Annotated in this window: 54 protein-coding genes and 1 pseudogene (2 of these 55 running past the window's edge); 23 read left to right on the top strand and 32 right to left on the bottom strand. The window is 67.7% G+C overall.

What is annotated here, in order from left to right:
• Together ACZY0Y_RS03980 and ACZY0Y_RS03975 are read left to right on the top strand one after the other, a co-directional pair.
• On the top strand, window positions 1-510 hold the end of the coding sequence (locus tag ACZY0Y_RS03980; protein WP_463956868.1) for an acyl-CoA dehydrogenase family protein. It extends 1503 nt beyond the left edge of the window; only the last 510 of its 2013 coding nucleotides appear in the window; its start codon lies beyond the left edge, outside the window; the stop codon is at window positions 508-510.
• Between the two features lie 165 nt (window positions 511-675).
• Window positions 676-1545: a hypothetical protein gene (locus ACZY0Y_RS03975; RefSeq protein ID WP_463956867.1), complete on the top strand. Its 870-nt coding sequence runs from the start codon at window positions 676-678 to the stop codon at window positions 1543-1545.
• On the opposite strand, the gene ACZY0Y_RS03970 is transcribed toward ACZY0Y_RS03975, so the two are convergent.
• Entirely contained in the window at window positions 1542-1973 is a 432-nt protein-coding gene (locus ACZY0Y_RS03970; protein ID WP_463956866.1) for a YchJ family protein, read from the bottom strand. The two genes, ACZY0Y_RS03975 and ACZY0Y_RS03970, sit on opposite strands and share 4 nt — an antisense overlap.
• Window positions 1974-2201: 228 nt before the next feature.
• On the opposite strand from ACZY0Y_RS03970, the gene ACZY0Y_RS03965 reads away from it, so the two are divergent.
• The 4 genes from ACZY0Y_RS03965 to ACZY0Y_RS03950 all read left to right on the top strand — a co-directional run bounded on the left by ACZY0Y_RS03965 (window position 2202) and on the right by ACZY0Y_RS03950 (window position 5976).
• Window positions 2202-2837, top strand: a complete 636-nt coding sequence (locus ACZY0Y_RS03965) for a hypothetical protein (protein WP_463956865.1) — start codon at window positions 2202-2204, stop codon at window positions 2835-2837.
• Between the two features lie 40 nt (window positions 2838-2877).
• On the top strand, window positions 2878-3882 hold the full coding sequence (locus ACZY0Y_RS03960) for an aldo/keto reductase family protein (protein ID WP_463956864.1): 1005 nt from the start codon (window positions 2878-2880) through the stop codon (window positions 3880-3882).
• A 4-nt stretch (window positions 3883-3886) separates the two neighbouring features.
• Window positions 3887-4741 (top strand): SDR family oxidoreductase, encoded by an 855-nt coding sequence (locus ACZY0Y_RS03955; RefSeq protein WP_463883879.1) that lies wholly within the window; start codon window positions 3887-3889, stop codon window positions 4739-4741.
• Window positions 4742-4857: 116 nt separating this feature from the next.
• Window positions 4858-5976, top strand: a complete 1119-nt coding sequence (locus ACZY0Y_RS03950; RefSeq protein WP_463956881.1) for a sulfite oxidase — start codon at window positions 4858-4860, stop codon at window positions 5974-5976.
• A gap of 24 nt (window positions 5977-6000) precedes the next feature.
• Here the strand turns inward: ACZY0Y_RS03950 and ACZY0Y_RS03945 are convergent, their stop codons facing one another.
• The 9 genes from ACZY0Y_RS03945 to ACZY0Y_RS03905 form a co-directional block, all read right to left on the bottom strand.
• Entirely contained in the window at window positions 6001-6780 is a 780-nt protein-coding gene (locus ACZY0Y_RS03945) for an SDR family NAD(P)-dependent oxidoreductase (RefSeq protein WP_463883877.1), read from the bottom strand.
• Window positions 6781-6861: 81 nt separating this feature from the next.
• Window positions 6862-7644 (bottom strand): anti-sigma factor domain-containing protein, encoded by a 783-nt coding sequence (locus ACZY0Y_RS03940; protein WP_463883875.1) that lies wholly within the window; start codon window positions 7642-7644, stop codon window positions 6862-6864.
• Window positions 7631-8260, bottom strand: coding sequence for an RNA polymerase sigma factor (locus ACZY0Y_RS03935; protein ID WP_463956863.1), 630 nt, complete (start codon window positions 8258-8260; stop codon window positions 7631-7633). Before ACZY0Y_RS03935 ends, ACZY0Y_RS03940 begins: the two co-directional genes overlap by 14 nt.
• Entirely contained in the window at window positions 8257-8997 is a 741-nt protein-coding gene (locus ACZY0Y_RS03930; protein ID WP_463883871.1) for a class F sortase, read from the bottom strand. The genes ACZY0Y_RS03935 and ACZY0Y_RS03930 overlap by 4 nt, the downstream gene beginning before the upstream one ends.
• Window positions 8998-9076: 79 nt before the next feature.
• Complete coding sequence (locus ACZY0Y_RS03925) at window positions 9077-9913, bottom strand: DUF4397 domain-containing protein (protein WP_463956862.1); 837 nt, start codon at window positions 9911-9913, stop codon at window positions 9077-9079.
• Window positions 9914-10141: 228 nt separating this feature from the next.
• Window positions 10142-11809, bottom strand: a complete 1668-nt coding sequence (locus ACZY0Y_RS03920) for a DUF4389 domain-containing protein (RefSeq protein ID WP_463956861.1) — start codon at window positions 11807-11809, stop codon at window positions 10142-10144.
• A gap of 36 nt (window positions 11810-11845) precedes the next feature.
• A complete protein-coding gene (locus ACZY0Y_RS03915) occupies window positions 11846-12292 on the bottom strand; it encodes a flavodoxin family protein (protein WP_463883866.1) in 447 nt (148 codons plus the stop codon).
• A complete protein-coding gene (locus ACZY0Y_RS03910) occupies window positions 12289-13344 on the bottom strand; it encodes a zinc-dependent alcohol dehydrogenase family protein (protein ID WP_463883864.1) in 1056 nt (351 codons plus the stop codon). Before ACZY0Y_RS03910 ends, ACZY0Y_RS03915 begins: the two co-directional genes overlap by 4 nt.
• Window positions 13341-13643: a hypothetical protein gene (locus ACZY0Y_RS03905; RefSeq protein ID WP_463883862.1), complete on the bottom strand. Its 303-nt coding sequence runs from the start codon at window positions 13641-13643 to the stop codon at window positions 13341-13343. The genes ACZY0Y_RS03910 and ACZY0Y_RS03905 overlap by 4 nt, the downstream gene beginning before the upstream one ends.
• A 358-nt stretch (window positions 13644-14001) precedes the next feature.
• Here ACZY0Y_RS03905 and ACZY0Y_RS03900 point away from each other — a divergent pair, with 358 nt between their 5' ends.
• Window positions 14002-15489 carry an amidohydrolase gene (locus ACZY0Y_RS03900; protein ID WP_463956860.1) on the top strand — a complete coding sequence of 496 codons (1488 nt, stop codon included), beginning with the start codon at window positions 14002-14004 and terminating at the stop codon, window positions 15487-15489.
• A gap of 9 nt (window positions 15490-15498) precedes the next feature.
• Here the strand turns inward: ACZY0Y_RS03900 and ACZY0Y_RS03895 are convergent, their stop codons facing one another.
• Window positions 15499-16008 (bottom strand): hypothetical protein, encoded by a 510-nt coding sequence (locus ACZY0Y_RS03895; RefSeq protein ID WP_463956859.1) that lies wholly within the window; start codon window positions 16006-16008, stop codon window positions 15499-15501.
• A 123-nt stretch (window positions 16009-16131) separates the two neighbouring features.
• On the opposite strand from ACZY0Y_RS03895, the gene ACZY0Y_RS03890 reads away from it, so the two are divergent.
• Window positions 16132-17520, top strand: coding sequence for an HNH endonuclease (locus ACZY0Y_RS03890; protein ID WP_463956858.1), 1389 nt, complete (start codon window positions 16132-16134; stop codon window positions 17518-17520).
• Window positions 17521-17544: 24 nt separating this feature from the next.
• Here ACZY0Y_RS03890 and ACZY0Y_RS03885 read toward each other — a convergent pair whose 3' ends face one another.
• Window positions 17545-19677: a glycoside hydrolase family 3 C-terminal domain-containing protein gene (locus tag ACZY0Y_RS03885; RefSeq protein WP_463956857.1), complete on the bottom strand. Its 2133-nt coding sequence runs from the start codon at window positions 19675-19677 to the stop codon at window positions 17545-17547.
• Between the two features lie 326 nt (window positions 19678-20003).
• Here ACZY0Y_RS03885 and ACZY0Y_RS03880 point away from each other — a divergent pair, with 326 nt between their 5' ends.
• Window positions 20004-20621 (top strand): uracil-DNA glycosylase family protein, encoded by a 618-nt coding sequence (locus tag ACZY0Y_RS03880; protein WP_463883854.1) that lies wholly within the window; start codon window positions 20004-20006, stop codon window positions 20619-20621.
• Window positions 20622-20651: 30 nt separating this feature from the next.
• A complete protein-coding gene (locus tag ACZY0Y_RS03875; RefSeq protein WP_463883853.1) occupies window positions 20652-21608 on the top strand; it encodes an L-lactate dehydrogenase in 957 nt (318 codons plus the stop codon).
• Here ACZY0Y_RS03875 and ACZY0Y_RS03870 read toward each other — a convergent pair.
• Window positions 21605-22672 carry a cation diffusion facilitator family transporter gene (locus ACZY0Y_RS03870; protein ID WP_463956856.1) on the bottom strand — a complete coding sequence of 356 codons (1068 nt, stop codon included), beginning with the start codon at window positions 22670-22672 and terminating at the stop codon, window positions 21605-21607. The genes ACZY0Y_RS03875 and ACZY0Y_RS03870 overlap by 4 nt on opposite strands.
• Window positions 22669-23004, bottom strand: a complete 336-nt coding sequence (locus ACZY0Y_RS03865; RefSeq protein ID WP_160668795.1) for an ArsR/SmtB family transcription factor — start codon at window positions 23002-23004, stop codon at window positions 22669-22671. Before ACZY0Y_RS03865 ends, ACZY0Y_RS03870 begins: the two co-directional genes overlap by 4 nt.
• Window positions 23005-23146: 142 nt before the next feature.
• Here ACZY0Y_RS03865 and ACZY0Y_RS03860 point away from each other — a divergent pair, with 142 nt between their 5' ends.
• The 3 genes from ACZY0Y_RS03860 to ACZY0Y_RS03850 all read left to right on the top strand — a co-directional run bounded on the left by ACZY0Y_RS03860 (window position 23147) and on the right by ACZY0Y_RS03850 (window position 25587).
• Window positions 23147-23479 carry a hypothetical protein gene (locus ACZY0Y_RS03860; protein WP_463883849.1) on the top strand — a complete coding sequence of 111 codons (333 nt, stop codon included), beginning with the start codon at window positions 23147-23149 and terminating at the stop codon, window positions 23477-23479.
• Window positions 23476-24072, top strand: coding sequence for a DUF305 domain-containing protein (locus ACZY0Y_RS03855; protein WP_463883848.1), 597 nt, complete (start codon window positions 23476-23478; stop codon window positions 24070-24072). Before ACZY0Y_RS03860 ends, ACZY0Y_RS03855 begins: the two co-directional genes overlap by 4 nt.
• A 198-nt stretch (window positions 24073-24270) precedes the next feature.
• Window positions 24271-25587 (top strand): ATP-binding protein, encoded by a 1317-nt coding sequence (locus tag ACZY0Y_RS03850; protein WP_463956855.1) that lies wholly within the window; start codon window positions 24271-24273, stop codon window positions 25585-25587.
• 8 nt (window positions 25588-25595) lie between these two features.
• Here ACZY0Y_RS03850 and ACZY0Y_RS03845 read toward each other — a convergent pair whose 3' ends face one another.
• Complete coding sequence (locus ACZY0Y_RS03845; protein WP_463883844.1) at window positions 25596-26270, bottom strand: HD domain-containing protein; 675 nt, start codon at window positions 26268-26270, stop codon at window positions 25596-25598.
• Window positions 26271-26279: 9 nt separating this feature from the next.
• Entirely contained in the window at window positions 26280-27176 is an 897-nt protein-coding gene (gluQRS, locus tag ACZY0Y_RS03840; protein ID WP_463956854.1) for a tRNA glutamyl-Q(34) synthetase GluQRS, read from the bottom strand.
• A gap of 385 nt (window positions 27177-27561) precedes the next feature.
• Between gluQRS and ACZY0Y_RS03835 the strand changes: the two genes are divergently transcribed.
• Window positions 27562-28029, top strand: coding sequence for an Lrp/AsnC family transcriptional regulator (locus ACZY0Y_RS03835; protein WP_463956853.1), 468 nt, complete (start codon window positions 27562-27564; stop codon window positions 28027-28029).
• Between the two features lie 37 nt (window positions 28030-28066).
• On the opposite strand, the gene ACZY0Y_RS03830 is transcribed toward ACZY0Y_RS03835, so the two are convergent.
• On the bottom strand, window positions 28067-28522 hold the full coding sequence (locus ACZY0Y_RS03830) for an Lrp/AsnC family transcriptional regulator (protein WP_463883841.1): 456 nt from the start codon (window positions 28520-28522) through the stop codon (window positions 28067-28069).
• A 102-nt stretch (window positions 28523-28624) separates the two neighbouring features.
• On the opposite strand from ACZY0Y_RS03830, the gene ACZY0Y_RS03825 reads away from it, so the two are divergent.
• Window positions 28625-29275, top strand: coding sequence for a LysE family translocator (locus ACZY0Y_RS03825; RefSeq protein ID WP_463883839.1), 651 nt, complete (start codon window positions 28625-28627; stop codon window positions 29273-29275).
• 274 nt (window positions 29276-29549) lie between these two features.
• Here the strand turns inward: ACZY0Y_RS03825 and ACZY0Y_RS03820 are convergent, their stop codons facing one another.
• From ACZY0Y_RS03820 to ACZY0Y_RS03800, 5 genes are all read right to left on the bottom strand, one after another.
• Window positions 29550-30530, bottom strand: a complete 981-nt coding sequence (locus ACZY0Y_RS03820; protein ID WP_463883837.1) for a hypothetical protein — start codon at window positions 30528-30530, stop codon at window positions 29550-29552.
• Between the two features lie 38 nt (window positions 30531-30568).
• Complete coding sequence (locus tag ACZY0Y_RS03815) at window positions 30569-31069, bottom strand: DUF456 domain-containing protein (RefSeq protein WP_160668785.1); 501 nt, start codon at window positions 31067-31069, stop codon at window positions 30569-30571.
• A 98-nt stretch (window positions 31070-31167) separates the two neighbouring features.
• Window positions 31168-32379, bottom strand: a complete 1212-nt coding sequence (locus tag ACZY0Y_RS03810; protein WP_463883835.1) for an NAD(P)-dependent malic enzyme — start codon at window positions 32377-32379, stop codon at window positions 31168-31170.
• A 301-nt stretch (window positions 32380-32680) separates the two neighbouring features.
• Complete coding sequence (locus ACZY0Y_RS03805; protein ID WP_463883834.1) at window positions 32681-33367, bottom strand: TetR/AcrR family transcriptional regulator; 687 nt, start codon at window positions 33365-33367, stop codon at window positions 32681-32683.
• Window positions 33368-33529: 162 nt separating this feature from the next.
• Window positions 33530-34918, bottom strand: a complete 1389-nt coding sequence (locus tag ACZY0Y_RS03800) for an MFS transporter (RefSeq protein WP_463956852.1) — start codon at window positions 34916-34918, stop codon at window positions 33530-33532.
• 107 nt (window positions 34919-35025) lie between these two features.
• Here ACZY0Y_RS03800 and rraA point away from each other — a divergent pair, with 107 nt between their 5' ends.
• Window positions 35026-35502 (top strand): ribonuclease E activity regulator RraA, encoded by a 477-nt coding sequence (gene rraA, locus ACZY0Y_RS03795; protein WP_463883831.1) that lies wholly within the window; start codon window positions 35026-35028, stop codon window positions 35500-35502.
• Window positions 35503-35557: 55 nt separating this feature from the next.
• On the opposite strand, the gene ACZY0Y_RS03790 is transcribed toward rraA, so the two are convergent.
• Window positions 35558-36490 carry a hypothetical protein gene (locus ACZY0Y_RS03790; protein ID WP_463883829.1) on the bottom strand — a complete coding sequence of 311 codons (933 nt, stop codon included), beginning with the start codon at window positions 36488-36490 and terminating at the stop codon, window positions 35558-35560.
• A gap of 299 nt (window positions 36491-36789) precedes the next feature.
• Between ACZY0Y_RS03790 and ACZY0Y_RS03785 the strand changes: the two genes are divergently transcribed.
• Window positions 36790-38241 (top strand): sugar porter family MFS transporter, encoded by a 1452-nt coding sequence (locus ACZY0Y_RS03785; RefSeq protein WP_463956851.1) that lies wholly within the window; start codon window positions 36790-36792, stop codon window positions 38239-38241.
• A 117-nt stretch (window positions 38242-38358) separates the two neighbouring features.
• Here the strand turns inward: ACZY0Y_RS03785 and ACZY0Y_RS03780 are convergent, their stop codons facing one another.
• Window positions 38359-39585, bottom strand: a complete 1227-nt coding sequence (locus ACZY0Y_RS03780; RefSeq protein WP_463956850.1) for an MFS transporter — start codon at window positions 39583-39585, stop codon at window positions 38359-38361.
• Window positions 39586-39636: 51 nt separating this feature from the next.
• Window positions 39637-40113 carry a MarR family winged helix-turn-helix transcriptional regulator gene (locus ACZY0Y_RS03775; protein WP_463956849.1) on the bottom strand — a complete coding sequence of 159 codons (477 nt, stop codon included), beginning with the start codon at window positions 40111-40113 and terminating at the stop codon, window positions 39637-39639.
• A 178-nt stretch (window positions 40114-40291) separates the two neighbouring features.
• Between ACZY0Y_RS03775 and ptsP the strand changes: the two genes are divergently transcribed.
• From ptsP to ACZY0Y_RS03760, 3 genes are all read left to right on the top strand, one after another.
• On the top strand, window positions 40292-41977 hold the full coding sequence (ptsP, locus tag ACZY0Y_RS03770) for a phosphoenolpyruvate--protein phosphotransferase (RefSeq protein ID WP_463956848.1): 1686 nt from the start codon (window positions 40292-40294) through the stop codon (window positions 41975-41977).
• A gap of 57 nt (window positions 41978-42034) precedes the next feature.
• Window positions 42035-42457: a helix-turn-helix domain-containing protein gene (locus tag ACZY0Y_RS03765; protein WP_463883819.1), complete on the top strand. Its 423-nt coding sequence runs from the start codon at window positions 42035-42037 to the stop codon at window positions 42455-42457.
• 74 nt (window positions 42458-42531) lie between these two features.
• A complete protein-coding gene (locus tag ACZY0Y_RS03760; protein ID WP_463883817.1) occupies window positions 42532-42810 on the top strand; it encodes a hypothetical protein in 279 nt (92 codons plus the stop codon).
• Between the two features lie 30 nt (window positions 42811-42840).
• On the opposite strand, the gene ACZY0Y_RS03755 is transcribed toward ACZY0Y_RS03760, so the two are convergent.
• A complete protein-coding gene (locus ACZY0Y_RS03755) occupies window positions 42841-44061 on the bottom strand; it encodes a PucR family transcriptional regulator (protein ID WP_463883815.1) in 1221 nt (406 codons plus the stop codon).
• A 246-nt stretch (window positions 44062-44307) separates the two neighbouring features.
• Between ACZY0Y_RS03755 and ald the strand changes: the two genes are divergently transcribed.
• Entirely contained in the window at window positions 44308-45426 is a 1119-nt protein-coding gene (ald, locus tag ACZY0Y_RS03750) for an alanine dehydrogenase (protein ID WP_024367237.1), read from the top strand.
• An 82-nt stretch (window positions 45427-45508) separates the two neighbouring features.
• Here ald and ACZY0Y_RS03745 read toward each other — a convergent pair whose 3' ends face one another.
• From ACZY0Y_RS03745 to ACZY0Y_RS03720, 6 genes and pseudogenes are all read right to left on the bottom strand, one after another.
• Window positions 45509-46564, bottom strand: a complete 1056-nt coding sequence (locus tag ACZY0Y_RS03745; protein WP_463956847.1) for a Gfo/Idh/MocA family protein — start codon at window positions 46562-46564, stop codon at window positions 45509-45511.
• Window positions 46565-46703: 139 nt separating this feature from the next.
• Entirely contained in the window at window positions 46704-48416 is a 1713-nt protein-coding gene (locus ACZY0Y_RS03740) for an ABC transporter family substrate-binding protein (RefSeq protein WP_463883810.1), read from the bottom strand.
• A gap of 54 nt (window positions 48417-48470) precedes the next feature.
• The gene (locus tag ACZY0Y_RS03735; protein WP_463956846.1) at window positions 48471-50744 is read right to left on the bottom strand and encodes an ABC transporter ATP-binding protein; all 2274 of its coding nucleotides are present in this window, start codon (window positions 50742-50744) and stop codon (window positions 48471-48473) included.
• Window positions 50741-51706, bottom strand: a complete 966-nt coding sequence (locus tag ACZY0Y_RS03730) for an ABC transporter permease (protein WP_463956845.1) — start codon at window positions 51704-51706, stop codon at window positions 50741-50743. Before ACZY0Y_RS03730 ends, ACZY0Y_RS03735 begins: the two co-directional genes overlap by 4 nt.
• A gap of 2 nt (window positions 51707-51708) precedes the next feature.
• A pseudogene (locus tag ACZY0Y_RS03725) lies at window positions 51709-52694 on the bottom strand (ABC transporter permease).
• Window positions 52695-53054: 360 nt separating this feature from the next.
• Entirely contained in the window at window positions 53055-53651 is a 597-nt protein-coding gene (locus tag ACZY0Y_RS03720; protein WP_463886458.1) for a TetR/AcrR family transcriptional regulator, read from the bottom strand.
• Between the two features lie 125 nt (window positions 53652-53776).
• Between ACZY0Y_RS03720 and ACZY0Y_RS03715 the strand changes: the two genes are divergently transcribed.
• Entirely contained in the window at window positions 53777-54340 is a 564-nt protein-coding gene (locus ACZY0Y_RS03715; RefSeq protein ID WP_463886460.1) for an NAD(P)H-dependent oxidoreductase, read from the top strand.
• Window positions 54341-54479: 139 nt separating this feature from the next.
• Window positions 54480-55397, top strand: the 5' portion of a protein-coding gene (locus ACZY0Y_RS03710) for an aminotransferase-like domain-containing protein (RefSeq protein ID WP_463956844.1). The gene runs 375 nt beyond the window's last position; only the first 918 of its 1293 coding nucleotides appear in the window; it begins with the start codon at window positions 54480-54482; its stop codon lies beyond the right edge, outside the window.

The following is a 55397-nucleotide window of genomic DNA, read 5'->3' as shown; positions in this document are numbered from 1 at the left end:
TTGCCCAGGCTCGTCGCCGGGGCCGGCATGGACCCGCGTTCCTACAGCGACTTCGGCCGGCTCGCGAAGCAGCTGCGCTTCGTCGAGCGGTCCTCCCGGCGGCTGGCCCGGCAGACCTTCTACGGGATGGGCCGCTGGCAGGCGAAGCTTGAGCACAAACAGGCGTTCCTGGGCCGGATTGTGGATATCGGGGCGGAACTGTTCGCCATGGCCGCGGCCTGCTCCCGGGCCGAAATGCTGTTGCGGACCTCCCCGGAAAAGGGAGCCTCCGCTTACGAACTCGCCGAGGCGTTCTGCGAACAGGCCCGCGTCCGGGTGGACGAATACTTCGACCAGCTCTGGAAGAACACCGACGACGGCGACCACGTGCTCTCCCGCAAGGTCCTGGCCGGCGATTACGAGTGGCTGGAGGCGGGTGTGCTGGACCAGTCCGAAGGCACCGGACCGTGGATTGCCGACGCCAGCCCGCGCGCGTCCGTGAAGGTTAACTTGCACCGGAAGTACCGCTGACACGGCGCGCCAGCCGTGAGCGCCACCAACCATCAATAGTAAGCATCCTTGCTACCTTGTGATGCCCATGATTAGCTGGACGTGAGACCTGCACACCGGTCTCCGCCTTGCGGTGCCCGGCCCAAATAATGGGCCCGGGTCATTCAGTGAAAGTGAGCAGTCCTCATGAGCAACCCAGCAGGCCCCGAAGATCACACTCCCCGACGCGCCCGTGACGAGGAAGCGGCCGTCAGCCAGGATGCCCGGATCCACGACGCCCGGCAGGACGCTGCACGCGACGACACTGTCCGCACCAACGACCCCCGCGCCATCCCGACCGGCGCCGCGGCGGAAACACCCACCCGGGCCCAGGAAGCGGTCCGCGCTGAACCGGTCCGCAGCGAACCGACCCGCACCCAGCCGGTGACGGCCGTGCGCCACGACGAGCCCGTCCGCGACACTGTCGTCGAGGAAGTCCCCACCCGCGAAACCGTGGTGGCCCGTGAAAAGGAGCAGTTCGGCGGCATCAAGATCGGTTCGGCCTTCTTCGGCTGGCTCGCCGCCACCGGAATGGCCGTGCTGCTGACCGCGCTGGTCGCCGCCGCCGGCACCGCCGTCGGCCTCGCCACCAATACGGACGTCAATGCGACGGTCACTTCGGGCAACGAAACCGTGGGACTCGTCGGCATCATTGTTCTGCTGGTCATCTTGTTCGTGTCCTACTACTCCGGTGGCTACGTCGCCGGCCGGATGGCACGCTTCAACGGTGCCAAGCAGGGCTTTATGGTGTGGGTCTGGGCGCTCATCGCCGCCGTCGTCGTCGCCATTCTCGGCCTCGTGGCAGGCCAGAAGTACAACATCCTGGCCCAGCTCAACAGCTTCCCGCGCATCCCGGTCAACGAGGGTGAACTGACCACCACCAGCATCATCGCTGCAGTGGTGGTGGCCGCAGTGGCCCTGCTCGCAGCCGTCCTCGGCGGAACCGCCGGCATGCACTTCCACCGCAAAGTGGACCGCGCCGGATTCACGCCGGTGGAAACGGTCCAGGAACGCTAGGCCGCTTCGCCAACGTAGTACCAGCGGCGGTCGACCCGCAGGAAGCGGCTCGTCTCGTGGTGGACTCCGCGTTCGCCGTCGTGCCGGAAATGGGCCTTGAACTCAACGGTCCCTTCGGTGTCCAGCGGGCCGCCGCGCGTGGTGGAGACGATGTCCAGCCGCCGCCACTGCATCTCCGGATCCAGTTCCAATGCGGCCGGCCGGGTGTCCGTATGCCACGTCCGCAGGAGGTAGCCGGCGTCCAGCACGACGAAGGCGCTGTACCGGGAACGCATCAGTTGTTCGGCCGTCGGAGCCTGCGCCTCGCCGGTGTGGAATCGGCCACAGCATTCGCCATACTTCTCGCCGGAAAGGCAGGGGCAGTTGCCGCGGAACGGGGCCTGACCGGGATTGGGGGCTCCGGGGCGGGCGGCGGCTGGGGGCGTCACAAGGTGTCCTTTCCGGGGGGCCGGACCGTGCCGGCGGGGCTCCTTCCGACTATAGACGCACGCTCCGGTGGCGTTGGGAGGGCGGAACCTCTAACAGCTTTGACACGTCTCCGCGGCGAGGCCCGCCTGCCTGCGTGTCAGGGGAAAAAAAGTACGTATGGTTAAGGGGTGCCGTTACCGCCGCTCTGGGCGGGACACGTCGCGGCAAGGCCGGCTAGGAGAGGTGACATGGGAGATCCGACAACCATCGCCCTCAACCTGACCTTCTTCGGGACCCTGGCAGTGGCGCTCGCCATGTTCTTCGGTCTCTTCCTGGTCTTCGTGGCCACGCTGGTGATCGCCGGCCTCGGCCGCCTGACCGCGGTGACCGTCATGGCTCTGGGACGAGGCCTGTTCCGGACCGGCGGCAGAACCGCCGATACCGTCGAGCCGAACCTCCCGGTCCGGTCCGTCGCAACCAGCGAGCACCGCCAGCCGGGGGCTGCCAAACCCGCGAAGGCAGCCAAACCCGCCCGGCCGGCCAAGAAGGAACCCGCCCTGTCGCCGGACTGGGCCGCAGCCGTCGCGCGGGCCGATGCCCGCGCCGCCGCCCGCGCCAAGGCGGAGGCCGCCCCGGCCGTCAAAGTCTCGGTCCGCGAACTCCCGGACCCCGCGGCTCCCGCACGCGACCTCTCGGCCGTGGCACCGCTCGTGGAGTCCGCCACGGACCGGAACGGCCAGCTCGGCACCGTCCCGCCGGCCTTCAAGAAAGCCCCGATGCCCGCCGCGAAATACCTGCTGGACACGGGCTCGCTCGTCTCCCTGCACGGCAACCTTCCGGTCAGCAAGTTGAAGCAGCCAGCCCAGGAGCGCAAAGCCGGCTGAGGCCTTACCCCCGGCAGTCAAGTCCGATACGTTGGAACCCATGGAATTCAGATACCTCGGGAACAGCGGCTTCAAGATTTCGGAAATCACCTTCGGCAACTGGCTCACGCACGGTTCGCAGGTGGAGAACGAGGTCGCCACCCAGTGCGTCCGGGCCGCGCTCGACGCCGGTATCAGTACCTTCGACACGGCGGATGTCTACGCCAACACAGCGGCGGAGACCGTGCTGGGCAAGGCCCTCCAGGATGAGCGGCGCGAGTCGCTGGAAATCTTTACTAAGGTCTTCGGCCCCACCGGCCCCAAGGGCCACAACGATCTCGGGTTGTCCCGCAAACACATCCTGGAGGCCATCAACGGCTCCCTGACGCGGCTGCAGACGGACTATGTGGACCTTTACCAGGCCCACCGCTACGACTACGAGACCCCGCTGGAAGAGACCATGCAGGCCTTCGCGGACATCGTGCGGCAGGGCAAGGCGCTCTACATCGGCGTCAGCGAATGGACGGCCAGCCAGATCCGCGACGGCCACGCCCTCGCCAAGGAACTCGGCTTCCAGCTGATCTCCAACCAGCCGCAGTATTCCATGCTGTGGCGGGTCATCGAGGCCGAGGTGATTCCGACGTCCGAGGAGCTTGGCCTCTCGCAGATCGTCTGGTCGCCGATGGCGCAGGGTGTGCTGAGCGGGAAGTACCACCCCGGCAAACCGGCCCCGGAGGGCAGCCGCGCCACGGATTCCAAGGGCGGCTCGAAAATGATCGAGCGCTGGATGTCCAACGAGGTCCTCACCGGCGTACAGCAGCTCAAGCCGATCGCGGACGAGGCCGGGCTGACCATGGCCCAGCTGAGTATCGCCTGGGTGCTGCAGAACAAGAACGTGGCCTCCGCCATCATGGGCGCGTCCCGGCCGGAGCAGATTGAAAAGAACGTCGCGGCCGCCGGCGTGAAGCTGGACACCGGGATCATGGAGAAGATCGACGCCGCAATCGGCTCGCTCGCCGAACGCGACCCGGCGCAGACCAAGTCGCCCGCCTCCCGGGAAGCCTAGTCCCGTGACCGGCCTGCCCACGCTCGCCGTCACCGGTGCAACCGGACACCTGGGCGGCCTGGTGGCCCGCCTGCTGGCCGACGCCGGCAGCCCGCTGCGCCTGCTCGTGCGCGACCCCGGCCGGGCGCCGGAACTGGAAGGCGGCGTCCCCGTCGTTGTCACCTACGCCGATCAGGTGCTCGCGAAAGCGGCCCTCGAGGGGGTGAAGACGCTCTTTATGGTCTCAGCCGCCGAGGCCGAAGACCGGCTGCAGCAGCACTACACCTTCGTGGATGCGGCGGCCGCGGCCGGCGTGCAGCACATCGTCTATACCTCGTTCTTCGGCGCAGCGGCCAATTGCACGTTCACCCTCGGCCGGGACCACTTCGCCACCGAGGAGCACATCAGGGCCTCCGGGATGGATTTCACCTTTCTGCGGGACAACTTCTACCTGGACTTCCTGCCTTTGCTGGCCGGCGAGGACGGGGTTATCCGTGGACCCGCCGGGGACGGCGCCATGGCGGCCGTTGCCCGCGCGGACATCGCCCGTTCCGCCGTGACCGTGCTCCGGGACCCCGCCCTGCACATCGGCAGAACGTACGACCTGACCGGGCCGGAGGACATCTCGCTGGCGGCGGCCGCGGACCTCCTGACCGCCGGGACCGGCCGGATCATCACGTTCCACAACGAGACCCTCGAGGAGGCCTACGCCTCGCGCGCCTCCTACGGGGCGCCGCCGTGGCAGGTGGACGCCTGGGTCAGTACTTACACGGCGATCGCGGCCAGCGAACTGGCCGGGCCGACGTCGGCCGTCCACGAACTCACCGGCCGTGAACCGCTGGCCCTGGCGCAGTTCCTGGCCGAGTCGCACACGATCTAGCTGGGGGCTGGCCCAGTATTGACGGCTACCGGGCTGCGGCGTAGACCTGAATACGGGTGACACCGGTCCAAAGCCGGGCTGGTCCGGAACAGAATCGCAGTGCCATGCCAAAGCAGATGTCGCGACACTCGTCCATCCTCAAGACACCGCGCCACGGCCGGAAGCTCACGCCGCACCCCGGTGAACCGAGCCATGGCCCCCTCACGGCGGAGGAACTCCAGCTCGCCGCCCGGAACCATTCCATGCCGCTCGAGGCGCTGCGGACCGACACCACGCCGCCCGGGCTGCACTATGTGCTGACCCACTTCGACATCCCGTTCATAGACGCCGACCACTGGCACCTGCAGATCGGCGGCGCAGTGCAACGGTCCCTGGAGCTGAACCTCAAAGCGCTCCGCCGGGCACCGCAGATCAGCGTCCCCGTGACCCTGGAATGCGCCGGCAACGGCCGCTCATTGCTGCGGCCGCGCCCGTTGAGCCAGCCCTGGCAGCTCGAGGCCGTTGGCACAGCGGTCTGGACCGGGGTCCGGCTTGCCTACCTGCTGGCCCAGGCCGGGGTGCAGGACGATGCCGTGGAGGTGGTGTTCACCGGCGCGGACACGGGAATCCAGGGTGGTGTACGGCAGCAGTTCGCCCGGAGCCTTCCGATCGCCGAGGCGCTGCGGCCTGACATTGTGCTGGCGTACCGGATGAACGGCAATGAACTGCCGCCGCAGCACGGCTACCCGCTACGGCTGGTGGTCCCCGGCTGGTACGGCATGGCGAGCGTGAAGTGGCTGTGCTCGATCAAGGTGCTGACCAAGCCGTTCGATGGTTTCCAGCAGTCGGTCGCCTACCGCTACCAGCAGGACGCGGACGACGCCGGCACTCCGGTCAGCTGGATCAAGGTCCGCTCGCTGATGATCCCGCCGGGTGTGCCGGATTTCTTCACCCGGAGCCGGGTGGCGCCGGCCGGTCCGGTGATGCTGACCGGCCGGGCCTGGTCGGGCGCGGGTACGGTGCAGCGTGTCGAGGTGGGAATCGACGGCAAGTGGGCGCCGGCGCAGCTTGCCCACCCGGCCGCGCCGTTCGCCTGGTGCGCCTGGTCCATGCCGTGGGTGGCTGATCCCGGCGACCACGAGTTGGCCTGCCGCGCCACGGACGCCACCGGGGCCACCCAGCCGCTGGAGCAGGCCTGGAACTACCAGGGCATGGGCAACAACGTGGTGCAACGGATCAAGGTGACGGTCCAGTAGCCGGCAGCCCTCCGAGACGGGCTCCTAATAGTCAACGATCGCGCCGGCGGAGATGTTGACTGTTGCGTCGGTGATGGCCCCGGCCTTGTCCGAGGCCACAAAGCAGGCGACGTTTCCGACGTCGGCCAGGGTTGCGGTGCGGTTGAGATGGGCGGACTTGGCGATCTCCACGATGATCTCCTCGCGCCCTTCCGTCTGCCACGGGATCGTCTCGATGATGCCGCCGGACACCATCGTCACCACCCGGATTCCGTGTTTGCCCAGTTCCAGGGCCCATTGCCGGCGCAGTCCTTCCATCGCGTCCAGGGCCACTTTGAAGCCGCCGAGCCCCGGCAGGGTCTGAGGTCCGGAGCCCCCGAACATCAGGACCACCCCCGAGCGCTGCTTGATCATGTGCGTCGCCGCGGCCCGCGTCGTGAGGAAATGGGTGCGGGTGGCCAGAGTGATGGGCTGGGTGAAGTCGTTGACGTCAATGTCCATGAGTGGCTGTTGGATGTCGCCGAAGGAAATGGCGTTGAAAGAGATGTCGATCCGCTTGTTCTTCCTGGCCACCCGGTCCACAAACGCGTCGACGTGTTCCTCGTCCAGGGCGTCGACGACGGCGGTTTCCGCCCGGCCGCCCTCCTCCAGGATGTCCCGGGCCACCTTCTCCAGCGGCGACGCAGTGCGACCGGCGAGGTGCACATAGGCGCCCTCCGCCGCGAAAGCCCGGGCTACGGCACCGCCGATGGAACCCCCCGCACCGTAGACCAGCGCGGTCTTGCCCTGCAGCAGCCCGCCTCCCGGCACCTCGTTGTTCAGCATGGTCGCCTGCCTCCCGCCGTGGAGTGGTAAATTCCCTCCACTATGTTCTTGCCGGGGTCCGCTGGCAAGAGGCCGATCGGTTCACGACGCAAGGGTTCCGCGGACAATGCTCACGCTGGAGTGCGCCGGATTGCCGTCGACCGGTTCGTCGGACACGTCCACGATCGGGTACTCGCCCAGATCCAGGCCGGCCGGCACAGAAAAAGTCCCGGACTCGGAGGTCATGACCCCCAGGCTCACCAGCCGGGACAAATCCGGCGCGATCAGCCAGACCTCCTGGTAACCGCGCGCCTCGTTCTTGTCGACCCGGACCTCCAGGGTGCGCTGCCCGTCCTTGGCTTCTACGACCCGGGCCGAGCCGGTAGCGGAATGCTGGTCCACGGGCGCCAGTTTGGCCTGAGCCAGCGGGGGCACCGCCGGCTGGTTCTGCTGCACGGACCAGAAGACCCCCGCCGCCAGCAGCGCTGTGGCCGCGGCGGCCGCCAACCACACCCCGGGACGGCGGATCCAAACGGACCTCCCGCGCGGTTCCCGCTTCCGTCCGGTCCGTTCCGCCCGGGCCGGCAGCGTCGTTGGGGAGCCGGACGGCGCTGGTGACGGCGACGACGTCCGGGATCCCAGCGGGTCGGCGGCGACAGCGGTGGAAAGCCCCAGTGAGCGGTGGATTCCTGCCCACACCTGCGGCCCGGGGGGTTCCAGTGCGGTGGCGTCCGGCCGTCCGGGCTTCGCCGCCAGGACGGCGCGGCGGAAGCCCCGGTACTCCGCTGCGCAACTGGCGCAGGAACGGAGGTGGTCCGCGGCGTCGTCTCCGAGCTCTTCGCCGAGGGCCAGCAGGCTCAGGGACTCCGGATCAAAATGCTGCACGGTCTACCTCCAATCGGCTTCTGAGCTGGGACAGACTGCGGCGGATATGGCTTTTGACCGTACCAAGCGGCAGGTCCAGTCTCTGTGAAATCTGCGAATGCGTCAGGTCATCGTAGAAGGCGAGCCTGAGGATTGATCCTTGCGGCTCCCCCAGCCGTTCCAGCTCCCCGTCGAGCAGCAGACGGTCGGCCAGCACTTCGGCGGCGGCGTGGCCGGCGGCCTGCTCCGGGTCCGGGGAGAGTTCGACGGCGGCCAGCACCTTCCGGGTTTCCCGCATCGAGGCCGCCTGCGCGTCCGTGATCACGTTCCGCGTGATGCCCACGATCCACGCCGGTAACCGTGCTTTCGCCGGGTCGAACCTGGACCGCGAGCGCCACACCCGGATAAACACTTCCTGGGTGACGTCATCAGCCGCGGAGTTGTCGCGCAGCGAGCGCAGCGCCAGCGTATGCACCAGGGGCGCGAACTGACGGTAGGCCTCTGCCAACGCCGTTTCGTCACCGGCAACGAAAGACTCATTGAGTCCCGCGTCCCAAGCGGAAGAAGCCTCGAAAGGTGCCAAGGCCGGCTCCTTCCCGCTGCTGGTGGCGACGGTGAGCGCTGCATCCTGCATCATGCCGGCACCGCCGTGACAATCACATTGTCGCCGTAGTCCTGTTGTTCGTCCAGCCATCGGCCGCCGCAGGTCACCAGCTTCAGCTGGGGCGGGCCGTCGCGCCGAAAGATGGACGCGCCGTCGAAGGCGTCCTTGGCCATGAGTTCCACACCGGTCACCCGGAAAGTCAGGGCCTTGGCCCCTTCGCGCCGGACCGTCACGAGGGTGCCCGGCGCGAGCGATTTGAGTTGGGAAAAGGGCGCCGAATCGGAGGTCGTGTCGACGTGCGCCGCGACCACCGCGGTGCCGGCAGCGGCCCCGGGAGCAGGGCCGAAGCGGTACCAGCCCGCTTCGTTGAAAGGCTCGGGGATCTCCATAGCCCCGTCAGGACTGACTCCCACCTCCACGATCGGCATGTCGATGGTGGTTCCCTCCACGGTGAGGAAGCGCGGCGCAAGGTCCTTGGGCGCCGGGGCCAGCGGGGTTGCCGGCCGGACCGGGATTGCTGGCCTCGGGGCGGGAACGGTTGTCGCTTGCGCCGGGGGCCCGGCGCCGGGCCGCCCCGCGCCCGGGGCCGTACTCTCTGCGGGCACAGGCTGCGCAGTCATGGCCTCCTGGGGTGCGGTGCACCCCGCGATCAGCAGCGCCATCGTAACGGCTGCGGCTGCCGCGATCCGCGCGGCGGAGGCTTGGTCGGCCGTCCGCAGGGCAGGCGAAGATCGGCGCCGGATGACCTGCGCCGTCGTCGTGCGCTTCATGTCTGTCCTCCTGCCGTGGTGAAACTCAGGGGCCGGCCGCCCGGCGGATGGCCGGGCGGCCGGAGCTAGCGGTTGCGGGCTAGCGGATGCGGCGGAGCGCCGGCTGCCTGCGGGACACGGCGACCCCGCCGGCAAGCAGCAGGAGGACAACGGCGCCAATCCCTACGGTCGCGGTTGCCTGATCCGCGGTGCCGGCTCCGGTGTCAGCGGCACCGGAACGTGCGCCGGGAACGCCTGCAGGGGCGGAGTGCAGGCCCTCAATGTTCTGCACGGCCAGCAACAGGTTCTTGTCTGTGAGGCTGCCCCACGCGTACACCACCGTGTGGGTGCCCTCCGCGACCGTCAGATCGGCCGGGCCGATCACCGGAGCGGTGGTACCGGCGGCAGCCACCGCAACGGACAGGGTGCCGGGATCCAGCGTCAGCGTCTCCTCCTTGGGGTTCGCCAGGCCGGAGATGACGGGGGAACCGCCGGCGAGGATGTCCACGGCCGGCGCCGCTGCCGTGTGGCGGACAGTGAGCTTGCCCTTGCCGGGATCGATTTGTGAAACGTCGTTTGTGAAGAAGTTGGCCGTCGGTTTGCCCTCGGCGTCGAGGTTGGCCACGGCCGTGTAGTTGCCGTTGGCGGCGAGCGTGACCTTGACGGGCCCGATCACCGGGGCGGAAGCGTCGGCGGCATCGGATGCGGTGATGGCAAGGTCATAGTCGCCTGCCGGGAGGGCCAGCGGACCTGCCAGGGTGCCGGGGGCGAAGTCGTCGAGGGTGCGTTCGCCGTTGACCCAGACGTCAACGGTCAGTCCGGGCACGCCGTGGAGCACCGAAAGCTGGGCGTCGGACTCGGCCGCCTGGGCGGGGCCGGCAAGAGCGAGAGCTGCCGCGATCGCCACGGCGCCTGCGGTGAAAAGGCTGGTACGCATTTACTTCTCCTTCAACGGCCCGCCGGGCGGGCGATTTTTGCTTACACCCCTACTACCGGCGCACGGGGCCGTTTGGATGCACATGCATGTAGATACTTTTGAAGAAGGCGCGGGCACGGCGGCTGGCGCAGCCGTGAAGTGTTGGTCAGCACTGTGCGGCAGGCGCAACAAAGCGGCCGGGCGGCTCTGGTGAGCTGCCCGGCCGCGGCTGGACACGCACCGCGCGTGCTAGGCGCGCGGCGGGTTGTCCGGGCCGGCGGGATCTTCCGGACTGTCCGGACTCGAGGCCGCGGGCCCGCCGATGACGTAGAAGCCTGCCTGACCCTCGGCTGGCCCGGGCGGGGCAGGACTTGCCACTCCGCTGGACCCGCCAGTAGGAACCGGGACGTATCCTGGCCCGGCAGGAGGCGCCGCAGGGAGAAAAACGGGGGCGTCCCCCGGATCCCGCGGCCCCATGTCCAGGTGGAACGGCGGGTATTCGTCGCGCATCAGGGAAACGTAGGCGCCAACGCGGTAGACCCAGCGGTTCAGCCCCATCAGGAAGTCGAAGAGCCCCCTCGAGTACACGCCGGTGAACAGCAGGACGACCCCGGCGATGAGGACCAGCAGCCCGAGCAGCGAGACGCCGATGCCGACCTGCACCCAATGGCCGTCGCGGTACACCCAGGTCTGGGCCGTGCCGGTCAGGAGCGCGACGATCAGCAGGTGTGGGATGGCCAGCAGCCAGGACTTCACGAGCACCAGGCCGCGGGACAGTTTCTCGGGATAGTCGACGTCGAAGTCAGCCGGGTAGTCGGTGCGCTCCAGGGTGAAGGGCGGATAGATGTCCGTGCCGAGCGCCCCGTAGGAGTAGAAGGCCACGCGCCAGCTCCAGCGGAGCACCCCGACGTTGAAGTTGAACAACGAGCGCGGGTAGCGCCCGGTGAACAGGATCGCGAACCACGCCACGATGGTGACCACGCCGAAGGCAAACCAGAGGAAGAAGAGCACGATGAAGTGCGGGATCGCCAGGAACCACTTGACCAGCCACTTCCAGCGGGACAGGTTCGGGTCCAGGTAGCCGCTGAGGCGGGCCGGATAAGCGACGCTGGAACCCGGCGGGACGCCCGGCACCGCACCCGGCACCGCTCCCGCCGCGTAGAGCTGGGGGGCGGCCGCCCCCGTCATGGGCCGGCCCTGCCCGGGCGGGGGTTGCGGCTGCCCGGGCTGGGGCGGTCCGCTCCTGCCGCGGCCCAGTCCGGCGGCGCCGAACACAATCAGGGGAATACCAATGAGCAGGAACACGATCCCGCCGACCAGCAGCCCGACGAAGACGGGCCACAGCAGGTTGGAGCGGGCTCCGGCCTTCATGTCCACGGCCACAGGGGCGCTGCCGTCGGCGTTCATGATCACCACGGCCCAGCTGCCGGAGCGCAGGTCCCATTCGAGCTGCTGCTCGCCCGCGCCCGTGGCGGACGCGGCCCAGAAGCCCTGCTCAGCGGGCTTTGCCGGAACCCTGGCTCCGGCCACATCCCGGTACGCCACCCGGAAGGGGTTGAACCGCACCTCGGTGATCTCCGAATGGCTGACGCCGTCAAGATAGGCCGCGACCGCGCTACGCGGCCCCACGCCGATGAAGATTTCCTTGCCGGAAACCGCCGAACCGCTCAGCATGAGACTTCCAACGACGCCAACCGGGACGGTGTCCGGCACGCCGCCCTCGGTCATGATGTCGAGGCGGGGTGTTGTCAGGGCGTAGGAGTTCGTGACGTACCGTTCCGACGGCGTCGTGAAGTACCCGTTGTCGCGCTGCAGGTAGTTGGCGAAGCCCGCGGCGCCGGCGCCTGCCAGCAGACCCAGCCCGAGGAGGGCGCTGAGCGTTCCCAGCACCAGCATGACTATCCGGCCTGGTCGCATGGCCGCCGTCCTTTCAGATGACTCAGATCAGCAGACTCAACTCGTGAGTGAGGTGAGTAGGGTTCGTGCCCAGCCTTGGGCTTTCTCGATTTCGCCCTCGCGCAGCGGACCCTCGCTGCCCAACACGAAGAAGGGCATGGGTTCGGCGATGATGTCTGCCCCGCCTGCCTTCAGGGCATGAGTGATCTTCTTGGCGGCATCCCCATGGATGAACATCCGGACCCGGGTGTCGAACGCCGCGGCTTTGACACCCTTGAGGGAACCGTCTCCCAGGGCAGCGAGCAGCGCGGTGATCTTCGGCGTCGGGCGCCATCCGTTGATGGGGCTGCCGACCACAAGAAGGTCCCCCGCCGCGAGCGCCTCGGGCTTGAAGTCGCCGACCGGGACAGAGCTCGCCTGCAGCCTGCCTGGCGAGCCAGCGATCGCCTCGGCTACCGATCTGGTGTTGCCGTACGCCGAATCGTAGACAACCAGGGCCTTCATGCTGTGATCACGACCTTGAGCGCCTTGGTTTCCGCGGCCCGGGCAAACGTGTCGTAGGCCTCCAGGAACTGGTCGAAACGGAAGTGGTGGGTGGCGAACTTCTCCGCTGGCACCTTTTTCTGTGCCACGAGTTTGAGCAGCATCGGGGTGGTGTTGGCATTGACCAGGCCCATGCTGATGTTGATGTTCTGGATCCAGAGGTTCTCCACATGCAGCTCCACGGACTTGCCGTGCACGCCGACGTTGGCCACGTTGCCGCCTGGGCGCACGATGTCCGTGCACATGCTGAAGGTCGCGGGGATGCCGACAGCCTCGATGGCGACGTCCACACCCTGCCCGTCGGTCAGCGCGAGCACCTGCTCTTTCCAGTCGGCGTCGCCGGAGAGGACAACGTCAGTGGCGCCGAACTCGCGGGACTTTTCCAGCCGGTTCGGGTCAAGGTCGATGGCGATGATGGTGGCGGCTCCGTAGAGACCGGCAGTGGCGATGGCGGCGAGCCCGACCGGGCCGGCGCCCACGACGGCGACCGTGTCGCCCGGCTTGACGCGGCCGTACTGCACCCCGATCTCGAAGCCGGTGGGGAGGATGTCGGAGAGCATCACGGCCTGTTCGTCGGTGACGCCCGCAGGGAGCAGGTGGAGGGAGTTTTCGGCGTAGGGGACACGGACGTATTCGGCCTGGGTGCCGTCGATCAGGTGGCCGAACACCCAGCCGATGCCGGATGCCCCTTCCTCGCCCATGCAGTGCGAGTAGAGGCCGGTCTTGCAGTTGGCGCAGTGGCCACAGGACTTGATGCAGGAAATGATGACGCGGTCGCCCACCTTCAGGCTGGTGACCGAGGAGCCGATTTCGGTGATGGTTCCAACGCCTTCATGGCCCAGGATCCGGCCCTTGGTCACGGCAGGAACATCTCCCTTGAGGATATGGAGGTCTGTGCCGCAGATCGTGGTGGTGTCCACCTTGACGATCACGTCGCTGGGATTCTGGATCTTGGGATCGGGGACGTCCGTCCAGGACTTCTCTCCGGGACCACCGTAGACGAGGGCTTTCATGCGTTCTCCTTGATTCTGAGGATGGTCGGCGGGTCCACTATGCGCAGACGGCACCGTGTTACCGAGGCGTCGATGCCGGATGACACGACTGACCTGCGGGCGTGCTCGTGGAGTTCTTCAATGGCCTCAGCGCTCACGCGAGCGTGAGCAAGGTCCACCACGATTTCGTAGTCGGGAAGTTTGGCTGTCACGCGGCGGCAGACGACATAGAGGGCCCGGATGTTTGCCGGCGTGACGACGCCCCGAACGTTGACCCGGGCCGACTCTTCAATGGCGTCGATCCGTATGAGAACCCCCATGCGGGGATCCCCGTGGGAGGGGTGTGCGTGGTAGGAGGCGGCACGGCTGCCGTGTTGCCTGTGGGTCACGGGGCATCAGAGCTCCCGCGCAACCCGTAAGCGGACTCATAAGTGCAAAAATCGCTGGTGACAGTCATTTTGGCTGCGGTCTTCCGCCCCGGTCCCGCAGGCGCGGGAAAGAGCGGAATGCCTTTTCCTTCCCCACGGTTCGAGCGAGACCGTACAACTGACAAGCAAGCAGTTCATCCCCCAATGGCCGTGCAGGAACCGCCCCAAATCCAGAATGGTGGGTGCATGTTTGGGGTGCAAGGGGCGAAAGTCCCGTCTCCGGCGCTTTGCAGCCCCTAACCTGTTTCCTATGCCTGAGACTCCTGAAGACCCCGTGCATGATCTCGTCCTCGCCTCGGTGCGGCTCCCCGGCGGAGCGGAGCTGTACGACGTACACGTGGCCAACGGCGTGGTTTCGCGGATCAGTCCCGCCGGCATGACCCGTGCCTCCGCGTCCCGGGTGGTGGACCTGGACGGCCGGTACGTCATCCCGGGGCTGTGGGATGAACATGTCCACATGACGCAGTGGGCCTTGGCCGCCAACCGGATCGACCTCTCCGGCGCGGCCTCGGCGCGTGGGGCGGCCGACGTCGTGCGTTCTTATCTGTCCGGCCCTGACGACGGCGGCCTGACGGTGGTGGGCGTCGGATTCCGGGACGCTGCCTGGTCGGATGTCCCCAGCCTGGAGCTGCTCGACGGCGCCACCCGTGGTGTGCCGACGGCGCTGCTGAGCCACGACCTGCACTGCGTCTGGCTCAACAGTGCGGCGGCTTCCCGTTACGGCGTGGCGGTGGACGCGTCCGGGCTGCTGCGCGAGGAGCCAGCCTTCGAACTGACCCGTGAGCTGGGGAAACTGCCGGACGCCGTGGTGGATGCCTGGGTGCGGGACTCCGGGAAGGCAGCGGCCGCGCGCGGGATCGTGGGGATCGTCGACTTCGAAATGACCTGGAACCGGGACGTCTGGCTGCGCCGCGTGGCGGGCGGGTTCGATTCCTTCCGGGTGGACGCCGGCGTCTATCCGCAGGATCTGGCGCGGGCTATTGCAGAGGGGATGCGGACCGGGCAGGCGCTCGACGGCGGGGCGGGGCTGTTGCGGGTGGGCCCGCTCAAAGTGCTGATCGACGGCTCGCTGAACACACGCACGGCATACTGTGTGGATCCGTATCCGCACGGCGGCCGCGGACTGCTCACTGTGGGCGAAGCGGATCTGCTGGAGCTGCTGGTCCGCGCCAGGGAGTCCGGCCTTGTCCCGGCGGTGCACGCGATCGGCGACGGCGCCAACGAGATCGCGCTGAATGCCTTCGCCGCCGCCGGGATCGCCGGGCGGATTGAGCATGCCCAGTTTGTCCGCGGCCAGGACTTCGCCCGCTTCGGCGAGCTGGGCCTCACGGCGAGCGTCCAGCCCGCCCATGCCCTGGATGACCGCGATGCTGCCGATTCCAACTGGGCCGGGCGCACGGACCGGGCGTTCCCGCTGCGGTCACTGCTGGCCGGCGGTGCCACGCTGGCGCTGGGCTCCGATGCGCCTGTGGCGCCGCTGGAGCCATGGACCGCGATGTCGGCGGCCACCACCCGGTCGCGGCAGGACGGGCGGGAACCCTGGCACCCGGAGCAGGCCCTCGCCCGGCAGGAGGCCCTGACAGCGTCAACTCGCGGACGGGCCCGGATCCGGGTGGGGGATCCGGCGGATTTCGCGGTGCTCGACGGCGATCCCCTGGCGGTATCCGACGCTGTCTTCGCGGCGATGCCGGTGGCCGCCACGCTGGTGGCGGGGCGGTTTACGCACGGCGGGGCCTGACCTGCTGAATCAGCTACCCTTGACCCGCGCCTGGACCAGGTTGGCGAACGGCAGCCGGCCGTACTCGTCCACGAACGCTGCGTGGTATCCAGCTTCGGCCTCGTTCAGCTGCTCAACGGGCAGCTCCTTCCACACGACGATCAAAGACCCGGCCGCGGCGAGCTGCCAGATCAGCCGGCCGTCCCAGTGGCCTGGCGGTTTGCCGTTGCCGAAGTCGACGAATTCCTGGATCTGCCGGCGCAGCCCGCGGTTGCCTTTGCTGCCGGGGCCGGCCTTGCCCACATAGAGGGCGTCGGCGCCGTCGACCCATTCGGCGGCGAGCACTTCGGCCTTCAGCGTGGGGTCCTTCTTCTTGAAGACGCCGGCCGTGCTCTTCGCCAGGAACTGCGGCCGGAGGCCCTCGGGCCGCAGCACCGCGAAGATACCGGGTTTCTGCGGGATCCGGTTGATGTCCAGGTCCCCGAGCACGCGGAAACCGGTGAACCCGTCCTGTTTCAGTGACTGTCTGTTGAGCGGCATAAGTTCCTTGGATCGGGGCGCGTGCGTTCCTTCAAAGCTTACGGATACGCGGGTTCCGGGGCCGCCCTAAATGTCTGAGGTGCCCGATAGTTTGGATCCATGAACGGCGAGCAGGAGCCCGACATGGCTCAAATAGCGGCAACAGACATGACGGTCGCGGAGGTGGCCCGGACGCTGGCCGCTGTTCGGCCCGCCCGGGACAGTGCCGGACTGATCAACCAGATCCGTGAACTCGAGGAAGCGAAGTCCGCCGCGGCCGCGTCGCAAGCCCGCTTCGCCGTCACGTTGGATTTACTCCAGCGCCGCGAACAGTCCGACGCCGGGATGCCCGCGGCCGAGCTCGGCACCGGGGTCGGCGCGCAGATCGCCCTCGCCCGGCGCGAATCCCCCGCCAAGGGCGGCCGGCTGCTGGGTCTGGCCAAGGCTCTGGTCACGGAGATGCCGCACACCCTGGCGGCGCTGGAATCCGGGCAGCTCAACGAATGGCGCGCCACCCTCCTGGTCCGGGAAACGGCCTGCCTGACCGCGGAGGAACGGGCCGCCGTTGACGAAGAGCTCGCCCCTGACACCGGGACCTTCGACGGGGCCGGAGACCGGAAGATCATCGCCGCGGCCCGCACCGCGGCCTACCGACGGGATCCCCGCTCGGTCACCCAGCGCGCCAGCCACGCCGCCACCGAACGGCACGTCAGCCTCCGCCCGGCCCCGGACACCATGTGCTACCTCACCGCCCTGCTCCCGGTCGCCCAGGGCGTCGCCCTGCACGCAGCCCTGACCCGGCACGCCGACACCCTGCGCAACGCCGGCGACCCCCGCACCCGCGGCCAGCTCATGGCCGACGCCCTCGTCGAACGCACCACCGGTACCCCCGGCGGGATCAGCGGCATCGAGATCCAGCTGGTCATGACCGACCGCACCCTCTTCCAGGGCCACGGCGACCCCGCCCGCCTCCCCGGCTACGGCATCGTCCCCGCCGGCTGGGCAAGGGGTCTCCTGGCCGGTGCCGGAAAGGACTCCCAGACCGGCGCATACCCCGGAGACCAGGCCCTGATTCTCTGGCTCCGGCGGCTCTACACCGCCCCAGGCGCCGGGGAGCTGGTCGCGATGGACTCCCGCGCCCGGATCTTCCCGACCGGGCTCCGCCGCCTCATCCAGGTCCGGGACAACACCTGCCGCACACCGTTCTGCGACGCCCCCATCCGGCACCTGGACCACATCATTCCCTGGCACCACGGCGGCCCTACTACTCAAGCCAACGGCGCCGGGCTCTGCGAAGCCTGCAACCACGTCAAAGAAACCCCCGGTTGGGCCGTCAGGCCCCGGCCAGGACCCAGACACACCCTCGAAATCCAAACCCCCACCGGCCACAACTACCACTCCACCGCACCGCCGCTCCCGGGATCTCCTCCTGAAACAGCAGCATCCCGCCACCGGCGCCGACTCCGGTACCTCGCCAAGGCGCCCACCCGTGCCGGACCCAAGGCAGTGCCAAGGGCAGTGTCGGCGGCCTGACAATCTGCTGAACTGGGCGGCCGGCTACCGGCCGAACCACGACTCGGCCAGGGACACGTCAGCTTCCAGGGTGCAGTCCCCTGCCGAGTGCCCGAGCACCAGCCGGTAGCTGCCGCCGGCGGTGTGCCACTGCCCACGATCCGTGTCGTAGGACGCCAGCAGCCGCGGATCAACGGCCAGCGAGACGGTCCGTGAGTCGCCGGGCTCGAGGTCCACACGCTCGAATCCAAGCAGCCGCATCCGGGGTCCCTCTGGCCCCTCAAGGACGTAGAGCTGGGGTACGTCGGCCCCACGGCGCGGCCCCACATTGGTGACAGTGAATTCGGCCCGCACCCCGCCCCGGTCCTGCACCGTCAGGTCGCCATAACCGAACCGGGTGTAGCTGAGCCCGTGGCCGAAGGGGAACAGGGGCTCCTGCCCGGTTTTCGCGAACCAGCGGTAGCCGACGTCGGATCCCTCGTGGTAGTTGACCGTCGTCGGGGTCCCCCACGGTGTGCCGAGGCCCGGGAGTTCCGGCCGCGGCGTCTGGTCCAGGCCTGTCGGGAAGGTCAGCGGGAGCTTCCCGGAAGGGTTGGTGACGCCGGCGAGGATTTCGGCGATCGCCTGGCCCCCGCACTGGCCGGGATACCAGGCCGCCAGGACCGCTCTGACCTTCGGGAGCCACGGCATCGCCACAGGGTTGCCGGTCTCGATGACGACGACGGCGTTCGGGTTGGCCTCCGCGACGGCCTCGATCACGGCGTCCTGCCCCCAGGGCAGGGAAAGGTCCGCGGTGTCGTAGCCTTCGCCCTCCACCCGGATGCCGAACACGATGGCGACGTCGGAACGGCGGGCCAGCAGCGCCGCCTCGCCCGGGCTCATCCCGGGGTCGTATTCGATCTCGGCGTCGGGCAGCAGGTTCTGCAGTTCCGCCAGCGGCGAGGAGGACAGCAGGTACAGGTTCCGCATGCTGCCCATGATGCCGGGGCCGCCGATGGAGTGGATTTCGGCGTAGCCGCCGGGCGGCGTGACGGCGCTGGAGCCGCAGCCGGCCGGTACCCCAAGCTGGGCATGTCCCCCGATGACGGCGATCCTGAAGGGCGCGCCGGCATTGGACGGCGCCGCCAGCGGCAGGATGCCGTCGTTCTTCAGGAGGACGATCCCCTGCCGCGCCGTCTCGAGGGCGATGTCGGCGTGGGCGGCGAGGTCGACGTCGGGCGTTCCCTCCCAGCGATCGATGCCGACGTCGAAGATGGCGTAGAGGATGCGTGACACCATCTCGGAGAGACGCGCCTTGGGGAAGTCACCCGCCGCGTAGGCCGCGCGCAGCGGGGCGGTGAAGCTCTCCTGTCCCCACATCATCACGTCGATCTGCGCGCCGGATTCCTGATCCAGGCCCCGCAGCGCGAAGTCCCAGCCCGGCGTCGCGCCCCAATCGGACATCACCCAGCCGGGAAAGCCCCAGGCGCCTTTCAGGATGCCCTGCAGCAGCGCCTCGTTGCCGCCCGCATAGGTGCCGTTGATCTTGTTGTAGCCGGTCATGACTGAGCCGGGGTGGGCGCGTTCGATGGCGATCTCGAACGCGAGCAGGTCGGATTCCCGGTGCGCGGCCGGGTCGATAATCGCGTCCAGCCAGTGCCGGTTGGTTTCATTGCAGTTCAGGGAGAAGTGCTTGACCGTGGAGATCACGCGCTCGCCCTGGATGCCCTTGACCGACTCCGCGCCGAGAACGCCGGTGAGCCAGGGGTCCTCGGACAGGTACTCGAAGTTCCGGCCGTTGCGCGGGTCGCGGTGGAGATTAAGTCCGCCGGCGAGCTGGACGTTGAAGCCTTTGCTCCGGGCCTCCCTGCCCACCAGCTGCCCGGATCTGCGGGCAAGTTCCGGGTTGAAGCTGGCACCGAGCGCGATGGAGGCTGGAAGCGCTGTGGCGGTGTCACCCTCGCGGTAGCCCGGGTTGGTCACGCCCAGGCTCGCGTCGCTCATCAGCAGGGCGGGGATGCCCAGCCGCGGGATCCCCGGCGTGTAGCCGGCGCTCATCGGGACGCCGTCCGGGATGCGCGGATCCTGGTCCTTGAGCACCTCGTTGGTGCCCATGACACTGATCAGCAGCGAGAAGCGCTCCTCGTCCGTCAGCTGCGCCTCAACTTCCCGGGCCCGCTTCACCGCCTCTGAATTCACGCGTTGCCTGCTTTCGGGGGTCATCCCGGCGGGGGCTGAGGAAACGGACATGCGTCCCGGCCCGGGGCGGCGTCGCCTTAAATACGAGGCCTGCAGGTACCTTCGCGATCTCGCTATGAGATGGCTCGGACATTTTCATGTCCTGAACGACCCGGCTTAATCAGATGGCTACCTGCAGGCAATTTAAGCGTACGCCCGGTGGCCGGGCCATGACTAGGGGCCGAACGCCTCTGGCCGCAATCCGACCTAAAGAACGCCCCAGCGCCCAAAAGCGTAGAGTGGAACCAGACGCCTGATTCTGGACGCCGAGCGCTGAGGGAGAAATCGTGACGATTGACTGGGACGAAAAGAAGACCCTGCTGCAGGAACCGAACATCGCCGCCGTAACGCAGCTTTGCGACGAACTGATGGAAAAGAAGCCGGGGTCGGTCGTCCCCTACATCGACCCCGTCCATGACGAGGACGAGTGCCGGATCATCAGCCTCCACATCGCCCCGGGCAAGGGCACCGAGTCGGGCTTCGTTTCCCACTTCAACGATGACGAGGCCGCCCGCCGTGCCACCTCCATCTACGAGGCCGTCGAGCTCGACCCCCGCTACGTGATGCCGTGGAACGCCTACCCCTGGGTCCGCGATCCCGAGCTCCCCTCCGCGCTGAACGTCCAGGAGAAGACGGACGGCCTGCGGCCCTTCCGCCAGTTCCTGAAGATCAACAAGCGCGTCTCGGCCGTCATCGCCCACGGCGCCGACGCCCACGCCTTCCTGACGCTGTTCGAGAAGACGTACCACTCCTCCCTGAAGAACCGCGGCGTCAAGATCTACAAGGCAACCGCACTCGGCGGCCGCGCCTTCGCCGTCTCGGCGGCCAAGCAGGAGGAACTCCTGAGCAAGAACGTCGAGGTCTACAAGGACGCCATGCAGCGGGCCGGCATCCAGCACCTCTAGAAGAGTCGCCTGACCGGAAAGAGGCACCCCATGTCCCAGAATCCCGGATCAAAACTCGCAATTGTCGGCGCCGGCAGTGTCGGCACCTCCCTCGCCTACGCGGCGCTGATCCGCGGCTCGGCCTCCAACGTCGCCCTCTTCGACGTCAACGCCACCAAGGCCGAGGCAGAGGTGCTGGACCTGGCCCACGGCACCCAGTTCGCCGCCGCAGCGGCAACCGTCACCGGCGGCGGGGATATCTCCGCGACGGAAGGGGCCGACGTCGTCGTCATCACCGCCGGGGCCAAACAGGCGCCGGGTCAAACGCGGCTGGACCTGGCCGGCACCAACGTCCGCATCCTCGAACAGCTCATGCCGCAGCTGCTCGCGCACTCCCCGGACGCCGTCTACGTGCTGGTGACCAATCCCTGCGATGTCCTGACAGTCGCGGCGCAGAAGATCTCCGGCCTGCCGTCGTCGCGCATTTTCTCCTCCGGCACGGTGCTCGACACGTCCCGGCTGCGCTGGCTGCTGGCGCGCAAGGCAGGCGTCTTCCTCACCAGCGTCCACGCCAGCATGGTGGGCGAGCACGGCGACACCGAATTCCCCATCTGGTCCGGTGCCACAATCGGCCCGGTCCCGATCCGCAACTGGGAGGTCGACGGGGAACGCGTCTTCACGTCCGACTACCTCGCCGAGACCGCGCGGGAAGTGACGCAGGCCGCCTACAAGGTGATCGCCGGGAAGGGCGCCACGAACTATGCGATCGGGCTGTCCGGCGCGCGCATCGTGGAGGCCCTGCTGCGCGCGGAGAACGCCGTCCTGCCGGTGTCGACCGTGCTGGATGGCCAGTACGGAATCACCGGAGTGGCGCTGTCGCTGCCCAGCATCGTGGGCCACGGCGGGGTCCATTCGGTGCTGGATACCCCCATGGACGACGGCGAACTCGCCTCGCTGCACCACTCGGCGGAGACGCTGCAGCAGAGTTTGGCGACGCTGGGGATCTAGGGGACCTGAGGCGCGCTTGCCGTAGCGAAAACGGGCACCACTGTCACTGTGCCCAGGTGCGGCAGGACGTGCCGGAGCTCGCGTTCCATGTTGGACGTCACCGAGGCGAGCTCCACCATGTGGACATCCGGCGCGATCGGCACCGTAACCTCGACGTGCAGGCGGTGGCCGGACCAGCGCAGCCGGGCGGTCCCACCGGCCCTGGAATGTTCCGCAATGACGGCCTCGACCTGCTGCGTCAGGTCAGGATCGACGCCGTCCATCAGCCGCCGTCCGACGTCACGCACGGTGCCCCACAGGAGGACCACGATGGCGGCCGAAATCAGCAGACCCACGATGGGGTCCGCGAGCGGGAAGCCGAGCCAGACGCCGATGACGCCCGCGACGACCGCCAGCGAGGTGAAACCGTCCGTCCGGGCGTGGATACCGTCGGCCACCAGGGCGGCGGAACCGATCCGCCGGCCGACACGGATCCGGTAGATGGCGACGAGTTCGTTGCCGGCGAAGCCCACCAGCCCTGCGGCGAGCACCCAGCCGAGGTTGTGAACGGGCTGGGGTTCAAAGAAGCGACGGATGGATTCGACGGCCGCCACCACCGCGGAGAGCGCGATCATCGCCACGATGAACAGCCCGGCGAGGTCCTCGGCCCGACCGAACCCGTAGGTGTAGGTCCGGGTGGCCTTGCGGCGGCCCAGCAGGAACGCGATCCACAGCGGGACCGCTGTCAGGGCGTCGGAGAAGTTGTGCACCGTGTCCGCCAGCAGCGCCACGGAGCCGCTGATCAGTACGATCACGAGCTGGAAGAGCGAGGTGGCGCCGAGCCCGAGCAGGGAGACCTTGACCGCACGGATGCCCTGGGAGCTGGATTCGAGCGCCTCGTCGATGGAGTCCGCGGCGTCGTGCGAGTGCGGGACGAAGACCGACTGGAGCCAGCCCTTCAGCCCGGTGGCGTGGGTGTGTCCGTGCGGGGCGTGGCTGTGGTTGTGGTCGTGCGGGTGCTCGTGCTCGTGCTCATGGCCTTCGCCGTGGCTGTGTTCGTCCACGGCGTCCGACGGGCGGTTCATGCGCTGTGCCGCTGGGCAGTGCCCAGCGCGTGCTCGGCCTGGTGGATTGCATCCATCACCAGTTGGCGGGCGTGATCATTCTGCAGCCGATAAAAGACCTTCGTGCCCTCCTGCCGGGTGGCGACCATGCCGCCCAGCCGCATCTTGGCCAGGTGCTGGGAGACAGCTGCAGCCGGCTTCCCCACTCGCTCAGCCAGGACGTTGACGGGCAGCTCACCCTCCCCCAGTGCCAGGATCAGCCGGACACGCGTGGCATCGGCCAACATGGAGAACACCTCGACGGCCAGCTCCACGTGGGGACTGTCGACCTCAACCTGCATATCTGCATTCATACGCAGATAGTGTCATACTTGCGCCGGCCGGCCAACTGCTAACGGACGTGGACCGCGGAAGGCTGGAACACACTGCCCGTCGCCGTCGTTGAACACCGGTACCGTGAAACCCACACACAGCACACCGGAGAGGAGGACCACGATGACCACAGCCAACCCGGCAGGTCCCGCTTCCTCACTGCGCCGAGCCGCACTGCTGGCCGGAATTCTCGCTGTGATCGCGGGCTTCCTGGGCATGCACATCCTCACCGGCTCCCATGGGCTGCACTCTTACGCGCCGGTTTCGGGCAGTGCCGGACACGCCGCGGCAGATCACCCCGCGGCTCCGGCGTCAGCGCCGACCCACGGCCAACACCCCAGCCACGACGCCGCAGCTGCTAAGCCGCCGTCGTGCGTCTGCCACTCCAACGGCCACCGCGCGCCCCCAGACCTCCGGCTCCAGGGCCGGATCCCCGAAGGACACGATTCTCCATGAAGAAGACCCTCACGCTTTCCGCCACCGCCCTCGCCGCCGTCATTGCCCTGGCAGGCTGCTCCACCGGGTCCGGTTCCAGTGCCAGCAGTATGCCCGGTATGGACCACAGCACCATGCCGGCCAGCCCGGCCGCGGTGGCCGACCACAACGGCTCGGACACGATGTTTGCCCAGGCCATGATTCCGCACCACGCCCAAGCCGTCGAGATGAGCGACATGATCCTGAAGAAGCAGGGTATCGACGCCCGGGTCACCGCGCTGGCAACGAAGATCAAGGCAGCCCAGGCGCCCGAGATCGAAAAGATGACCGGCTGGCTCAAGGGCTGGAGCGAACCCACGCAGGCGCCCGGCGGACACTCCATGACCGGCATGATGAGCGGCGACGACCTCACAAGGCTCGACGCCGCCCAAGGCACCGAGGCCGCCCGGCTGTTCCTCAGCCAGATGATTACGCACCACGAAGGCGCCGTCGAGATGGCCAACGCCGAGGTCCGCAGCGGCAAGAATGCCGACGCCGTTCAGCTCGGCAAGGACATTGCGGCCTCCCAAACGGGCGAGATCCAGGAAATGAAGGACCTGCTCGCGGGCCTCTAACCGGTCCGTGGGCCCCGAGGTGAGGTTTCGCGCCCATGCCCCGAGGAATCATGGGCGCGACGTCTCACCTCGGCAGGGGGCGCGGCTGGTCGCGGGGGCGTAACGCATCGTCCCCGCAACCTCTCGCGGGAGCGGTTCGCGTATGCTCAGCAGACAGACTCACACTGGCTCAGCGCCGAACCACCCGGGAGACACCACATGACGAACTGGCGAATCAGGGATTTCCATTCCGCCGATCTCGACGGCATCCTGCACCTCTGGGAGTCCCTCAAGGCCAGCAATGTCGAGCCGGTCTACGCGCTCTCCGAGGTGCTGGCCTCCTGCGAAAAGGACCACGCCGTGGTCGCGGTGCAGGGCGACCAAGTGGTGGGGGCCGCCGTCGGCCGCGCCGCCCACGACCAGGGCTGGATCGTTTTCCTGGCCACCCTCCCCGAATTCCGTGGCCGCGGGATCGGCACCTCGCTGCTGGCCTCCGTCGAGAACCGGATGGCGCCGCACGGGCTGAACAAGCTCTCCGCGCTCATGCCGGAATCCGAGACCCGGGTGGAAGCGTTCCTGGGCCGCGGCTTCGTGCTGAAGAAGAACCTGCGCTATTTCGAGCGGAAGATCCCGGTGCAGCGTCAGGAACTCGAACCGCTTAGCCAGCTCGGCGGCCGCATCCTGGCCCGCGACCTCTGGGAAAACGTCGCCGGCATGCGGAACGAGAAGGAGCTGCTGGAACGCCGCCTCGTCCTGCCCTTGGCCGAGGCCGACCTCGCCGACGAATACGGTGTGGTGCCGCCGCGCGCCGTCGTGCTCTTCGGCCCGCCCGGCACCGGCAAGACGACCTTCGCGAAGGCGATTGCCTCCCGCCTGGAGTGGCCCTTTGTGGAGGTCTTCCCCTCCCGCCTGGCCTCCGACCCCAAGGGCCTCGCAGGTGCCCTGCGCGAGACCTTCCTGGAGATCGCCGAGCTGGAGCACGCCGTCGTCTTCATCGATGAGGTCGAGGAGATCGCCTCCCAGCGCTCCGGCGAACCCCCGTCGCCGCTGCAGGGCGTCACCAACGAACTCCTCAAGATCATCCCGGCCTTCCGCGAACAGCCGGGACGCCTGCTGGTCTGCGCCACCAACTTCATCCGCGCCCTGGACACCGCATTCCTGCGCCACGGCCGATTCGACTATGTCATTCCCATCGGCCTGCCCGACCGGCAGGCCCGCGAGGCCATGTGGCAGCGCTTCATTCCCGCCACGGTGGTGGACGACGTGGACGTGGAGCTCCTGGTGGACCGCACCGAGGGCTTCTCCCCCGCGGACATCGAGTATGCGGCCCGAAGCGCGTCCCAGCGCGCCCTGGAGAAGGCCGTGTACGACGACGGCGGGCTGGCTTCCAGCGGCAATGCCTCAGTCCGCGAGGCCGTCCGGAAGGGCCCCGCGACGCAGGACTACCTCGACGCGATCGCGGATACCCGCACCACGGTCAGCGAGGAAGTCCACCAGCAGTTCCTCGAGGACATCGACGCCTTGGGCCGGGTGTAGCCAAAGGGCTACGGGTTCCGCTGCTCCCCGGTTTCGGCGGACCCGGCCGACTCGACCGGCGCCGGCTCCGCTTCCGTGGCGTCGTCATAGGAGAGGTTTTCGTAGTCGGTGTCGTCCGCCTCGTCGAGCAGATCGTCGAGCTCGTCCAAGAGCCACGGATTGATCCGGGCCAGGATCTTCCGGGTTTCCTCCACCGGAACCGCGGCATAGAGCACCGGGCGGGCCTCATCGTAGCGGGTGACCGGCGGCTTGTCCGGCCACTTCTCGGCCAGCGCCCTGACCCGTTCTGGCAATGAGTTGTGCGCGTTGTCCGCAATTTTCACGAGGGTGGCGTCGTGGTCTTCCGCGATGTAGCGGATGCCGGCCTGGTAGTCGTCCGGGTTCTCGTGCAGTCGCTTCGTGACGCGCTCGATGATGTCCACCGCACGCTCGGAGACACCCATGTCCAGCAGGGCCTGCCGCGTCATGGGGGTGTCCTCGGCGATGTCATGCAGGTAGCCGGCAATCCGGATGTCGTCGTCGAAATCCGCCAGCGCATCCCCGACGGCGATTACGTGCTCGCGGTACGGGCGCTTGAGCTTGTCCTTCTGCCGATTGTGGGCGACCTCGGCAAGGATCTTCGCCGTCTCCACGGTGAAACTCGGTTGAGGGGCGCGTGCTTCCGTGAATTCTGGTTCTGACATGATTCCAGCCTACGCGCCGGCGCCGCCCAGCCCGGGCCACACCCACGGCTGCTTCGGCAGCGCGGCGGGGTCGAACACGGCGAGGGCGTGCTCCAGCGGTCCGGTCGGCAGCCCGAGGGATACCAGCAGCACATCCCGCACGTCCTCCGGGGGCACGCCTTCGGCCGTGAGGTCCGCGAGCGTGACGGCGCCGTCGCGCTTGGCCAGCCGGGCGCCGTCGGCGTTCAGCACAAGCGGAACATGCGCATATTCCGGGACAGGCATATTCAGCAGCAGGGCGAGATAGGCCTGCCGGGGTGTGGACGGCAGCAGGTCGTCGCCGCGCACCACCTGGTCAATGCCTTGTTCGGCGTCATCGACCACCACGGCCAGGTTGTACGCGATGACGCCGTCATTGCGCCGCAATACAAAGTCGTCCACCACGCCGGTGTAGCTGCCGCGCAGCAGGTCCTGCACGGTCGCCTCGGTAACGGTTGACCGGAGCCGGACCGCCGCCGGCCGGGCGGCGCGCTTCGCCTCGCGCTCGGCGGCAGTGAGGTTCCGGCAGGTGCCGGGATAGGCGCCTTGCGGGGCATGCGGCGCGGACGGGGCCTCCTGGATCTCCCGGCGGGTGCAGAAGCACTCATAGGTCAGGTCCGCCGCGGCAAGCCTGGCGATCGCGGCCGCATAGTGGGCCCCGCGGTCGGTCTGGCGGACGACGCCGCCGTCCCAGGTGATACCGATTGCAGCCAGGTCGCGGAGCTGCTCAGCCTCGGCGCCGGCCCGTGCCCTGTCAAGGTCCTCGACGCGCATCAGGAACCGCCGGCCCGTGGACCGGGCGAAGAGCCAGGCCAGGATGGCCGTGCGGAGGTTGCCGACATGCAGTTCGCCGGAGGGGCTGGGGGCGAAGCGGCCGGCAGAGGTCATGGCTCCAGCCTATGCGCAGCGAACACAAGAGCCCCTCAGCTACCGATGACTTCGGAAAACCGACGTCGGTGGCTCAGGGGCTCTTGCCGTGCCGGGCCCGGGGAGTTCCTCCGGGCCATGGCACTGCGAATCGGGAGAACTGAGATTGCGGAGTTTTCGTGCGGAATGACGATGGTGTGAACAAGAGTCAATCAGCTGGCGGGTTCCTTGCGGGAATCCTCATCCAAGGTCCGGGTGGTGTGCCGGGGTACTTGTAGCCTTTGGGGTCCGGCGGTGGCCTCGTCCCTTTGTTGTCACTATTTCACCAGAAGGCCTACAGTTGGTGCAACGAGCTTGCTCTAGAGTAGTCAGATTGACCAATGCAAGCCACAAGAATGAACAGGAAATGGTCACTTTGCAGGAACTCGACGGGACCGACCGTCGGATCCTCCTCGCCCTTGACGAGGATCCCCGGCTGCCTATCATGGTGCTGGCCCAGAAACTGGGCCTGGCCCGCGGCACCGTGCAGTCGCGCCTGGAGCGGATGACGGCGTCGGGTGCACTCCGGCCCAACAGCAGCCGCGTGCTGCCCTCGGCGCTGGGCCGGGGCGTGGCGGCGTCGGTGAGCGCGGAACTGGACCAGAGCCATCTGAATGAGGCAATTGCCGCGCTCCGGAACATCCCCGAAGTCCTCGAATGCCACGCGCCGGCCGGGGAGACCGATCTGCTGATCCGGGTGGTGGCCACAAGCCCGGACGATTTGTACCGGGTCTCCGAAGAGATCCGGCTTTGCCCGGGAATCGTGCGGACGTCCACCAGCATGTTCCTGCGCGAAGTCATCCCATACCGGACGACGGGGCTGCTGGGCGCCTGAGTCCCCTCCAGCAGTCCCGGAACAGCGCCCGTGCGGCCTAGACGGGCGGCCCGGTATTGGTCTTCAGGTTCTTCATGACCAGTGTCGACGTCAGGCGCTCGACCCCGGGCAGCGAGGTCAGTTCGCTGTCATAGAAGCGCTGGTAGGCGGGCAGGTCCTCGGCGATGACCTTGAGCAGGTAGTCGGGCGAGCCGAACAATCGCTGGGCCTCCACGATATTCGGGTTGTCCGCCACCCGGTTCTCGAAGATCTCCATCGTGGCGCGGTCCACCTGCCGCAGCGTGACGAACACTATCGCCTCGAACCCGAGCCCCACGGCGGCCGGATCGATGTCCGCCCGGTAGCCGCGGATGACGCCGGACGCCTCCAGGTCGCGGAGCCGCCGGTGGCAGGGCGCCACGGTCAATCCCACCTTGGCCGCGAGCGCTGTCGCCGTCATGCGGCCATCCTCTTTGAGGTAGCGCAAAATACTTCTGTCCAAATGGTCAACCACGCAATAATCTTACCCGCAACCAGTGTTTCTCCGCGAAAACAGGGAACACTTTGGGCGCATTTTTTCCTAGACTTTTCCTGTACCCAGCGTCAGGAGACCGCCATGAACCCCCAGCTTTTCATTGCCTTTTTGGTGGTTGCCGGCGCCCTTGCCTGCACGCCTGGAGTGGACTGGGCCTATTCCATCGCCGCAGGCCTGAAGCAGCGCAGCTTTGTGCCTGCCGTGGCGGGACTCTGCGGCGGCTATGTGCTGCACACGGTGCTCCTGGTGGCTGGCCTGGCAGCGCTGCTCACCGGGATTCCCGGCGTACTGGGATGGCTGACCGTGGCAGGCGCCGGCTATCTTCTCTGGCTCGGGCTCTCGACCATCCGGTCCTGGCGCGGGGCGAGCTTCGGCACCGCAGAAGTGCGGGCTCCGGCGAACCAGTTCCGGACCTTCCTGCAGGGCATGGGAACCAGCGGCATCAACCCGAAAGGACTGTTGTTCTATGTTGCCCTGGTGCCGCAGTTTGTCAGCCCGGAGGCGTCGCTGCCCGTGCCGGTGCAGTCGGGCCTTCTCGGCCTGACGTTTGTCCTGCTGGTTGCCGTGGTCTACACGTGCGTTGCATTGCTGTCACGCAAACTGCTGCACTCCCGGCCGGGAGCGGCACGGAGAGTGACGCTCGCGAGCGGCATCATCATGGTGGCACTGGGCGCCGTACTGCTGTCCGAGCAACTGGTACCGCTCCTGGGCCACGTCATGCCTCGAGGCTGAGGACCCGCGGCTGGGGCTGCGCGCGGCCTCCGGCCGCCCCGTCACGTGCGCGGCATGTACCACTCGGTGAACGCCGTGGCTCGGCCGTCCCCCGTGAGCTGGATGATCCAGAGGTTGTCGTAGCTGCGGCTGTCCTCGCGGTAGTCGGTGCGGCCCTGCACGAAGGCCCTGCCGCCGTCCAGCGCGCTGCCGCATCTCTCATTCCTCGGTTTTACTCCCTGCTTCCGCGAGCCCGCAAGGGTCATTGATCCGGAACGGGACCCGTCTCCCTGGTTCAGTCGCCGTCGTCGGCGAGGCCATATTCCCGGTCCCAGAGCTCATGCAGTTCGGCATCCTTGCGGAGTGTCCTGACCGTCTCCAGTTCAGTGGGCTGGCGGTGCTGCCACTCAAGCCGGTTCAGCACCTTCCGCCCGTTGTCCAGGAGGAGCAGCGCCCGGTCCGTCAGGGCATCGCTGCGGAGCGTGAAATCGGTCGTGCGCCGGCGCAGGACCTCCTGCAGGGCTGCCCGTGCTTCCCGGTCGTCGCCAAGTTTCCGGAGCGACCGGGCCCGCACCAGGAGCAGCGCCGCCGAGAGGTCGTCTCCGTTGAGCAGCCCTTCCGTGTCCGCCACCACGTCCAGATGCCGTCCCAGCGACGCGGCCAGAGAGCAGCGCGCCAGGGACATGGGCAACGACGGCGGCAGTCCCGTCAGTGCCGCGAGTGCGGACTCGCCCTGGCCTGTCTCGCGCAGCGAATGGGACAACGCCAGGAACGCAGCCTCCTCGCTGAACAGGACGGGAACCTCGACCCGCTCGGCCACGGCCACCCGGGTGATGACACGGGCCAGATAGACGGACGCATAGCTGTTCGCGTCGTCGTCGTTCCTGATCAGCAGGCCGCGCTGGAGCAGTTCGGAGGAGCGGAGGTGGCCGCCCTGGGCATAGCTCTGCAGTCCGGCCATCAGGTAGCACAGCCCGGCCCACCCGGGGTTGGCGTGCGCCAGGGCGATCAGCCGGTCCGGGTCGGAGCTGGCGAAGATGGCGGCATGCACGGTCTTCGCCGCTTTGCCCGGTGCCCTGCCACCCACTTTGCCGAGCCGGGGTGCGCCGCCTTCCACGGGAAGTGAACCACGGATCCGCCCCGCCACGGCACCGGCGACGCCGTTGGCGAGTCCGCGGACAGGCGTCCGGATCACCGGCGTCCGGAACGGCGTCAGGTCGCGGTGGTCGCGGTATAGGGCTGGTCGGGGGGCGGTTTCCCCTGGTCCGGCGCTCATGACTCCATGCTAGTCCGCCCGGGGCGGCCGCGGGCAGACTAGGCCGCGGCCGAAATCCAGAGTCCGATCACCCAGGTGCTGCCGGCCAGGCAGGCGAGTCCGAACTCCACGATCATTCCCAGACCGGTGGCCTTCAATGCCGCCCAGCTGGATGCCACGGCAGTGCCGAACACGCGCGTGCGCTGCAACTCGCTCAGCAGCAGGCCGGCGGCGAAACCGACAAACAGGCCCACGACGGGGATGATGAACATCCCCACCACCCCGAGGACCAGCCCGGCCACCACCGAGCGGCCGGGAATGCTGTGTTGTTTGAGTTTCCGCCCGGTCAGGACCGCGCTGGCGGCCATCCCGGCCAGGACAAAGACCAGGCCGATCCCGAACACCACCCAGCCGATGGTTCCGGCGCCGCCCCAGATGGCCCACGCGAGCAGGCTCAGTCCGATCAGGATGCTGCCGGGAAGCACGGGGATGACGGTGCCGGCCACGCCCACCAGGATGGCGAGGCCGCACAGGATCGTCACGACAGTCTCGGGGTTCATCGCTCCAGTCTATGGTTCGAGCCGGTGCCCGGAGCACCCGACGACGACGGCGCCGCATCCCCGGGGGTGCGGCGCCGTCGTCTTCTGTTCAGCTGTGTCTACTCGGCTTCAACCGCCGCGGCGACGGCGGCGGAAACCGCCGGTGCCACCCGCGGGTCCAGCGGGCTGGGGACGATGTAGTCGGCGGAAAGGTCCTCCTCGGCCAGTGCGGCGATGGCGCGGGCTGCGGCCAGCTTCATGGCCGGCGTGATCCGGCGGGCGCCGGCGTCGAGGGCTCCGCGGAAGATGCCGGGGAAGGCCAGGACGTTGTTGATCTGGTTCGGGAAGTCGCTGCGGCCCGTGGCGACGACCGCCGCGTACTTGCGTGCGACCTCCGGCAGGACTTCGGGGTCCGGGTTGGAGAGGGCGAACACGATCGCGTCCTTGTTCATGAGCTTGAGGTGGTCCTCGTCCAGCTTGGAGGAGGAGACGCCAATGAAAACGTCGGCGTTGAGCAATGCCTCGGCGGGGCCGCCGGAGACATCGCGCGGGTTCCCGCTCCTGGCCAGCTGCGCCTTCTTGCCCTCGGGGTGGGCAGCGATGTCCGCACGTTTGCTGTTGATGACCCCGCGGGAGTCCAGCAGCACAACGTCGGTAATCCCGGCGGAGAGCAGCATCTGCGCGACGGCAATCCCGGCAGCGCCGGCGCCCGAGACGACAACGCGCAGTTTCTCGAGTCCACGACCGGTCACCTTGGCGGCGCCGGTCAGGGCGGCGAGCACGACGACGGCGGTGCCGTGCTGGTCATCGTGCATAACGGGGCAGTCGAGGGCTTCGATGAGCTTCTCCTCGAGTTCGAAGCAGCGCGGCGCTGAGACGTCCTCAAGGTTGACGGCGCCGAAGCTCGGACGAAGGCGGACGAGGGTCTCCACGATCTCGTCGACGTTGGTGGTGTTGAGCACCAACGGGATGGAGTCGAGTTCGCCGAAGGCCTTGAACAGGGCGGACTTGCCCTCCATCACGGGCAGCGAGGCGCTGGCCCCGATGTCGCCCAGGCCGAGCACGGCCGTGCCGTCGCTGACGACGACAACGAGGCGCTGGGCCCACGTGAGGGTCTTGGCGAGCTCCGGGTTGGCGGCGATGGCGCGGCTGACCTGGGCGACGCCGGGCGTGTACGCGATGGAAAGGTCGCGCTTGCTGGCGAGCGGCACAGTGCTGGAAATTGAAAGCTTGCCGCCCTGGTGGGATGCGAAAATTTCCTCGTCACTCAGCACCTCTACGGGCTCTGCGGGGGAAGTAGCGTCGGTGGGGATAGTCGTCTCAATGGACACTTCATTGTCTCCTGGGGCTCACCGTGGGCATACGGCTCATGGAAGCTCAAGCACAGGGATGCTCAAGATGTTCTGGGGAACGTCGGCAGCGGCCCGAGGTTGGTGGGCCGGCGGCGGTGCTCCGTGTACTGCAAGCGGCGGGGCCGCTCCGGTTCTGCAATGGTAAACAAAGCCGCGGGCCATGAAGTGTCGTCGGACACACTGCCGCGAATGGTGAAACGTTTATCCAAGCTTTTTTGTGATCCACATCACTCAAAAGGTCCGCTACCGGCGAGTAAAAAGTCAGATTGGTCTAGACCAGTTACGCCGCTGAGCGGCCGCATGTCAGCAGGAAGCAGGCTTTCTTGAGGTCTTCCTCGGCTTCAAAGAGGGAAAGCCGGCGGCAGCGGACCGACTGGACCAGTCCAGTGACGGTCAGCAGCAGCACCCGGGAGATGGCGGCGTCGCCGCTGACGGCGGTGACCGCCTTCTCGGCCGTGGCGTCGATCTCGCGGAGCAGCTTCGTGGTGTCCGTGTCCTTGGTGTACACGACTTTGTTGAGGCACTGCTCCACGGCAGGCTGCATGAGGCGCATGTGGAAGATTTCCATCACGACGCCGACGAGCGCGTGGGCCGGTACGTCGCCCGAGGCGTCCGCTGCGGGTGGCTTCGCGGAGCGTCCCGCAGACTTCTTCGCCGGGGCAGCGGCGGTGCTTGTCGATGCAGCGGCGGCGCCGGCCGCTGGCACCGCAGGGGAGTTGGCGGCGTACAGTTCCGTGAGCTGCTTACGGTACAGCGCCAGCACCAGCTGGGTGGCGGACGGAAAGTATCGGTACAGGGTGCCGAGCGGAACATCAGCCCGGGCAGCGACCTCCGAGAGAACCACGGAATCCAGTCCCTTGCGCACGAACCCGGCGGCGACGTCGAGGATCCGGGTGTAGCGGAGCCGTTGCCTGGGCAGGCTGGGCGGCGGGGCCATCGGTGGAAGTTCTGAGTGAAGTTCAGGCATCAGCAGCGTTCCGGGGTCGGTTTTCTCGGCAGCCGGGAGGGATCCCCCACAGCACTGCCGCGGCAATTCCCGTCCACTATACGCCACGCCCCCGGGCCGAAAGCCAGTCACATCCACGGCCGGAGCGGCCCGGACGGAGCCACGACGGCGGCACTTTCCGGGCTAGTCGACGCCCTTGATTTTGACCACGAACACGGCACCCAGCAGCCCAATCACCGCGGCCGCCACGTACAGCGAAACGTATCCACCCCACAGCGTCACGAAGGGGAACGCGATAAGCGGGGCGAGCACCTGCGGCAGGGAATTGGCGATGTTCAGGACACCCAGGTCCCTGCCGCGGCTCAGCGCCGCCGGGAGCACCTGGGTAATGAGGGCGAAATCGACCGCAAGGTAGCAGCCGAAGCCGATGCCCAGCACCGAAGCGCCCAGCAGCGCTCCGATCCAGTTCGGCGCGAATGCCAGGATCAGCGAGGCCGCCGCGATGATGACCGAGGACATGATCACGAGCGGCTTCCGTCTCCCCATCCGGTCGCTCAGCCGGCCGCCGATCACACTGCTGATGATCACCATCACCGCATAGAGTCCGGTCAGGATCAGCACGCCGAACTCGGGCGCCATGCCCTGCGTCTCCTGAAGGTGGACCGCATCCGTGAGGAAGAAGAGCAGGTAAAGGGTGACCATGTGGTTGCCGATGTTCACCAGGAGCCTGGTCAGCCAGGCCCAGGCGAAGTCCGGGTGGAGCGCCGGGGAAATCCAGAAACCCTTGACGAAGCCGGCCAGGCGGAACGGCGGCCGCGCCGCCGCAGGGAGCCGGGCGTCGTCGTTCCTGAAGAAATACAGCACGACGCCGGCGAGCAGCGCGACGGCGCAGACCACATAGCCGACGGCGAAGTTCCCCGTCACCACTGCCGCGATCACGGCGCCGATGAGGATGCCGACCGTCTGTCCCATGGCGGCCAGGCCGCCCACCGTTCCGCGCTGCGCCACGGGCACGCGGTCCGGGATGGCCGCGGTGATGGCGGCATAGGCGCCGTTGCAGCCGGCCTGCACGAGGCACCAGAGCAGCGTCATGATGGCAACGTTCGGCGCCCCGGCGAGGGCAATCAGGGCCGCAGCGCCGAGGACGGCGCCGAAGAGGACCCAGGGCACACGTCGGCCCAGGGGCGAGGAGGTGCGGTCGCTGAACGCGCCAAACAGCGGATTGGCGACCAGTGAGACCGCCGCGCCCGCCCCGGTCACGAGGGCGAGGATGGCCTCCTTGTCGGCCTCGCTGAATGCTGCCGCCTGCTGGCCGAGGAGCACCTGGAGCGGGGCGAAGAATGCCGCGTTGATGCCGAGGTTGACGAGGACAACCCCGGCGATCCAGACGGGCCGGACCGCCCGGTCGGGCTCGGCGAGCGCCACCGCCGTCGGGCGTTCCGTCGTCGGGCGTTCCGCCGTCGGGCGTTCCGTCGTCGGGCGTTCCGTCGTCGGGCGTTCTGCCGTCGAGGGTGCCGCGGCGGGGTCACGGGCTGGGTCCGGAGCAGCGCCGGGAGGATCGGACAGGCTCATGTAATTCGGTTCCCCCCGGAAACTTACGACGCACGCTGAAGATCGGTGTGCAGCCAGACTATCGTGGGGACCACGATCCGCCCCTAATTTCCAGCTCAGGAGAACCGATGGCCGCATCCGCCGTAAATACCGCCGATCTCTACGACGTCCGGGGTGAGGAGCTCGACTCCGTGGCCCTGCAGTTCCAGTCGCTCGGCGGCCGGACGCACTTCAGCGGCCCGGTCCGCACCATCCGCTGCTTCGAGGACAACGCCCTGGTCAAGTCCGCTCTCGCCACACCCGGCGACGGCGCCGTCCTGGTGGTGGACGGCGGCGGCTCGCTGCGCACGGCCCTGATGGGGGACCTGATCGCGGCCAGCGCGGTCGCGAACGGCTGGGCCGGCGTCGTGATCAACGGCGCCATCCGCGACCGGACGGCCATCGCCGGACTGCCGCTCGGGGTGAAAGCGCTCGGCAGCAACCCGCGCAAGAGCGCCAAGGCAGGTGCCGGCGAGAGTGACGTGGAACTGGAGATCGACGGCGTCGTCCTCCGGCCCGGCGCCATGATCTGGTGTGACCCGGACGGGATCCTGGTCGAGCACTGATCCCGCCGAGGTGAGACTTCGGGCCCATGTCGCTAAACACCATGGGCGCCTAATCTCACCTCGGTGTCCATCCCCGGGACTGGAGGGCCCGCCGGACCCTACCGATGGCTGCGGGGCGATCGCCCGCCAGGTCGTCCTTCGAGATCCTCACCTCGACCCAGCCCAGCCGGTCCGTGGTCCGTGCCCGCCGGATGTCGCGCAGATGCTGGCCTGGTCCGTCATGGTGGGCGCCGTCGTACTGCAGCGAGATCCGGTGGGCCGGATAGGCCGCGTCCGGCCATAATTCCGGGGCACCGGCCGGGCCCCAGACCACGTAGTTGAGCTCCGGTTCCGGAAGGCCGCCGCGGACCAGGGCGAGCCGCAAGTGCGTTTCGGGCAGGGAATCCGCACCCACGCGCACGTACTCCAGGGCCTCCCGCGCGGTCCGGATGTTCCGGGCGCCGGGGTGTTGAAGCAGCATCCTGTTCAGCGCCTCGATGCTCGACACGGCCGCCCGGGGCGACGGGAACTCCGGACCGTGTTCGGTGACCAGGGCATCGCCGGCAGCCACCAGATCGTCCAACGGCAGAGCCGCAGCCAGGTCAAGGAAGGTGCGTTCGGGCGAGGTAACCCTGACGCCGTCGAACATCACCACGTCTCCGGGCGCCAGAGCGAGTCGGTGGCCCGCCACGTTGGACCGCTTCGGGATGCTGCCACCCCGCGGCCGGGCAAGGTGGATCCGCCAGTCGCAGTCCGCCCACAGGGGAAGGCCAACGCGCCACAGCCTCGCCGCGGTGAAGTGGCAGAGTACGGTGCAGTCGTCGAGCTGGCAGTACGCCCTCAGCGCTGCCGCGCCGTGTGCACTGCTGCCGGCCGGGATGCGGACACCGCGGGAGACCGTGATCAGATCCTGGGCACGGGTCCGCTTCCGCGGGACCCCGGCGGCATCCGCAGCCTGGACGGAGAACGATCCGTCCGCCAGGAATGTTGGGAGCTCAAGTCGGCGCATTCCCTCATCATGATCGGATCCGGCGCCGCCCGCTTAAGTTATCCACACGCCGCAACCACACGTCTTCCACAACTCCTGGACGTCGGGCCGCCGGGGTGAGATTTCGCGCCCATGGCGGGACCGGACATGGGCGCGAAGTCTCACCTGGACGGTTCGACGGCGGTGCTCGCTTACCGCGCCCCGCCAAACTGTATGTTTTCTCTCATTTTTGGTCCTGTGACGTGCACCGCTCCGGCTCCGGTGTAAGACTTGGTAGCTTGCGGCGCCGGCCGCGGAACGCGAAATGCCGAGGGAGCCAGATGACAACCACCCAAGACCAGACCGCAGCCAGGATCCCCCAGCGGGTCATCTGGCTGGCCGTGGCGGGCGCCGTGGGCGGCTTCCTCTTCGGTTTCGACTCCTCGGTGGTCAACGGCGCCGTCGACGCAATCAAGGACGAATTCGCGCTCAGCGAGGCCGTAACCGGTTTCGCCGTGGCCGTGGCCCTCCTCGGCTGCGCGGCCGGCGCCTACCTGGCCGGCAAGATCGCCGACCGCTACGGCCGCATCCCCGCCATGAAGCTCGGCGCCCTGCTGTTCCTGGTCAGTGCGGTCGGGACCGGCTTCGCCTTCAGCGTGTGGGACCTCATCTTCTGGCGCCTGGTCGGCGGCCTGGGCATCGGTCTGGCCTCCGTCATCGCTCCGGCCTACATCTCCGAGATCTCACCGCGCCACGTCCGCGGCCGGCTGGCCTCGCTCCAGCAGCTTGCCATCACCACTGGTATCTTCGCCGCCCTGCTCTCGGACGCCCTGTTCGCGAACTTCGCCGGCGGAGCCGGCCAGGCCCTCTGGTTCGGTATTGAAGCCTGGCGCTGGATGTTCCTCGCCGCTGCCGTGCCCGCCGTCGTTTACGGCTGGATTGCCTACACCCTGCCCGAGTCGCCGCGGTTCCTGGTCGTCCAGGGAGAGGACGAGGAGGCCCTCAAGATCTTCCAGTCCATCGCCCCGGACGAGGACACGGACCGCCACCTGCGCGACATCAAGAAGGCCATCGAGGAAGACAAGCTCGCGGGCCAGAAGGGCTCCCTCCGCGGCAAGGTCTTTGGCCTGCAGCCCGTGGTGTGGATCGGCATCATCTTGTCCGTCCTGCAGCAGTTCGTCGGCATCAACGTGATCTTCTACTACTCCACCACTTTGTGGAAGGCCGTCGGCTTCCAGGAGAAGGACTCGCTGACGATCTCCGTGGCCACCGCGATCACGAACATCCTCGTAACCCTCGTGGCGATCGCGCTGGTGGACCGGATCGGGCGACGCCCCATCATGCTCGCGGGCTCCATCGGCATGGCCGCCTCGCTGGGCACCATGGCCCTGGCCTTCGCCTCAGCCACGGGAACGGGCGACGCGATTTCGCTTCCCGGCGCGTGGGGTCCGGCCGCCCTGGTGGCCGCCAACGCCTTCGTGATCAGCTTCGGCGCCTCCTGGGGCCCGCTGGTCTGGGTGCTGCTGGGTGAGATCTTCCCGTCCAGGATCCGCGCCCGCGCCCTGGGCCTGGCCGCGGCCGCCCAGTGGGTCGCCAACTTCGCCATCACCCTGAGCTTCCCGGTCATGGCGGCGGTTTCCCTGCCCCTGACCTACGCCATGTACGCGACGTTCGCGGCGGCGTCGTTCTTCTTCGTGAAGTTCAAGGTGCCGGAGACCAACGGCATGTCCCTGGAGCACGCCGAGACCCTTTTCGTCCCGAAGGGCTCCGCGAAGGCTTCCGCCAAGGCCTGAGCCGCACTGCGCCCCGCCCTTCCGCCGCTCGAGGTGACAGTTAATGCCCATGTTCCGCGGGAACATGGGCATTAACTGTCACCTCGGCGGGATGGGCACCCGGCGCGTCGGCTACTACTAGACCACGTGGGGCTCGTGCGCGGCCAGGTAGCGGCGTCCGCCGAGGACCACGGCAATGGCCGCCACCATGGCCACCGCAGCCGCGAAGAAGGGCACCTGCGGGCCGAAGTGCTCGCCCAGCTGCGCGGCGGCAAACGGAGCCAGGGCGCCGCCCATCCAGCGCACAAAATTGTATCCGGCGGAGGCCACGGGCCGCGGCGAATCGGAAACACCCATGGCCAGCTCCGTGTAGATGGTGTTGTTGACGCCCAGAAGCGCCCCGGAAATGACCACCAGCACGACGACGGCGGGCACCGAGTGCCCGGCGGCCAGTCCCAGTCCCACCAGATCCAGCATCAGCAGGGCCAGGGTGCCGCTGAGGACCCGGACGGCCCCGAAGCGGTTCTGCAACACGGGTGCGGCAAACACGGAGAAGACGGCGACGGCGACGCCCCAGCCAAAGAACACGCCTCCGATCCCGTAGGCGTCCATGCCCAGAATGAAGGGCGTGAAGGCAAGGATGGTGAAGAAGCCGTAGTTGTAGAACAGGCCGCTGGCCGCCGTCGTCCGGAGTCCTTTGTGCCCCAGCGCGAGGAGCGGGTCCCGGAGCCGGACCTTCCGCTCAGGCAACGGGGTCTTGGGCAGCAGGGCGATCAGGGCGATGAACGCCGCGGCCATCAGCACGGCGGTTCCGAAGAACGGCGCGCGCCACTGCCAGCCGCCCAGGACTGCCCCCAGGAGCGGTCCGAGTGAGATGCCCAAGCCCAGGGCGGCCTCGTACAGGATGATCGCCGTGCCGGCACCGCCGCTGGCGACGCCGACAATCACGGCCAGCGCCGTGGCCACGAAGAGGGCATTGCCCAGCCCCCAGCCGGCCCGGAAGCCGATGAGCTCGGCCACGCTTCCGGAAGTGCCGGACAGCGACGCGAAGACAACGATCACCGCCAGTCCGATCAGCAGCGTCCGTTTTCCGCCCATCCGGGACGAGACGTAGCCCGTGATCAGCATGGCGACGGCCGTCACGAGGAAATAGCTGGTAAAGAGCAGTGAAACCTGGCTCGCAGAGGCCTCCAGGTTCTTGGCGATCGCCGGCAGAATGGGGTCCACCAGACCGATGCCCATAAAGGCGAACACCGCTGCGAGAGCCGTCGCCCACACCGCCTTGGGCTGTTTGAGTAGTGAGACCTTCTCAGCCTCGAGGGTAACTTCGGCTGCCGGCAGGGTTCCGGCGGACTGGCCGTGCATAGGTGCACTCCTAATTCAGGGGATTCAGGTGATGGGATTTTTGGTTGAGTCTCAGGCCTGAAGCGTCGCTTTGATCTTGCCGAGGACCGGGAGGGCCGCCGCGAGGGCGGCACGGTCGCCGTCCGACAGGGACGAGAGGATGCCGACCATAACGGCATTGCGGCGCTCACTGGCGGACTCGACGGCGGCAAGGCCCTCTTCCGTGAGGGCCACGCGGACGGCGCGGGCGTCGTCCGGGTCCGGTTCCCGGCGGGTGAGGCCGGCGCGCTCGAGCTTGATGATCTGCTCGGTGGCACTGGGCACCTTGACGCCGAGGTTCCGCGCGATGTCGCCCACGCGCACACCTTTGGGCCCAGTCGGCGCGGCGCCGGTGTCGTCCATCAGCATCCTGAGCGTGCTGAGCTGGGCGGCGCTGAGTTCGCCGTCGGCGTCCAGCCGGCGGACCAGGTAGATGCTGTGGCGGAGGGCCTCGCGGAAGTCCTGGGCGAGACCGACGAGGCCCGGGTCGGCGGATTCACTGGCGTTCATAGTTAGGTAGCCTAACTATTAGGCTGCCTAAGGGTCAAGTCTGCACCCATAGCACCGCTCTATGAAGTGCATCACATACAATTTTTTCAGGTACCGGAATCCACCGGCTGACGCAGCTGTCGGCAGGCCCGCCCGGTTCACCGGCTTACCGGCCCACGGCAGAGAATGAGGACCTTCAGTGCAGCACTTCCCAGGAGTAGGCGTCAGCCCAGGCCGCATCGTCGGAACCATCCGCCAGATGCCCAAACCCGTCAGCGAGCCGCCCGCCGGGGAGCAGTTGCCGGCCGGCGTCACGGCTGAGGAAGCGACGGCGGCCCTGAAGACGGCCGCGAAGTCCGTCCACGATGAACTGAAGGCCCGGGCCGAAACCGTCAGTGGCGACGGGAAGGCAGTCCTGGAAGCCACCGCCCTGATGGCGACGGACACGATGCTCCTGAAGTCGGCCGCCAGGCTGATCGGCCGCGGCACCTCCGGCCAGCGGGCCATCTGGGAAGCCGGCGCCTCCGTCTCGGAAATGCTGCACAACCTGGGCGGCTACATGGCCGAGCGCGCCACCGACGTCCTGGACGTCCGGGCCCGGATCGTGGCCGAACTGCGCGGCGTCCCGGCCCCGGGCATCCCGTCCTCCCCCACCCCGTTCATCCTGATCGCCGGGGACCTGGCCCCGGCGGACACCGCCACCCTGGATCCGGAGAAGATCCTGGCCCTGCTCACGGCCGGCGGCGGCCCGCAGTCCCATACGGCGATCATCGCCCGCTCCCTCGGGCTGCCCGCCGTCGTTGCCGCTACCGGCGTCGACCGGCTCCCGGACGGCACCGAGGTCTACGTCGACGGCGCCGCCGGCCTGATCACCGTGGACCCGGATGACTCCCAGCGGGCAGCCGCAGAGCACTGGGCCGCCACCGCCTCGCTGCTGGCAGACTTCGATGGAACGGGCGCGACGGCGGACGGCCACCTCGTGCCGCTGCTCGCCAACGTGGGCGGGGCCAAGGATGCCCTGGCCGCCGCGAAGCTGAACGCGCAGGGCGTGGGGCTGTTCCGGACCGAATTCTGCTTCCTGGAGCGGGACACCGAGCCCACCGTGGACGAACAGGCCGCCGCGTACAAGGGCGTCTTCGATGCCTTCCCCGGCAAGAAGGTGGTGCTCCGGACGCTCGACGCCGGCGCGGACAAGCCGCTGCCCTTCCTCACCGACGCCACCGAACCAAACCCCGCCCTCGGCGTCCGCGGGTACCGCACGGATTTCACCACACCGGGTGTGCTGGAACGCCAGCTGCAGGCCATCGCCCGGGCCGAGCAGGAATCCGAGGCGGACGTCTGGGTCATGGCGCCGATGATTTCCACCGCGGAGGAGGCCGCCCGTTTCGCGACGCTGTGCGCCGAGGCCGGGATCAAGACCCCCGGAGTCATGGTGGAAGTCCCGTCCGCGGCACTCACCGCCGAGGCCATCCTCCGGGAGGTGGCTTTCGCGAGCCTGGGCACCAACGACCTCACCCAGTACGCCATGGCCGCCGACCGCCAGCTTGGCCCGCTCGCAGCCCTCAATACCCCGTGGCAGCCTGCCGTACTCCGGCTCGTCGGCCTGACCGTGGAAGGTTCCGTCGCGGAGGGCCACAGCAAACCGGTCGGCGTCTGCGGCGAGGCCGCCGCGGACCCGGCCCTGGCCGTCGTCCTGACCGGGCTGGGCGTCTCGACCCTGTCCATGACAGCCCGGTCCCTGGCCGCCGTGGCCGCCGTGCTGAAAACCGTCACCCTGGCCGAGGCGCAGGAGCTGGCCAAACTGGCCCTCTCCGCGCCCAGCGCCGCCGAGGCCCGCGCCTGGGTCCGGGAAAAGCTGCCGGTCCTCGAGGAACTCGGACTGTAGGGCTGCAGCAGGGCAGCCGCAGTGTGAGGCCGCAGCCGGGGCGCTAGGATGCACACCATGACACTGATTGCTCCCCGGGTGACGGCCGCCCTTCCGGCTGAGGACGCGCAGAAACTCCGGTACGCCCTCAACGGCAGCGACGACATCACGGTGTTTGTCGACGGCACCGTCCACCGGCTGCCGGCCCAGGCACGGGACGCCGCCGTTGACCTGCTGGCCCGGTTCAGCCGGGGCGAAGCGGTGACGGTCAGCAGCGTCGAGGAAATGCTGACCACGTCCCGGGCCGCCGAACTGGCCGGCATCTCCCACACCTACCTGCGGAACATGACGGACCGCGGCGAAATCCCGGTGGAATACCGGGGCACGCACCGGCGGATCCGGCTCGCCGACATCATGGCCTGGCTGGAAAAGCAGAAGAAGAACAATACCGCCGACGGCGCTTCGGACCACGGGGATGACGGTGCCGCAGATGCTTCGTGACGGGGTGATAAGGATCAAACAACGATCCAGGGGCTGCGCGGAAACGTGGAGACGGCCGGGGTTACGCTTGAATTGTGGGTAAGTTCAGAGGGTGGCACATCGTGGCCGGCATTGCCGCCATGGTGCTCACCGGCATCCTCGGAAATGCCATGGGGCTGAACAACACCGCTGCGTTTATGGCCAGCTGTGTTGCATTTGTGGCCGTCTCGATGTGGATCGACAGCAGGATATCGCTCCGCAGGAGGGAAAAAGCGAGGGAAACAGCCCGCGCCGCGGACCGTAATGATGCCGACCCCGGCCCCGGCACCGCACGGGAGCCCGAACAGCGCGAACGCGACGGCCGCGGCACCTAAGCTCGGCAGTCTCCCCGGGACGCCCCCGGGTCAGATCCTGGGGCGGGCCGCCCAGCGCCGCGCCTTGAGCGCCGCGTGGAGTTCCAGCCGCACGATCCCCTTCAGCGGATCGACGCCCAGCAGCTGCCGGATCCGGCCCAGCCGGTTGTAGATACTGCTGCGGTGCAGGTGCAGTTTGTCCGCCACTTCCTGGACTGAGCCGTCATTGTCGTAGAAAAGCTCCAGCACCGGCAGCAGCTCCTGGTTCCGGTCATGGTCCTCCAGGAGGCGGAAATAGACCGAGCCGGCGTCCGCCCACGCCCCCGCCCCGCCGCCGGCCGAGGCCAGCAGCTGGTAGATCCCCGTCGCCCGGCAGTCCACGAGCTCCCCCAGCTGGGGGTCCACCGCCGCTGCCTGCGCGGCCTGCCGCGACTGGCGGTACGCATCCGCGAGTTCCCGTGGCCTCGCAACGCCTTCCGAGGTTCCGAGGATGATCCGGTGGACCGGCCGGCCGGAGCGTTTGGCCAGCTCCAGCTGGTAGTGGACCAGCACCTGGGCGTGGTCCGCCCGCCCGGTCGATTCCTTGAACAAGACAACGGCGTGGGTCTCCGTGCCGGCACTGAACAGCGCGGCATCCACCCCGATGGTGGCCTGCAGCGCCGCGGAACGGTGGATCAGCGTGGAGGCGATCGGATCCGAGCCTTCCGCCCAGCCATCGGCATCGAGGACCGTCACGAGCTGCCAGGGGCCGCGCCCCTGCACTTCCTTCCAGCCGGCCACGGCCGCGACGGCGTTGGACTCGCCCCGGCAGGCGGCCAGGAATTCCTGTTCGCGGCGTCGGCGGAACTCGGATTCGGCCGTGTTGGAGTCCAGCAGCAGGGCCGAGAGCTGCTCCAGTTCCCGGGCCACGTCGGGCAGGTGGGTGAGGACCGACGTCGCGTTCGGCTCCCCGGCTTCCAGCTGGACCCACAGGTACCCCACCCGGAAACCCCGCACCAGCAGGGGAACGCAGACGCGGCCCAGCATCCCGAGCTCCTCATTGGCGGGCACGACCACGGGGCGGACTGCCGTCGCGATCCCGTGCGAAAGCTGCCAGGCGCTGACGTCCAGCGCCACGCGCTTGCTGAGCAGGAAGTTCACCCGGACCCGGTCCGCGTGCGACTGGTTGGAGCTGTAGGCGAGCAGCTGACCGTCGAGATCCTCCAGCGAGAGGCCGCGGCCCAGTCTCAGTGCGACCTGCTCCACGAGCTGTTCGACATCCTGCTGCTGCATCCTGCCAGACTACTGCGCGGGAGGGCGCCGCGGCGAACGAAGCCGACAACGGACAGCAGGCGACACCTGACGCTTGCCGGTTCGACAAATGTCCAGCCCACTATTTGAAAAGGCCCGGATTTCCGCGGGCAGCGGGCATTACCGCGCGGCAGCTCCTGTCGCTTGCCTCACAACCGGATTTATTCTGGAAGTACGACTTCCCCGCATTCACCCGGCCCGCAAGGCCACCAGCACTGGAGCCCACAAATGATCATCGGTGTCCCCAAAGAGATCAAGAACAATGAATTCCGCGTCGCCATCACGGCTGCCGGCGTCCACGAATTCCGCACCCACGGCCACTCGGTCCTGGTGGAGCGCGGCGCAGGCCTGGGCTCGGGCATCACGGACGAGGAATACGCCATCGCCGGCGCCGAGATCGTCGCCGACGCCGACGACGTCTGGGGCCGCGCCGATATGGTCATGAAGGTCAAGGAGCCGGTCAAGGCCGAATACCACCGCTTCCGCAAGGGCCTGATCCTCTTCACCTACCTGCACCTCGCGGCCGAGCCGGAACTGACGCAGGAACTCATCAACACCGGCGTCACCGCCATCGCCTACGAGACCGTCCAGGAAGGCCGCAGCCTGCCGCTGCTCGCCCCGATGTCCGAAGTTGCCGGCCGCCTGTCCGTCCAGGTGGGCGCCACCTCGCTGATGGCTCCGGCCGGCGGCAAGGGCGTGCTGCTCGGCGGCGTACCGGGCGTCCGCCCGGCCAAGGTCGTCGTCCTCGGCGCCGGCGTTGCCGGCACCAACGCCGCCGCGATGGCCCTGGGCCTCGGCGCCGACGTCACCATCCTGGACATCAACATCAACCGCCTGCGCGAACTGGATGCCCAGTACCAGGGCCGCCTGAAGACGGTTGCCTCCAACGCCTACGAGATCGAGAAGTCCGTGGTCGACGCCGACCTCGTCATCGGCTCCGTCCTGATCCCGGGAGCCAAGGCCCCCAAGCTGGTCACGAACGAGCTCGTCTCGCGGATGAAGCCCGGCTCCGTGCTGGTCGACATCGCGGTGGACCAGGGCGGCTGCTTCGAGGACACGCACCCCACCACGCACCAGGAACCGACGTACAAGGTCCACAACACGATCTTCTACTGCGTGGCCAACATGCCGGGCGCCGTGCCGAACACCTCCACGTACGCGCTGACCAACGTCACCCTGCGCTACGCCGTCTCGCTGGCCAACCTGGGCGTCAAGGCCGCCTTCGAGCGCGACGCCGCCCTCGCCGCCGGCCTCAACATCGCCGGCGGCAAGGTCGCCCACCGCTCGGTCTCCGAGGCGCACAACCTGCCGCTCGTCGCCGACTGGCACGAGCTCGTCTCCGCGTAACACCCTCTGGTAGCCGCATCGACTGCTCCGAAACCGCCCTTTTGGACCCCCAAAACGGCGGTTTCGGAGCAGTCGATTGCGTTTAATCCAGGGCGCGGGCCTGCTCGATCAGCCGCAGCACCTCCACCGGCCCCGCCGGGTCCACCGGGACGGGCAGCGCCGAGGCGGCCCCGCCGTCGTTGATCTTGTCCGCCAGGATCCGGTAGAAGTCCGGGTAGGCGCCGCGTTCGGTGGGCAGCCGGTCCAGGTGGCCGTCCCGGCCCAGCAGCCCGGCCCAGTCGCGGTCCTCGACGCCGTAGTCGGGGTCCAGCGGGCTGCCGCCAGCCACGATGAACGGCTCCTGCGGATCCACGCCGTGTTTGGTGAAACCGCCCCCGGTGCCCAAAAGCCGGAAGCGCGGCCCCTGCTGGGCGCAGAGCATGTTCATCCACAGGTGGCTGGTCACCCCGGATGCGTGCCGCAGGGCGAGGAAGACGTCATCGTCGGCCTTCTCCCCGGGCCGCCGGGCCGCCAGTTCGGCGTGGGTGACCGTGGCGGGGCCAAACAGCTGCACTGCCTGGTCCAGCAGGTGGGTGCCAAGGTCAAACAGGACCCCGCCGCCGTCGTCCGCCGTTGCGGCCGCCTTCCAGGCTTTGGCGACGTCGGGGGACCAGCGTTCGAAGCGGGATTCGAACCGCGTCACAGTGCCGAGGACGCCGCGCTCCAGCAGGCCTCGGACGGTCAGGTAGTCACCGTCCCAGCGCCGGTTCTGGAAAACGGTAAGCACGCGGCCCAGCCGGGCGGCGAGCCGGATGAGTTCCTCGCCTTCCGCGCTGCGCACGGCAAACGGCTTGTCGACGACGACGTCGAGTCCGGCTTCCAGCGCGGCTTTCGCGAGTGGGTAGTGGGTGGCCGGCGGGGTGCCAAGGACCAGCAGGTCCAGTTCGCCGGCGATCCCAAGGATGTCCGCCGGGGTGTCGACGATCCGGGCGTCGGGGTACCGGGCGGCTGCGGCGGACTGCCTGCCGGCGTCGGAAGTGGAGATCACCGCGACGGAAAACGCGGGGTCGGCCGCCAGCAGCGGGGCATGGAACACGCTGCCCGAGAGGCCGAAGCCGGCGACAGCTGTGCGGATGGGCCCGGGGGAAACGGTTGTCATGGCTCCACGGTACCCCCCGCCCACTCACCCGGCGCTCCCTCGGATTTCGCAGTAATTAAGGCGACGCCCCCTCGAAAGGTGAGGGAGCGTCGCCCAAAAAGCTGCTAAAGGTGAGGGAGCGTCTGAAGGGGAGGTGGGGTTACTTCTTTTCCCAGCCGAGGGTGGTCCAGTCCGGAACCTGGGACAGGCTCTTGAACAGGGACGGGCCGTAGTTGGCCAGGCCGGTGCGCACGAAGGAGATCTGCGGACCGTTCATCACAACACCCATGGAGAAGTACTTTTCCATGTGCTTCTTTTCAACTTCCATAGCCGCCTTGTTGCGCTCGGCGTTGTCGGCAATGGTGGAGAGCTTCTTGATCTCGGCGTCCAGTTCAGCGTCGCCCAGTTCGTTCTCGTTCGTCTTGGAATCGTAGAACTGCTTGACGGCGTCGGTCGCGTCGGCGCCCACGGTGTAGCCGGAGACGCTCATGAAGAAGTCGCGGCTGCCCAGGACCTTGCCGAAATCGGCAGAAGCGCGCTGGTCGATGCCAACATCCATGCCGCCGGCCTTGAGCTGGCTCTGCAGGGTCTGCGCGAAAGCCAGGGTGGTGGGGTCGTCACCGAAGTTGCTGATCTTGAAGGCGGCGGGGACGCCGTCCTTCTCCATGACGCCAGCGGCATTGGCCTTGTAGCCGGCGTCGGTGAGGACCTTCTTGGCGGCTTCGGCGCCGGTTTCCTTCACGGGGTAGTTGTCCTGGTAGTACTTGGAGAACGGCAGCAGCATCATCGATCCGGAGCTGGTTTCTTCCCAGTTCAGGCCGTTGAAGCGGACCTTGCGCAGTGCCTCGCGGTCGACGGCGGTGAAGATCGCCTTGCGGATGGCGACGTCGTTCATCGGCGCCTTCTGGGCGTTGAGGTTCAGGCCACCGGCGAAGAGACGCTGGCCGCGGCGGATCTCGGAGTCCTTGGTGCCGTCCAGCTGCTTGTACGGGGTGATGGTGTTTGCGGAAACACCGTCTATTTCACCGTTCTTGAATGCGGCAATCGCGGCGCTGCTCTCAAGCTGGCGGAAGACCACTTTTTCCAGGACCGGCTTGGTGCCCCACCACTTGTCGTTCTGGGCGAGGGTGACCGTCTTGGCGGCGCTGTCGTACTGGTCCAGCTTGAACGGTCCGGCCATCCATTCCGGGTGCATGTCGCCGGTGAAGCCTTCGTTGAAGATCGCCGGGGTGTTCACGGCCGGGTGGACGAAGCCGGTGAAGAGTGCATCCAGCGGGAAGACCGGCTGGGTGGTGGTGACAACGACTTCCTTGGAGCTGGAGCCGGCCTTGACGGAGTCAACGAACTCGTACGCGCCGGAGGTGACGACGTCGATGTCCTTGTTCTCGCCCTTGAGCATGTTCCAGGTGTTCTCAAAGGTCTTGACGTCGATCGGGGTGCCGTCGTTGTAGCTGGCCTTCTCGTTCACCTTGATGGTGATGGTCTGCTTGCCGTCCTTGACCTCGCTCTTGACGTCCTCGCAGAAATTCTTGTTCGGCGTGGCGGTGCCGTCGAAGTCGAAATTCCAGCAGCCCCACGTGCCGGCCTCGTCGATCGGGCGGTGCAGGGCGGTGTTGTCCGCGCTGTTGCCGTTGTTGGAGAAACCGTTGAAGTCCGGACCGATGTTGCCCAGCGGCAGGGTGACGGTGCCGCCCGGCTGCAGGTCCTTGGCGTCCTTCGCGTTGATGCTGACGAGCTTGGCCAGATCACTTCCCGCGTCCTGGCCCTTGGCGGCCTCAGGACCCTTTGCGGCGCCGCCGCCACCGCCGCAAGCGGTCAGCGCAAGCGCTGCGACGACGGCGGTAACGCCGCCGATCTTGGTCAGATTCTTCATGTGTTCCCCTTCATTCCATTTTTGGTGCAAGTTGTGATGCGTGTGCCTGGTAGGTCAGGTGGTTTCGTGGACAACGAGCATGTCCGCGTCCAGTTCGCCGTCCGGGTAGAAGCAGGCGAATTGCTGGTCTGTGGGGGCCGCGGGGGCGGCCCGGCGGCCGGTAGCGGCCGGGGCTCCGGCACGCACGGTGTCCGGTGACGTCGTGACGGTTGCCAGCACGGGTTCCAGGGTCAGGCATTTCTCCTGCCTGGCAGGCGGCAGAGCCGCGAAGACCGGGCAGCGGGTGGCAAAGTTGCAGCCCTTGGGGGCTTCCAGCGGCGAGGGCAGGTCCCCCTGCAGGATGATGCGTTCCCGGGTGCGTTCCAGGACAGGGTCCGGGACCGGAATCGCCGACAGCAGTGCCCGGGTGTAGGGGTGGCGCGGGTTGTCGAAGACGCTGTCCACGTCCCCGATTTCCACGATCTTCCCGAGGTACATCACGGCCACGCGGTTGGAGATGTGCCGCACCACGGAGAGGTCGTGGGCCACCATGAGGTAGCTCAGCCCGAGCTCCGCGCGGAGCTGGTCCAGCAGGTTGATGACGCCGGCCTGGACGGACACGTCGAGGGCGGACACCGGCTCGTCCAGGACCACCAGTTTGGGGTTCACGGCGAGGGCGCGGGCAATGCCGATGCGCTGGCGCTGGCCGCCGGAGAACTGGTTGGGGAAGCGGTTGACGTGGTCCGGCTGGAGGCCCACAAGTTCCATCAGCTCCATGATCCGCTCCCGGATCCGGGGCTTGGCCATGCCCGCATTCTCGAGCGGCTCGGACAGTACCTCAAAGACGGTGAAACGCGGGTCGAGGGCGCCCGTGGGGTCCTGGAAGACCATCTGGAGTTCCTTGCGCATGGCGCTCTTGGTCCTGGCGTCGGAGGCTTCCTTGTTGCTGAGGCCGCCGATGACCACCTCGCCGTCCTGGTCCTTGTGGAACTCCATGATTTCCAGCAGGGTGGTGGTCTTGCCGCAGCCCGACTCGCCGACGATGGAGAAGCACTCGCCCTCGCGGATGTCGAAGCTCAGCCCGTCGACCGCCTTGACCGTTCCGATCCGGCGCTTGAGCAGGGCACCCTTCATCAGGGGAAAGTGCTTCCTGACGTCCCGGAGCTCCAGCACTGTCCGGCGCTCTTCGCGCGGGATCGCGTCAAAGCGTGACACCGGAACGGCCGGGGCCCGGAAGACCTCGCGGACGTCCACTTCCAGGCCCAGGGAATCGGTTTTGATGCAGGCGGCCTGGTGCGGCAGGCCGCCCTCCGGGTTGTCCCCGGCGACGGGCCACAGCTCCGGCTCGCCCTGCAGGCAGGCGTCGCTGGCCAGCGGGCAGCGCGGGGCGAAGGAACAGCCTGTGGGGGTGTGGATAAGGTTCGGCGGAATGCCCTCGATCGGCACCAGCGAGGACTTTTCGGCGACGTCAACACGCGGCACGGCACCCAGCAGGCCCATCGTGTACGGCATTCGCGGATTGTAGTAGATGTCGTCGACGCTGCCTGTCTCCACCGGCTTGCCGGCATACATCACCATGATGTCATCGGCCATCCCGGCGACGACCCCCAGGTCGTGGGTGATCATGACGACGGCGGCGCCGGTTTCCTCCTGCGCGGTGTGGAGGACCTCAAGGACCTGAGCCTGGATGGTGACGTCGAGCGCCGTCGTCGGCTCATCAGCGATCAGCACCCGCGGGTTGTTGGCGATCGCGATGGCGATCATGACGCGCTGGCGCATGCCGCCGGAGAACTCATGCGGGAAGGCCTTGAGCCGGTCCTTCGGACTGGGGATACCCACCATGCCGAGAAGCTCGACGGCGCGCGCTTCCTTGGCCTGCTTGCTCATGGCCGGGTTGTGGACCGTGAGCGCCTCGATGATCTGGTTGCCGACCGTGTAGACCGGCGTCAGGGAAGACAGCGGGTCCTGGAAGACCATGGCGATGTCGTTGCCGCGGTACCTGCACATGGCCTTGTCGCTGAGTCCCAGCAGTTCCTTGCCCTGGAGCCGGACCGAACCGGTGATCTCCGCCGTCGGGGGCAAGAGGCCCATGATGGCCATGGACGTGACGGATTTCCCGGAGCCGGACTCGCCCACAATGCCCAGCGTCTTGCCGGCGCGGAGGTCGAAGTCGATGCCGCGGACGGCGTGCACCACTCCGTTTTCCGTATTGAAGCGGACGTTCAGGTCCCGCACGGAGAGCACGGCAGCCGTCGGGGCATCACCTGGCGCGTGCAGCCCGGCGGCGTGCAGGCGCTCGGCGGCGGAGAGGCCGGCGGATCCGGGGCTGGCAGTCATTTCGTGGCTCATGGGGTTTTCTTCTTCTTCTTGGCGCTGCCGACGGAGCTGGAGCTGGGATCGAACGCGTCGCGCAGGCCGTCGTTCATCATGGCGAGCGACCCGGTCAGCAGGAACATGACGGTCAGCGGGACCCAGAACATCCACGGGAACGTGGAGACCTGCGAGGTGGCCTGGCCGATCAGCACACCCAGGCTCACGTCCGGGACCTTGATGCCGATGCCGATAAAGGAGAACGCAACCTCGGCCAGGATCGCGCCGGTGATGCCGCGGGTGATGTCCAGGACCAGCAGCGAGCCGATGTTCGGAACGAGGTGCCGCCAGACGATGCGCCGCGGCGGGATCCCCATGTACTGGGCCGCCTTGACGAAGTCGCGCGTCATGAGGGACATCGAGAGCGAGCGGATGAGCCGGGCGGTGCCCATCCAGCTGAAGACCAGCAGGACGATGATCAGCAGGAGCCAGCTGGGCAGGGACTTCTGCAGTCCGTTGCCGCCGCCGCTCGTGGCCACGGCGACAACCAGGAGGGCCGGCATCATGATCAGGGCTTCGAGGATGAACAGCATGACCTTGTCCACCTTCCCGCCAAAGTAGGCCATGGTGCAGCCGTACACGGCGGCGATCAGCACCGAGACGAGGCCGACGACGAGGCCGATCAGGATCGAGATCCGGGTGCCCTCCACGGTCAGGGCGTAGAGGTCGATGCCGGCCTGGGAGGTGCCCAGCAGGTGCTCGGCCGACGGCGGCATGCCGATGTTGAACGGGTCGATCGTCTCCTTGTCCCAGCTGGTGAAGAAGCCGCCCACAAAGGAGAACAGGGTCAGGGCCAGGAAGACGACCAGGCCGACGACGGCTGTCTTATTGCGCAGGAAGCGGCGGAGGATGATCGAGGACTTCGCGATGACGACGTCGTTGCGTTCGATCTTCGCCTCGCCGGCGACGGCGGCCGGGTCGATGGCGTTGAGGTTTGTCATGCTTACTGCACCCGCACTCTCGGGTCGACCAGCGTGGTGGCGAAGTCCGCGAGGATCGCGCCGATGGCGAAGATCACGGAGCCGTAGGCGAGGGTCGCCGTCGCGGCGTTGACGTCCTGCAGGGCGATGGCGTCGATGCTCCAGGAGCCGACGCCGTGCCAGGCGAAGATCTTTTCGGCGAAGAAGCCGCCGGCGAAAATGGCCGGGATGGTGAAGGCGATGCTTTGCGCCACGGGGATGAAGGACACCCGCAGGGCGTGCCGGCTGATGGCCTGGTTGCGGGTCAGCCCCTTGGCCCGCGCCGTCCGGACGAAGTCGGCGTTGACGTTGTCCAGGAGATATTGCCGCTGGGCGATCTGGTACGTGCCCCACCCCACGATCGTGATCGCGAAGGTCGGCACCGCATAGTGGGCCAGCATGTCGACGAATTGCGCCCAGCCGCCGCCCTCCATCCCCGGGGTGGAGATGCCTGTGACGAAGAAGATGCGTTCGCCCACCGTCTCGTTGATGTTGATGGCACCGAGCTGCACCAGGAAGTAGGCGATCGGCGCGGGCACGATGTACACGAGGTAGCTGTAGGACGTGATGACCCGGTCCGAGGCTTTGTACTGCCGGGCTGCCGTGTACACACCCAGGGCGACGCCGATGATCAGGGTCAGGACGATGGAGGCCAGGAACAGCCGGGTCGAGATCCAGACCCGGTCGCCGAATTCGGCGTTGATGAACGCGCCGTTGGGACTGCGGCCCCAATCCCAGCGGGTGACGATCGCCGTGAGCCACTCAACGTAGCGGTCCCACGCGCTGAGCCCGGGTCCAGGCCCTTCAGCCGGAAGGAGTTGGCCACCTGCTCGGGGGTGGGCCGCGGGATCCGCTCCTGCTCCAGCAGCGCCGGCTGCAGGGTGTTCACGGCCAGGAAGTAGCCGGCGGTGGTGGTCAGGAAGATCATGAAGACATACGTGATGGCACGTTTTGCGAGGTATCGGAGCATGGGACGACTAGTTCTGGATTGCCGTTGCCGTTGCGGTGCCCGCCGCTGCCGGAGGAGCTGTTACAGCCCCGCCGCGCGCAGGATTCTTGACAAGTTTCACAGCTTGATCCTTCCGTAGTCCCCATCCGGCAGGGGGTTACCGCTGCCGATCCGGGATCTGGGCCAGCGGGTATCTGGCCACCCGCAGGCCTTTCGGCGAGTCCTTGTGGACTATGTTGCGGGTCACATTCCAGAGGAAACTATCACATGGATACTGCCGCCGGACGTCGCCTCTCCCGGCATTCCGCGAGTCAGGTATCAGATCGTTATGAATAATTCCGGGAATTGATTTGATGCCGCCCGGCCAGCAACCGGCCCGGGCTAGGCCCCGCGCACAACGCGCGAGACGAGCTCCCGCCAGGACGCCGCGAGGCGCTCCGGGGCAATCTGGTGCACCCGGACGGCATGCAGGATCCGCTCGGGCTCCAGGACGGCACTCAGCGAGGTCGCCATCAGCCAGGGGTCCGCGGTCACACCCGCTTCCCGCAGCAGCATCTCCAGATGCCGGTGCCAGAGCACGGCCGCCGGCACGTCGAACCGGTTGTAGGCTGACACGTCCGCGGCCCGGGCCAGCTCGCCGAATTCCAGGACCCAGGCGATGCGCTCCCCGCCGAAGGCGATGAGCCGCTCCAGGGCCGGAGCGCCGGGGCCCAGCGGCGGCGGGCCGAACATAAACCGCCCCTGGAACTCGGCCTCAGCGTCGCTCAGCAGCGCCATCATGAGCCCCGCCCTGCTGCCGAACCGCCGGAACACCGTCCCTTTGCCCACGCCGGCACGCTGCGCGAGGGTGCCCATGGTCAGGCCGTCCGCCCCGCACTCCTCGACGAGCTCGCGGGCAGCCCGGAGGAGCAGCTCGCGGTTCCGGGCAGCGTCGCGGCGTTCGGGCTCCGCGCCCGGGCGGATGGGGATTAGGCTCACACCGCACATTCTAGTCACGGGGAATAGAAGCGGACCGCAGTCCGTTTTGATCAGTGAAGGCTGGCAACAGCCTCACATGACCAGCCAGCCGCAGAGCATCCGCGGCGCGACATCCAGGAGTTCCCATGCCCAAGAACACCGTTCTCACCCTGGTCGGCAGCCTGCGCGCCGAATCCACCAACCAGAAGCTCGCCGAAGCCATCCAGCTGAACGCCCCGGAGCAGGTTGAGGTCCTCATCCACGAGAGCCTTGGCAACATCCCGTTCTACAACGAGGACATCGACGTCGAAGGCCAGGTTCCCGCCGCAGCAGCCGCCCTGCGTGCCGCCGCGAACGACGCCGACACCCTGCTCCTGGTTACCCCCGAGCACAACGGCACGGTCCCCGCATCATTGAAGAACGCCATCGACTGGCTGTCCCGCCCGTACGGCGCCGGAGCCCTCTCCGGCAAGCCGACCGCCGTCGTCGGCACCGCCTTCGGCCAGTTCGGCGGAGTCTGGGCCCAGGACGAGGCCCGCAAGGCCGTCGGCATCGCCGGCGCCCAGGTCCTCGAGGACGTCAAGCTGGCCGTCCCGGGCTCCATGGTCCGCTTCGCGGAGGTCCACCCGAAGGACGATGCCGAGGTCGTGGAGCAGATCAAGGCTGTCTTCGCCGCACTGGAAGAATCCCGCACGGCCGCCGCAGCGTAGTTTCCGGCTGAACTCCGAGCACCCCCGGTCGCCCTCCTGCGCCCGGGGGTGTTCTGCGTCCGGAAACTTTTGCAGACCCGTACACGGGCTTGAAAACAAAGGTTTTTTATCTGACAACACTGGTTGTATTCTGGGTGATGTGACCCACGAAACACTTGATGCCGCCGCAGAGGTACTTCCGGCCGAGGCAATTGACGCAATCGAACGTGCGGCTACGTCCGCCCACCGCCACGAGGAACTGTTCTCGGAGCGCGCAGCAAATATCAAGCAATCGGCAGTCCGCGATGTCTTCGACATCTCGATGCGCCCCGGCCTCGTCTCGCTGGCCGGAGGAAGCCCGTACCTCCAGTCGCTGCCGCTGGAACGGCTCGGCCAGACCGCCGCGAAGATCATCGCCGAACAGGGACTGACCGCACTGCAGTACGGCGGCGGGCAGGGCACCGAGGAGCTTCGCACCCAGATCTGCGAAGTCATGGCCGCGGAAGGAATCCTGGACGCCAAACCTGAGAACGTCGTCATCACCGCCGGCTCCCAGTCAGCGCAGGATGTGGCGACCAAGGTCTTCTGCAACCCCGGCGACGTAGTGCTCGTCGAGGACCCCACCTATGTGGGCGCCCTCAACACCTTCGAGGCCTACCAGGTCCAGGTCGCCACGGTGCCGATGGACGCGGACGGCATCATCCCGGACCGCCTCGAGGCCAAGATTGCGGCCCTGCAGACAGCAGGAAAGAACATCAAGTTCCTGTACACGATCCCCAGCTTCAACAACCCCTCCGGTATTACGCTTTCGACGGAGCGGCGGCAGCAGGTCGTCAACATATGTCGCAATGCGAATATTCTGGTCCTGGAGGACAACCCGTACGGGCTGCTCCGGTTTGACGGCAAGCCACTCATCCCGCTGCGGGCCAACAACGCGGACGACGTGATCTACATGGGGTCTTTCTCCAAAATCTTCGCACCGGGGCTGCGGATCGGCTGGGCGCTCGTCCCTGCACACCTCCAGCGCCGCTATTACCTGGCGTCGGAGGCTGTCACCCTCTGCCCGCCGACCCTCAAC

It is taken from the genome of Pseudarthrobacter kochi, from assembly GCF_055412805.1.
Note: the sequence above shows the minus strand (reverse complement) of the source record. Positions and strands in the feature narration are given on the sequence as shown.

Bases quoted from the DNA above. Each gene is read 5' to 3' on its own strand.
- ACZY0Y_RS03975 (WP_463956867.1), top strand. From the start codon at position 676: ATGAGCAACCCAGCAGGCCCCGAAGATCACACTCCCCGACGCGCCCGT.
- ACZY0Y_RS03965 (WP_463956865.1), top strand. From the start codon at position 2,202: ATGGGAGATCCGACAACCATCGCCCTCAACCTGACCTTCTTCGGGACC.
- ACZY0Y_RS03960 (WP_463956864.1), top strand. From the start codon at position 2,878: ATGGAATTCAGATACCTCGGGAACAGCGGCTTCAAGATTTCGGAAATC.
- ACZY0Y_RS03950 (WP_463956881.1), top strand. From the start codon at position 4,858: ATGTCGCGACACTCGTCCATCCTCAAGACACCGCGCCACGGCCGGAAG.
- ACZY0Y_RS03945 (WP_463883877.1), bottom strand. From the start codon at position 6,780: ATGCTGAACAACGAGGTGCCGGGAGGCGGGCTGCTGCAGGGCAAGACC.
- ACZY0Y_RS03935 (WP_463956863.1), bottom strand. From the start codon at position 8,260: ATGATGCAGGATGCAGCGCTCACCGTCGCCACCAGCAGCGGGAAGGAG.
- ACZY0Y_RS03930 (WP_463883871.1), bottom strand. From the start codon at position 8,997: ATGAAGCGCACGACGACGGCGCAGGTCATCCGGCGCCGATCTTCGCCT.
- ACZY0Y_RS03925 (WP_463956862.1), bottom strand. From the start codon at position 9,913: ATGCGTACCAGCCTTTTCACCGCAGGCGCCGTGGCGATCGCGGCAGCT.
- ACZY0Y_RS03920 (WP_463956861.1), bottom strand. From the start codon at position 11,809: ATGCGACCAGGCCGGATAGTCATGCTGGTGCTGGGAACGCTCAGCGCC.
- ACZY0Y_RS03915 (WP_463883866.1), bottom strand. From the start codon at position 12,292: ATGAAGGCCCTGGTTGTCTACGATTCGGCGTACGGCAACACCAGATCG.
- ACZY0Y_RS03910 (WP_463883864.1), bottom strand. From the start codon at position 13,344: ATGAAAGCCCTCGTCTACGGTGGTCCCGGAGAGAAGTCCTGGACGGAC.
- ACZY0Y_RS03905 (WP_463883862.1), bottom strand. From the start codon at position 13,643: ATGGGGGTTCTCATACGGATCGACGCCATTGAAGAGTCGGCCCGGGTC.
- ACZY0Y_RS03900 (WP_463956860.1), top strand. From the start codon at position 14,002: ATGCCTGAGACTCCTGAAGACCCCGTGCATGATCTCGTCCTCGCCTCG.
- ACZY0Y_RS03895 (WP_463956859.1), bottom strand. From the start codon at position 16,008: ATGCCGCTCAACAGACAGTCACTGAAACAGGACGGGTTCACCGGTTTC.
- ACZY0Y_RS03890 (WP_463956858.1), top strand. From the start codon at position 16,132: ATGGCTCAAATAGCGGCAACAGACATGACGGTCGCGGAGGTGGCCCGG.
- ACZY0Y_RS03875 (WP_463883853.1), top strand. From the start codon at position 20,652: ATGTCCCAGAATCCCGGATCAAAACTCGCAATTGTCGGCGCCGGCAGT.
- ACZY0Y_RS03870 (WP_463956856.1), bottom strand. From the start codon at position 22,672: ATGAACCGCCCGTCGGACGCCGTGGACGAACACAGCCACGGCGAAGGC.
- ACZY0Y_RS03865 (WP_160668795.1), bottom strand. From the start codon at position 23,004: ATGAATGCAGATATGCAGGTTGAGGTCGACAGTCCCCACGTGGAGCTG.
- ACZY0Y_RS03860 (WP_463883849.1), top strand. From the start codon at position 23,147: ATGACCACAGCCAACCCGGCAGGTCCCGCTTCCTCACTGCGCCGAGCC.
- ACZY0Y_RS03855 (WP_463883848.1), top strand. From the start codon at position 23,476: ATGAAGAAGACCCTCACGCTTTCCGCCACCGCCCTCGCCGCCGTCATT.
- ACZY0Y_RS03850 (WP_463956855.1), top strand. From the start codon at position 24,271: ATGACGAACTGGCGAATCAGGGATTTCCATTCCGCCGATCTCGACGGC.
- ACZY0Y_RS03845 (WP_463883844.1), bottom strand. From the start codon at position 26,270: ATGTCAGAACCAGAATTCACGGAAGCACGCGCCCCTCAACCGAGTTTC.
- gluQRS (WP_463956854.1), bottom strand. From the start codon at position 27,176: ATGACCTCTGCCGGCCGCTTCGCCCCCAGCCCCTCCGGCGAACTGCAT.
- ACZY0Y_RS03835 (WP_463956853.1), top strand. From the start codon at position 27,562: ATGGTCACTTTGCAGGAACTCGACGGGACCGACCGTCGGATCCTCCTC.
- ACZY0Y_RS03825 (WP_463883839.1), top strand. From the start codon at position 28,625: ATGAACCCCCAGCTTTTCATTGCCTTTTTGGTGGTTGCCGGCGCCCTT.
- ACZY0Y_RS03820 (WP_463883837.1), bottom strand. From the start codon at position 30,530: ATGAGCGCCGGACCAGGGGAAACCGCCCCCCGACCAGCCCTATACCGC.
- ACZY0Y_RS03815 (WP_160668785.1), bottom strand. From the start codon at position 31,069: ATGAACCCCGAGACTGTCGTGACGATCCTGTGCGGCCTCGCCATCCTG.
- ACZY0Y_RS03805 (WP_463883834.1), bottom strand. From the start codon at position 33,367: ATGCCTGAACTTCACTCAGAACTTCCACCGATGGCCCCGCCGCCCAGC.
- ACZY0Y_RS03800 (WP_463956852.1), bottom strand. From the start codon at position 34,918: ATGAGCCTGTCCGATCCTCCCGGCGCTGCTCCGGACCCAGCCCGTGAC.
- rraA (WP_463883831.1), top strand. From the start codon at position 35,026: ATGGCCGCATCCGCCGTAAATACCGCCGATCTCTACGACGTCCGGGGT.
- ACZY0Y_RS03790 (WP_463883829.1), bottom strand. From the start codon at position 36,490: ATGCGCCGACTTGAGCTCCCAACATTCCTGGCGGACGGATCGTTCTCC.
- ACZY0Y_RS03785 (WP_463956851.1), top strand. From the start codon at position 36,790: ATGACAACCACCCAAGACCAGACCGCAGCCAGGATCCCCCAGCGGGTC.
- ACZY0Y_RS03780 (WP_463956850.1), bottom strand. From the start codon at position 39,585: ATGCACGGCCAGTCCGCCGGAACCCTGCCGGCAGCCGAAGTTACCCTC.
- ACZY0Y_RS03775 (WP_463956849.1), bottom strand. From the start codon at position 40,113: ATGAACGCCAGTGAATCCGCCGACCCGGGCCTCGTCGGTCTCGCCCAG.
- ACZY0Y_RS03765 (WP_463883819.1), top strand. From the start codon at position 42,035: ATGACACTGATTGCTCCCCGGGTGACGGCCGCCCTTCCGGCTGAGGAC.
- ACZY0Y_RS03755 (WP_463883815.1), bottom strand. From the start codon at position 44,061: ATGCAGCAGCAGGATGTCGAACAGCTCGTGGAGCAGGTCGCACTGAGA.
- ald (WP_024367237.1), top strand. From the start codon at position 44,308: ATGATCATCGGTGTCCCCAAAGAGATCAAGAACAATGAATTCCGCGTC.
- ACZY0Y_RS03745 (WP_463956847.1), bottom strand. From the start codon at position 46,564: ATGACAACCGTTTCCCCCGGGCCCATCCGCACAGCTGTCGCCGGCTTC.
- ACZY0Y_RS03740 (WP_463883810.1), bottom strand. From the start codon at position 48,416: ATGAAGAATCTGACCAAGATCGGCGGCGTTACCGCCGTCGTCGCAGCG.
- ACZY0Y_RS03735 (WP_463956846.1), bottom strand. From the start codon at position 50,744: ATGAGCCACGAAATGACTGCCAGCCCCGGATCCGCCGGCCTCTCCGCC.
- ACZY0Y_RS03730 (WP_463956845.1), bottom strand. From the start codon at position 51,706: ATGACAAACCTCAACGCCATCGACCCGGCCGCCGTCGCCGGCGAGGCG.
- ACZY0Y_RS03715 (WP_463886460.1), top strand. From the start codon at position 53,777: ATGCCCAAGAACACCGTTCTCACCCTGGTCGGCAGCCTGCGCGCCGAA.